Source organism: Bartonella sp. DB5-6 (genome assembly GCF_000278115.1).
Lineage (GTDB): Bacteria > Pseudomonadota > Alphaproteobacteria > Rhizobiales > Rhizobiaceae > Bartonella > Bartonella refiksaydamii.
In genome coordinates, this window is sequence record NZ_JH725118.1 from 142695 (window position 1) to 200365 (window position 57671).

Below are 57671 nucleotides of genomic sequence, written 5' to 3' on the forward strand. Positions count from 1 at the left end.
GCTTATCTTAACGCAAAGAAAAAAAACAATCTTGTTGCTGAAAAAACAGCACGGAATGATATTCTTCTAAACACACTTTTTGCCATTACCTCAGCTGATGCCAAAGTTGATAATGTCACTGTTGATATACCGCAGTTTAAAGCAATGCTTGGATCATTCCAATTCAAACCAAGCTTGTGGAAACAGCCTATACCAAAAAAACTTTTTCTTTCTCTCGATAACCTCTCAATTTTACCTAAAAAAATGGAAGAAAAAGACTTAGACTTCCTCAAAAAAATGAACTTTGAACGCTTTGATATGTCCGGAAAACTTGATATTTCTTACGATGAGAGAAAGCGTACGATACTTCTGAATGCAATAACTTTCAACATAAAAAATGTTGGCTCTGGGGAAATATCAGCTAAAGTTATTAATGTTGATGAAAAACTCTTTTCTGGTCAGAAAAATGTAATGATTACAGCCTCTCAAGATCTTGGAATTCATAAAATTGACATACGCTATACTGATGCAGGTTTCATTGATAAGCTTTTTTCTTATCTTGCAAAAAGTCTTAATGATAGAAAACATGACCTCAAACAAGAACTCTATGATGATTTTTATCTGATGATGACACAAAGTCCAAAAATATTTCTAAAAGATCATGATGAAGCTGAAAGTATCTCAAAATCTTTTGGTGACTTTGCTAAAAATCCCCAAACATTGACCATTAAAATTAAAGCAAAAGATAATAAAGTCCTTACAATAGCTGATCTCGAATCCGCACTACAAAATGATTTATCCACAGCTTTGAGCAAAGTACATTTAACTGTAAAAAATGAAGCTTCACCCTAAAAAAACATGCTTAACTTTAAAGATGATAATCTTGTCTATAAATTTTTAAGAGCTTTATTCCTCTTCGTTTCTTTTGTATGATACGAGAGAGCGTCATAGAGTAGTTTACGCAAAGAGTATATGTTCGTAAAATTGTCGATACTTGGAATTGTTCATGTCTGATTTATCTTCAAATCGCCTGCCTAATCGCGCTTCTCGCGTTACAAATCAAGCGCTTTCCGCTATCGAACGTTTTCTCCATATTGAGGCTCTCAGCGGCATTGTGCTTTTATTAGCTGCCGCTGCTGCACTCGTTTTTGCCAATTCTGAATATGCTTCTCTCTATGAATCCTTTTTGCATACACCTTTTGGCTTTAAATTTGGCCATTTTACCCTCTCATGGGATTTGCATTTTTGGGTTAATGATGCCCTTATGACTGTTTTCTTTCTCGTCGCTGGAATGGAAATCCGACGTGAAATTCATGAAGGTGCTCTCGCTAATTTTAAACAAGCAATTTTGCCAATTGTTGCAGCAATAGGTGGCGTTTGTTTCCCTGCAATTATTTATCTCAGCTTCAACTTTAACGGGGGACATACACACGGTTGGGCTGTGCCAACGGCCACAGATATTGCCTTTGCGCTAGGCATTCTAGCTCTTCTTGGAAAAAAAATTCCTTCTAATCTTCATATCATTCTCTTATCCTTAGCAATTATTGATGATATTATCGCTGTTCTTATTATTGCTTTCTTCTACTCGACGAATATTGATCCTAATGGTTTAGTTATTGCAGCTGTAGGTATTGCTTTAGTGTTATTTTTTCAATGGATTGGCCTCGCATCAGCATGGCTTTACGTTCTACCAGGTGCAATCATTTGGTGGGGCTTAATGGTAACAGGTGTTCATCCATCACTTGCTGGTGTAATTCTAGGTATGATGACTCCAGTTTTTCCTACTCGAACTCTTGTAGCACCGCTCACAATGTTAAGCAGCGCAATGCAAGTTCTTCAAGAAAAAAATACGAAAACAGACTTGAATCATATCTCAACCGCGTTGAAAAAAATGCGTAAAGGACAGCGTGATATGATTGCTCCGGTAACACGTGTTCAGAAAGCATTGCATCCATGGGTCGCGTACGGCGTAATGCCGATTTTTGCCTTTGCAAATGCTGGTGTTAGTTTTACAAATTTTGACCTTTCTTCTCATGAGTCATTCTTGATTGTATCCGGTGTGGTTATTGGTCTCTTTGTTGGTAAACCTTTTGGTATTATCACTGCTAGTTATTTGTCCGTAAAATCAGGACTATGCCGCCTACCTCCTCATATGACATGGACAGGTATTTTACTCATTGGATTTTTAGCAGGAATTGGCTTTACAATGTCTATTTTTGTTTCAATGCTTGCTTTTAAAGATATTATTTTGCTTGATTCCGCAAAAATCGGGGTACTTTGTGGATCTAGTTTGTCTGCTCTTGTCGGCCTTGGATATGGAGTCATTTACATCAAGCGCAATAAAAAAATGCCTCATAGCTCCCAATAAACCAAGTGACAATGCACTTTTGTACTCATTTTAAAAAGCGCTTTCCCCCTGAACCTAACCCCTATTTATAAACTTTATAAGAGAGATTTAATCAAAAACAATGCGTAATTTGTTCCAATAATATGCCTTCATTTTATTAAAACATTAAAATTTTGATGGATTAATCAAATGGATAATGTATATTGAAATAATTAACAAATAAGCAATGCAGAACGAATTGTTTATTGCAAATGTTTGTACTAAAATCGCAGGTGATAATTTCAAACATCTCAACTTATTGTTATTGTGCAAACTGTAGCTTCGATAACAAAGCGCATATCGTGTGCTTCACTGAGAGCTATGAGAAACTTTTTTCTGCGTATGATGTCAATAAACTCATATCCAAAGCCGACTATAGAAAATAAACCAAGAGCTATACAATCGGTATGCTAAGGGAAAAGAAGGCTTTAGCGTATTCTTTAAATTGAAAATATTTCTTTTATAAGCAATGGCTGCACAAAATCTTCCTATCAATTTTTATTCACTCTTATGAAAAGAGTATAGTATACCTATAAAGTTCCCACCAATCATTTGAGAAAAGCAAATCACTAATGGAATATATCTCATCAGCTCTGTTTTGCATAATTGCGCGAATAATCTGATGTAATCTAGCTCAATATTCATAGAAATTCCTACGTAACATGCATTAGAAAAAGTGGTGTATTTCTCCTCTCACTAGCTTGTGTATAGCGTTCTCCTTCTTTCTCACCACATATAAATGCTTAATATTATTTAGAATTTTTTTAGCACTAAAAAATGGTCAGCCCTTCTCAAGTCCATAAACAGCATGTAATGTTCTAACCGCAAGTTCAGTATAAGCGCTATCAATTAAAATGGAAATTTTAATCTCTGAAGTCGTAATTGCTTGAATATTAATACCTTTTTCAGCCAATGACTTAAATGCTGTAGCTGCAACACCTGCATGGCTGCGCATTCCAATACCAATAACAGATACTTTGGCAAGATCACTTTCAAATTGGATAACATCAAACCCAATCTCTTTGCGATTTTTCTCAAGAAGCGCAACAGCTTTATTTACATCTGCTGATGGTACAGTAAAAGTCATATCAGTTTTTGAGCCATCTTCAGAAATATTTTGCACAATCATATCGACGTTAATTCGCTCTTCAGCTAAGGGGCCAAAAATTGCTGCGGAGATCCCCGGACGATCTGCAAGTCGACGGAGCGAAATTTGCGCTTCATCCTTAGCAAAAGCAATACCAGTAACATTCTGTTGTTCCACGATTTCATCCTCATCGCAAATAAGTGTTCCAGAAGAATTCATTGGATCACCCATGCTTAATGCATCAGGATCCTCAAAACTCGAGCGCACGAAGGTACGGACTTTATGAACCATTGCTAATTCAACAGAACGAACCTGTAAAACCTTTGCTCCAAGAGAAGCCATTTCAAGCATTTCTTCAAAAGCAACTTTTGGTAAACGGCGTGCCTTAGGTTCTATCCGTGGATCTGTTGTATAAACACCATCCACATCTGTATAAATATCGCAACGATCAGCTTGTATAGCGGCTGCTATAGCAACAGCACTCGTATCTGACCCCCCACGCCCTAAGGTAGAAATCCGATTATCCGGACCTAATCCCTGAAAACCAGCAATAACCGCTACCTGGCCTTCCTGAAAACGCTGTATTAAAAAAGAACCATCAATATCTGTAATACGTGAACGGCTATGCGCGCCATCTGTATGAATAGGAATTTGCCAACCAAGCCATGAACGCGCGTTCACTTCCATTGCTTGGAGTGTAAGAGCCAATAAACCTGCTGTTACCTGCTCACCAGAAGCAACAACTACATCATATTCGTAAGTATCTTTGTGTATTGGTGAAGCGTCACATGTCCACTGAACAAGCTCATTGGTTTTTCCAGCCATCGCGGATACGACAACCGCAACCTCATTGCCTGCATCCACCTCTCTTTTGACATGCCGTGCAACATTATGAATACATTCAATGTTTGCTACAGACGTTCCGCCAAATTTCATAACAATCCGTGCCATCAATAACACTCTTACCTTTACATTTCTTATCTCAAACAACAATGGAAATAGGGACTTACTTTGTATTAACAAAGTACTTTTCCACATACAGAATATCTATCATTTGTGCAAGTTCAGTTATGTTTATATTAATTTCTCTTGGCCTTAGATAAAATCGATCCGACTAAATTATAACAAATAAAAGGAGAGCAACGAATAAATAGAAAACCACTTAACATTATGCTCTCTGGTAGAATCTTACCATAATTATACAGAAGAGGCATATGATAGGCGAATTTCTTTTAAAAAATTGTCATTGCTTAATTTGATATAAGCCCCTGTGTACAAGAAAGAATATGAAAAGTTTAGTCTTATTACAAATGAGTGCGAGAACATAAAGGTTGAAATAAAAATGATATAGGTATTGATCTGATTGTGAAGCTACGTAATCGAGATGATTATGTGCCACTCAATGTAAGTTTTACCCCATCATACCACTGGAGCTGTGTTGGAAACAGACAACCGTGAATCTGAGTTTATCAAGGATCATTATAACAGCATTATTAGGGGGAAAACGTCTATACATAGCAGTGCCCTCGCGCATTTTTAGTGACACTGCAAAGATTATCGGCTGCTATCGAGCTCTTACTAAAATAGATAAGAAAGCCGCTGTTGATGATAATACAGAGCCCATGCGTAGTGTTTTATCTCTTTGCAAAGATATCAATACCTCTAAATATGCAATGCATTCAATCAAATTATTAAATCTCATATAAATGATTTCCTGAAAACTGTTCTCTTTCTTGACTGTGCAGTAAAGCATATTGATGGAACACTTAGTATGAAGACACTCAATGAAGGACCGGATTGGCTTAAAGAAAATGCCAGTAAAAATGTTTGTCGAATATTAAGCAATGTACGCTGTCTTTCAGAAGAGATGGAGATTCCTGCTCTTGAGGCAATACTGTTTCTACACCCGCGCAATAGCCAAGTGGATGTGATATAGGCAGTGAGATGCGTGATGCGTCGAGCAGAAGAAATTAAATCCTATCAGACATATCAAGACAATTTTTCTGAAAACATTTGAGATAACAGATTATGAGAAGTAATCAAGCAGACAATGTAGCAGAAATCTCACAAAATCACATACCCATCTTAAAAACATCCTCTCTGATGGGGAAAGCGAAGCATATTTTGATACGTTTCATCGTGAAATAAAGAAAAACTATATGACAATGTTGAGCAAAAGAAAACACTTGAGACTAACACAAGATCTTATAGCATATATAGTTTTAAATCTTTGAGGAAAATGGGTTTGTACATATGAATGCAGTCACTCAAACTATGGAAAATATCTTAGCTGAATTGGATAAAATAAATATTGAAGAAGAAACGAAAATCTTAAAGAATTTTGTTATCAAACTTTATAAAAATCCTTTGCAAAAACTTTCAAAAGGATAACCAATAAGCTCGGGATTGTTTACATTCAGATTGAAATTATCGATTTTATCTTAATGACATCAACGATGTTTTAGAGTAAAATCTTGAACAAAGCCTGAGTTCTCGTAGTGTCTCTAATTCCTTTACCAAAGCAGGAAATTTTATCACGCGGCTTTTGCAATCAGGTCTGATTAAACCAGAGGATATATAAATTCCGTTATAATATCCATGCTAGCAAAATTTTCTTGTTGGTCTATTGTATTGCTACCATACATATTGAAACGACTCCTTATAGTTTCATGAAAGGAGATCATATATCCTTTGAAGGAACTTGTTTAACCGATACATTTCTTATGCTTTTGAAAACCCTAAAAATGAAAAAAGGAAGATAATAGAGAACTGTTTTTTTACCTTTACGCCTTTATGTCCTTTCAAAATGGGGCTGTCTTTCCGTTTCAGAAATTTCTCAAACAAATTACACAATATACTTACCTCAATAAGGCTAAGACTGACTCTACAATACTGAACCGTTTTAATCTTTTTCTCAGGTATGTAATAGCATGAGGATTGGAAATTGATTTACAAACAACAGCTAAAGCACAAACTTAATGAGGCATTTGCTTCTCCAGATTTATGGAGTACAATTTGTAAAGTCTTTACTTCTTAGACTTATGAAAGCTCTTATGCTATTAAAGAAATTAAAGCTTTGGACAATTTCTTTGTCGAATCGACGCACAGCTCCCCACTGGCTTGGGTTCATTGCCTTTATTGAAAGTTCTGTTTTTCCAATACCAGCAGATGTTTTGTATATTCCGATGGCACTTATCCATCCTCGTCAAGCTTATCAATACGCTTTTATTGCTACCATATGTTCTGTTTTAGGAGGAATTGTGGGTTGGTTCATTGGACATTTTGCCTATGACACTATAGCTAAACCGATTTTAGAATTTTACGGTCAAGTTGAAAACTTTCAAACGTTACAGAACAGTGCAACACTGAAATTTCTTATAATTTTACTGATAACTTCAGGTTTTTTACACCTTCCCCCTATCAAGATTGTCACGATTTTGGCAGGTGTTATAGGCGTACATCTTGAACTTTTCATTCTTACCTGTATTTTTGCTCGGGGAGCTCGTTTTTATCTTCTCGCGTGGCTTATTCAACGTTTTGGACAACAAGCAATGAATTTTCTTACCCATCACTTCAAATGGATTGTCCTGATTGGTTGTGTTATTCTCCTATTGGTCTATGGAATTTTCATAGCCTTTGTGAACAAACACCTTTTCTTTTAAGGACATGCTCAATGGCACACATTTTTTCTTCTCAGCATATTTTGCACAAGCACTTTCATCTTGAACCAAGCAGAAAAGAACAAAGTTTATGGGCTTTTTTTCTCGCTTTTTGCATGTCAGTCACTATAGGACTAGCACTTGGTTTTGAACATATAGGAGGATATCTTCCTTGTGATTTATGCCTTATTGAACGTTTTCCATATTATGGTGCTATACCATTTTTGCTTTTAGCAGGTTTTGGGGCATGGTTTTTTCGCATGTCTTTTTGGGTTCAACTTTTATTTTTATGTGTTTTTGTCTTAATGACCATCAGTCTTGTTTTAGCGGTATATCACGCAGGTATTGAATATGGCTTTTGGACAGCTCCCTCCAGTTGTGGTTTAAGTGCAATGAGAAGAACAACAGACGTCAATCAACTGTTCAACCATTTGAACAACATCCATCCTCCTTCTTGTTCTGAAGCGCCCATGCGATTTCTTTTTCTCTCATTTGCCGGTTGGAACGTCATTGCCAGCCTATTTTATGCACTTATCAGCTTTACTGTTGCTTCAAAAGGGCTTCTTGCAAGCTATAAAAAATGATAACTGCAAAACACGAACGGGACCACGTGCAATCAAAATTGCAAACGATACAGTGCATACATTTTGCCGCTAGATGGAAAGATAGATGGTGTCATTTATTATACCACTACACCTTTTACAGATGATCGAGAATCGCCTTTTTTAGAATTGATGAAAAAATAAGCTTTTATGAAATTTGAAGGAAAGCAAAAAGAATAGATGCCCCTTCTCATGAAGTCATTCTAGATTTTTCAAAACTCCAAGAATATTTAAATGAAGTCCAAGAAATGAACATTTAGAATTTTTAGACATAAAGCAATACAGATCAAAGAGTTATTATCATGCATCTAGACTTCGGTATTTGGAGACACTATGAGAAGTTTCAAGAAAGACTATTCATCATTTTACTTGAATTAGAGACCAGAATATCATAGAATTTCCCTATTCTTTTCTTCTCACTTTAAATTATAGCTGCTAAAGTCTTACATTAAAGCAACGATGAGAGAATTGCCTGCTACAAACTGCATATCTTCTCTGCCTTGAGGTTAACACCTTAAAGCTTCATATTACTGCCTGAGACAAGGTAATACGTCACAATTGGTGATAATGCCTTTGGGCAGTGCCCTATTTTTTATAATTTTTTGAAATTTCTTAAGAGCAGCTATTTGTTATCCTTTTTCCGAATAGACCTTGCCATTTTTTTCTTCCAAGAATGAGGCTACCCTTAGTTGGAAAAGCTTAATTTATTGCAAGCTTTTCTCCACCAGTCCAATCAAAGTGTAGCTTAATTGTTTGGCTTTTTCTACTTCTTTAGCTAAAACTAGTGCGTATTCAAGATGAATCTTTTTGAATACTATTATCAAAACCTAAATGATCTTCCATAGCGAAACTTTGATTATAAAACTGCAAGGTCTCAGCATCACTCAATAAAGCAAGAGTAGCAATATGAAATAAATCATAATGCGCGTCATTCATCTTGACCACCTCACAGGCAGCAGCAAAAAATGCCAGTACTAACAGAGAAACTCCGACATAAAATTGTGGACAACTTTTGGTGATTTTGTCACTATAATGAATTTGCACTTCGCGATTTGACAATTGATAGGGTGCCATATAATCGCTGTTTTCCTCGATTTTTAAACTGTCTAGTCTAAATCCTTAAAAAGCGCTGTTGTACTCTCCGTGGTAAGAAAAGTTTTTTCTTCTACCTCAAGAGGGATTGTATCTAAATCAAAAGTCAAAAGTGAAGCAGATTTTGGCAACCCGAATCGATAACACCGTGTGAAAGAACTCGATCAATAAGATATTTCGTTATTTCTTCTGCAAAATCTAAACGGTCGCCTACCCTAAAACTTTCCTTATAAAATTTGAGTTTTTCAACATCCTCAATCAGCACAAGCAAGAATATATGTACATGTTTTTTTAAGTTTCCCCTAAATACAACCCAATAGAAAATATTGTATACACCCCTTGCGCGTTCTTCAATTCTTTGGAATTATAAAAATACAGTGTTAAATGAACTAACAAAAACTGACAAAAGAATTTTGATATTAAATCTATGACATTATAACGATTTCAAACCATTGCCCTCCTTAATACTGTAATCTGGAAATGCTACCAATAGATATAGATTTTATATTCCCTAATTTTTAAAATTGTAGTTTTTGCATTTTATGTGTGATTAACAAGACAACCATTAAAACGAGATGTGATTCCTAAAAACACATGTAATTTATGTTATCGACAATTTTAAATAATTGAACTTTTAACAATGCGGTTTGTGTTGTGATAAAGTTGTATTATAAACTGTTATGATGATATTTGTTTGTATTTACTTTAATTGCTTATATGTATCATCATATTTGTAGTGTCATCTGCTTTTTATATTTCGTTCATGCATGGTAATTTTTATAAAAAATGGTCAATTAAATCACACATTAAAGTGTGAATTCTGAAAAGATTTAAACACTATAAATTCATATTAATATATTGACTTTATTGTGTTTTTATATTAATCGTACGTGATGATGAATGAAGCGCATACCACTATTGATCAAAGTGAAATTAATCACTTTTCGCGTATTGCTGATGAATGGTGGAACCCACAAGGAAAATTTCGACCGCTTCATCAATTCAATCCAACACGTCTTTCTTACATTAGAGAAAAAATCTGTTTAGAGTTTCATCGCGATCCTCTTTCACTTATGCCCTTCGAAAATTTGAAAATTCTTGATATTGGTTGTGGAGGCGGTTTGTTATGCGAACCCATAGTACGCCTTGGTGCTATGGTTATCGGAGCTGATGCTGCGCAAACGAATATTGAAGTCGCAAAAATCCACGCAGCCCAAAATAACCTTTCAATTGATTATCGTACTACTACTGCAGAAGCCTTAGCCAATGAAGGGGAGCAATTTGATATCATCCTCAACATGGAAGTTGTTGAACATGTGGCTGATGTTAACCTCTTCATAGCAGCCACAGCAAAAATGCTCAAACCACAAGGATTGATGTTTGTCTCAACACTCAACCGCACATGGAAGGCATGGGGACTGGCTATTGTAGGTGCTGAATATATTTTACGTTGGCTTCCAAAAGGAACTCACAATTATAAAAAGTTCCTAAAACCTCAGGAACTTAAACACCTCTTATCAGAAAATGCTCTGACTATCGTTGATGAGATCGGCATTACTTATAATCCATTAAAAGACCGCTGGAATCTTTCAAAAGATATGGACGTCAACTATCTGCTTCTTGCGAAAAAGTCTTAGGTGTAATCTGCAACTACTATACGTCTTGCAACAAAGAATCAAGCTTCCCTTTGTTTTCTAAAGCGTAAAGATCATCGCAACCGCCAACATGGTAATCACCTATAAAAATTTGTGGGAATGTATTGCGCCCATTTGCTCGCTGCACCATTTCTTGGCGAAGAGAGGTTGATGCATCAATATCTATGTATTTGACTCCTTTTTTATCAAGCAAATCACGTGCTTTCATACAGTAAGGACAGTTAGGACGTGTATAAAGTTTTATTTCTTTCATACTATTATTCTCCAATTTTTTCCAAATAGTGTCAACTTTAAAATTTCCTCAAAAATCAGGAAATATAGAAGCTTCTTTTAGTACACGCGAAAAAGTTAGCACATCAACCTGCCGTGCACCTGCACATTTTAATGCTGCAGCTGCGGCTGTAACTGTCGCACCTGTTGTGAAAACATCATCAATCAACAAAATAGAACGTCCTTTTAGATATTTTTTAATTTTACGTGGCACTTCAAAAGCATTTAGCATATTCAATTTTCGTTCCCTAGCAGATAAACTAACCTGCGGACGGGTATGCCGACAACGCACAAGCCAGCTGGGTTTAAAAATCTTTTTCCGCGCTACTGCAATATAACGAGCAAGCTCAGCAGATTGATTATAACGCCTTTTAAAAAAGCGACGAAAATGCAAAGGAATGGAAATAATAACATCACAATCATCAATAATTTCGCGCCCAGCAAAAAGCATCCAATTAGCCATAAAAGATGCCAGTTCTATATGATCACCATATTTCAATCGCGTTACCAAAACTTGCGCCACCCCTTTATGAACAATAGCCGAACGAACACGCGAAAAAGGAAGAGAATTTTGAAGAGCTTCACCACTGAGAAAACCATCCCCCATATCACAAACAAAAGGTATTCCCATAACAGGACAATAAGGTTTTGTGATAAATTGGAGACCTTTCCAACACTCGGAGCAAATCGTGCCATAAGCAGAAACTCTTTGCTTACATCCAGGGCAAATGGGCGGATATAAAACCGTAAGTAAGTGCTCAATGAACTTACTCAATATATTCCCGCTATTTAAAGCCATTCCTTGAAAGCATAACATCACTAAATTCTGCTTTTATAGCTTCCCTGCTCAAAAAAAATCTTTTGTATTTTCTAATTGTAATTCCTTTAAAAACTCTTACTCTTTATAAATTTCTTTTCTTTCACATCATAAACTGCACAAAGCTTGCCCAAAAATGAACCTTCTCAAAATATAACTATATTACAGATCGAAAGACTTTAATGATATGTCACATCCTTTAATTTTTGATTATGACCGTATTGAACAATACCGTAAACGTGCTTTCCAAAAAGCAAAAAAGGGATACGATTTTTTACTGTCTTATGTATCTGAGGATCTCTATAAACGTCTCAGTACTGTTGATCGTCGCTTTAAATTAGCTCTAGATCTACACAGTCATACAGATCTTGCCGCGCAAATTTTAATGAAGTCTGGAAAAGTCCATTCCGTAGAACGCGTTGAAACCGACATACTTTATCAAAGCCATGATAAAAAATTTCATTTACGTCATCGAGAAATTCTTGATTTTCCTAAAAATTATTGTGACCTTATCGTTTCACTTCTTTCATTACAATTAACCAATGATACCCCTGGTGTTCTAAGTCAGATAAAAAATATCCTTAAACCAGATGGCTTATTTCTAGCAGTTATGGCTGGAGCTGGTACACTAGTAGAATTACGTGAATGCCTCCTACAAACTGAAATTGAAATCTATGGCGGAGCAAGCCCTAGAATCTATCCTTTTGCTGACATTCGTGATGTAGGTGCTCTTTTACAGCGTATTGGTTTTGCTTTACCTGTAGCAGATATTGAAGATATCACTATACGCTACAATACAATGTTTGATCTTATGCATGACCTTAAAGCTATGGGAATGCAAAATGCGCTCATCAATCGCTCACGACGTCCTGTATCCAAGCGTTTTTTTCTCCGCGCGGCTGAAATCTATGCACAACAATTTAGCGATCCTGATGGCCGCATTCGCGCATGTTTTTCTTTCATCTGGCTCTCTGGTTGGGCTCCTCACCCAAATCAGCAAAAACCTCTACAGCCAGGTTCTGCGCAAACATCCCTTGCAGATGTTTTAGTAAAACAACCGAGAAAACTATAGACTCAACATAAAAACTATTTTTCAAAGATGCTTTTATCCGTTGTTCGTAACATCTGGCTGGTTATAGTTCCAGCCAACATTGAATCACTTACATTTAGAGCTGTACGCCCCATATCAATTAAGGGTTCGATAGACATAAGTACAGCAACCAAAGAAACAGGAAGCCCCATAATTGGCAAAACGATCAATGCAGCGAAAATAGCACCACCACCAACACCAGCAACACCAATAGAACTTAACGTTACAACACCAACAAGGGTAGCAATCCAAGTAGGATCTAGGGGATTAATTCCCACCGATGGTGCTATCATAGTCGCAAGCATTGCTGGATAAAGACCTGCACAACCATTTTGTCCAATTGTTGCTCCAAAAGAGGCTGCAAAACTCGCAATTGACTGTGGTACACCAATCCATTGTGTTTGAGCCTCAATATTCAAGGGAATACTTGCAGCACTTGAACGACTGCTAAAAGCAAATGTTAAAACCGGCAAAACCTTTTTAAAAAAACGGAATGGATTAATTCCTGATACACCGAGCAACACACCATGAATTGCAAACATAAGGATAATACCAACATAGGAAGCAATAATAAAAACCAATAAATCTAAAATATCTGTAACATGCGAGGTTGCTCCTACCTTCGTCATAAGTGCATAAATACCATAAGGAGTCAAAGCAATCACAATACGGACTAACCGCATAGTCCAAGATTGTGCTACTTGAATAAATAAAAGCGCTTTTTCCCCTTTTTCTGCATCATCTTTCTTTAAAAGAAGAACTGCTGCTCCTAAAAAGGATGCAAAAATAACAACACTGATAATTGATGTACGCTTGGCTCCAGTTAACTCAGCAAATGGATTTTTAGGAATCAAGGATAAAATCATTTTTGGTACACTCATATCTCCAAGTTGAGAAATACGATCCTCGAGAGCAACAGAAACATTTTGCCCTTCATGTACCAAACCATGCGCCGTTAATTCAAAAACATTAACGACCAAAACACCAACCAACGCTGAAAGGGCAGTTGTAAAGAGCAATATTGAAATTGTCATTATACTCATTTTACCAACAGCATAAATAGAATGCAAATGAGCAACCGCTGAGACTATAGAAACAAAAACCAATGGCATAACAATCATTTGTAGTAACAAGATATAGCCATCTCCAACAATGTTAAACCATTCAACAGATTTCAACAAAGTAGCTTCACCTTCTCCATAAATAACCTGCAAAACACTTCCAAAAATTAAGCCAAGGATAAGCCCCAGCATAACACGTAATGAGAGGCTCCATTCCATCCTCTTACTTTGAACAAGCCATAACAAAAAAATAACAAATAGAAATAAGTTGATGAAAAAATTAAATGTCATTGTTTATACCCACTATTGTTATGCTTGGTATTGAATGAGATGATGCGTAATATCTAGAGATAACATATAAACCTTATGAGTTTTTTACAAAATCATTATTTTTTTAATTTATCGGTTAGAAGAGAATTTTTTATCTACTAATAACCGTTTAAAGGAGATAAAAAAATCGAATGAAATTATTCTCCTAATTATTGATAATTTTTTAACAGGATAAAATATGGACAACGTTTATTGCATCTTAAAACTAAGAGAAAGATTTCTATATATTTTATCATGTGAATAGCGTTATCATTCTTCCTGCTATGTAAAATGATAAGCTCCTTAGTAACAATAGATAAGCTTCCAGACAACTCCATAGCTTATGTCTCTTACCACAAAGATATCAAGCCATCCTTGCCAATTTTATTATCGACAGTTTCAGCAATTTTCATTGCCATCTGTTGTGAATTATCTGCAGTCATAAAATGTTCTTTCTAAATACAAACGCGAAGATTTTTAAATTTATAACGTTATGTTGATATGCAATAGGATACCTACAATACATATCATATAATCGTGTAGATCAATTAAGTGTCATCAACCATAGTAATATTTGCATTAAAAATTCTACTGTTTATTAAAACAAAAAGCTAAATTTTCTATAATGCATAATGTAATATTTATATCTTTACATTCCGTATTAATATTATTTGAATTGACTAAGATAAATATTTTAAATCATTACAATAAGCTTTATCAAACGTACTAAATAAAAACTACAGAAGTTTAGAATACCGCGAAAAAGTGAAAATAGTAAAAAAAATATATAAAAGTTTTCAAGAAAATTATAAAGTCCGTCATACTTATAGAATATGATAAAGGGCGATTTTCGAGATATTTAATAGAGTTGATAACTAATCCAGCATTTGGTATTCTAAAGCATTATCACATAATCTTTGTTTTTTGTGAACGCTTTACTGATTTGTTGCAAAGAAGATAAAGAACTATCAACTCTACTGTCTAACAACTAAAAAAACGAAACTTAAGGCTTTTCAAGATAATGCAATCCAATACGATGTTAACTGGAATAATTTAGAAGGAATTTTCTTTTTAGCAAAACTTGAAAGAAACTTTTATGATTCGATATTTGAGTACACAAAAAATTCTAAATTCCTAACCTGACATTAACCAAGAAGAGCAAATTATGAATACAGAGAGAATGATAACACACAGTTCTATAACTCGTTTTAAAAATACAGCTGTTGTTTGCGCTCTTTCTACACAGATATACCGCATCATGACACAAAAAGAAAGACAATATCACCAGTAAGATGTGATACAAAAAACGCTATAAAACAAATACAAACAATGAGTAACAGAATAAACATTAATGTTGAAAACGTATTTAAAAAAAATGCTCTATTAGCATAGTTTATTGATTTGTAATGGTAATTTATCGTTTTGTCACTTGAATGAGTATACTGAGTACAGTAAGTACAGTAAGATTCTCTCATTCCAGACTCGTTTTAAAGTGAATCAAAAAAAATCGCTTATTTGCACATCACACGCGAGATGAATGTGTGGATAAAAAATGTTTTAGAAAGGGCTAAATAAGTCATTTTAATGCAAAAGAAAATACAATTTTAGATTAACGAAGTATCACTATAGTTCTGATCTGTTACTGGTATAAGTCAAGAAGACAATGCCCACTAAATCTCCCATTCTATCCTTCGTGAATAACACAAGGGGATGCAATGTTTCTTTTAAAAGAAAGTCCGTGAATGCACAACAACAATAATACACACTTCTCTAAATGCGTAAAATATTTTTCTCTCTTCCTCAAATTTAATAGGCACATTCTAAAAATAGAGGTTCCACAGTCCCATCCCAAATAGAATGATAAAGGGACAAAAATTTATCGGCATCTGTTTGACCCATTGCGATCACCTCTTCTAGGGAATCTAGAAAATTTGTCTCATCAAAACCATCAGCATCATATTGCCAGCGATTTTTTAAGCCCTTGCGTGAAATAGCAACAGCCTCACGAGCTATTTCTAAAATTATGGTTTGACGAAAAGGTGTTCTCAATCCTTCTTTAGGAACACGTTTGCGCATATCTAAAACTTCTTCAAAACACCAATCTTTTGTCAAAGCTTCTGCTTCATTAAGCGCTTCACTATCATAAAGAAGCCCAACCCAAAAAGCCGACAACGCACATATACGCTTCCAAGAACCGCAATCAGCACCTCTCATTTCCAAAAATCGTTTTAAGCGCACTTCGGGAAACAAAGTGGATAGATGATTAATCCAATCTCCCATATTAGGCATTGAATTTGCAATCTTGTCTCTTAATGCTCCATTCATAAACTGACGAAAAGTTATATGTGTACAATCATAATAACGACCGTCGCGCACAACGAAATACATTGGTACATCAAGTGCCCAGTCAACGTAATCGGCAAAACCAAAACTCTCAGAAAATACAAAGGGAAGAACTCCAGATCTCTGATTATCCGTGTCACACCAAATTTCAGAGCGCCAAGATAAAAAGCCATTCGGACTGCCTTCTGTAAAAGGTGAACTGGCAAATAATGCTGTTGCAATGGATTGTAACTTCATTGATACTTGCATTTTTCGCCGCATATCAGTTTCAGATGAAAAATCAAGATTAACTTGAACGGTCGATGTGCGATACATCATATCAAGACCACTGTGACCAACTTTTGGCATATAATCGGCCATAATCTGATAACGTGACTTAGGCATGCGGGGAGTTTCCGCCAAAGTCCACTTCGGACTAGCACCCATCCCGAGAAAACTAATCCCCAATGGTCCTGAAATCTTCTTGAGAAGTGCTAAATGTTCCATCACCTCATAATAAGTATGACAAATCGTTTTCAACGGTGCACCAGATAATTCAAATTGTCCTCCAGGCTCTAAAGAAATAGCACCTTGATCAACTGATCCAACAAGGCCAATAATATTTCCTTCATCTAGAATAGGCTTCCATCCTAAAGCTTTTTGCATTCCCTCTAGAAGTGCGCGAATTCCTCTTGTCCCTTCATAGGGGACAGGACGAAAACCATCTCTATAGAACGGAAATTTTTCATGTTCTGTACCTATACGCCAATCATTTTTTTTCTTACACCCCCCTTGGAAATAACTAACCAAGGAATCTAAGTTATAAATTTCACTTTCATCAGCTATATCAAGCGCCATAACTTATCGTATCCTGTCATCAGTTCTATCATTTTTAACGAATTGTTTAGAATAATTTTACGAACTTCTCAATTAATTGACCAATCCCCCACGGTAACATTAAGAAGGGCAAAAGCAGCAACAGCTGCAGTATCGGCGCGTAAAATACGCGGACCCAAAGATATCGGAATTACAAAAGGATGTTTTTTTAAAAAATTCCGTTCTTCTTTACTAAACCCACCTTCTGGTCCGATAAGAACACCAGATGTTGTAATTTTATAATTTTTTAAAAGATGTAATGGATTATGCGGTATTTGCACTTCATCACAAAAGAACAAAGGTTGTGTCTCATCCCAATGTGCTAAAAGTTCTGTCAACGAAACAGCTGGTACGCATTCAGGCAAAGATAAAATGCCACACTGTTCAGAAGCTTCAATAACATTAGCCTCCATACGCGCCATATTGATACGCGTAACCTGTGCGTGTTGCGTTATAACAGGCTGCAAAACCGATACCCCCATTTCAACAGCTTTCTGCACCATATAATCCAAACGCGCATTTTTAAGTGGAGCAAAGCAGTAAATGAGATTCGAATGCGTCGTTTGCAATCTTTCTTGATGGATAAGCTGAACTACAACAAATTTTTTCTTAATAGTGATGAGTCTAGCAAGCCACTCACCATCCTGTCCATTAAAAAGTAAAATTTCGGCTCCTTCTTGCATCCGCAAAACACGTATAAGGTAAGAAGCTTGCGCCCCTTCTATCTTTATTTCTTTATCTAAAGCAAGAGGTTGCCGGATAAATAATCTTTTAAGTTTATAATTTATGCGCATAAAAAGTCGTATCGAAGCTAACTGTAATTATCGAAAAAATAGAGAAAAACATATAACAAAAAGAAAAAAATATATCTATAGAACTATAATAGAGAAAGAATTATAGAGTTTTTTTAGCTTTATGAGATAATAGTGGAACAAATAGGTCACTAAGTGATTCTTCTTTCACACGATTTCATAAAAACACACTATTCACCATCGCAATCAATCATTGATCGCATAATTTGAGGAAAAATATGTCTGCTAAAAAAGCCACAGTTATTACTATTGCTACCCTCTTAACTTTTATTCTGATCACTATCGGAATTGGTTCCGTTGGAGCGGATGGGAAACATACAATCGCCAAAGATGGCTATGGTATTTCTGCGGAAATTCAATAAACACCGGTTAGCTTATCCCTAAGATTTTACGACAACATGATATTTTTTAGTAATTTTCTAAAATCCCCACCAATGCTAAATGAAAAACGGTTATCAATCTGCATTAATATCTTTTTTGACAAAAAAAATTCCGTGCCCCTGTTCTGTAGAGCTAAGAGAAAAGTTAAAAGGCCGCACAAGGCTATTAGCGAGGCATTGGATATCTCTGCATACAGTTTCTGAGCTATGACTTTTTCGTAATTGTGCCTGTAATGTAAACTCGTTTTGCTGGTCTTTCATGACAGTAGATGCAATTATTCCCCAAAGGGATAGATTCCAATCCGCCGTACGCATTAATGATTCTGTTATCTTGATCGTACCATCTGAAAAGCTTGTTTGAATATCCCAGAGATCAAAAGCTGTTGAAAGGGCGTCGTGACCCTTTAAGACAAATTGTTCACTTTTTGAAAGCTTTGACTGTAATTCATTCAAATCATATCCTAATAGTCGACCAGAAGACATACTCAGTGCCAATTCTCCTTTTATTTTCGTAAAAACTTCTGACCAAGAACTAGCGAGCGTTTGTACCGTCATGGTAAAGCTCGCTTTGCTTTGTGCAAATGGGATAATTCCCAGAACCTCTAAAACCTCCTGTATATCAACGGAGGTCCCTGAGGCACGTCCCTCAATACGTACTTTCTGACCAGCTGTTGCAATTTCAATATTGCTTTGGAGTGATCCACCAAAAACATTTGCATGTCCAAGATCAAAAATGCCATGCCCATTTCTTATTTGTATCGCAGCCGCTAAATTCGTGAGCGCAATATTACCTATTTTTGCTTGTGGTGATGAAAGCCGAACATCCACCCCAATACGATCAAAAATTGCCATATCACAGGATGGCTTCTTCCCTTTAACTGAAAAAAATACTGATCCCAATAGGTTAAAATCTAGATTATCAAATGCTAAAGATCCTATTATAATCGGTACATAATCCTGATAATCAAGTTCTAAAGCTCCACGTGCATTTGCTGTACCTATTGTAAATGTAACATTATTCATTTGAATATGCATTGGCTGCGCTAAAAAACGAGACTCCCATACAATAGGAGTTTTTAATTTATATCCCCAAAACTGGTTACCTCCAATCCAAGTCAATGTCTGATTCCACCCCGGAGAGCGCATCGATACCTTTCCGTCAAAAATATAGTATTCGGATAATCGTGCCTGCCCTACAAAAGTTATACCACCACGCACAGAATTAAGACTTGCCTTGATTTGGCTTTTACCTCCTGCTAAAAGCAGCAACGCTTGATCGGCATCAATTGATAATTTTGTCAACTCTCCACGCCAACGAGCATCTGCACGAATCCGCACTTCTTGGGTCGTTTCTGGCCAATCTAACGTTGCATTTAATCCCGTTATTTTTTCCGGCATACCGGAAATACTATCATGATACACAAGTACACCATTTTCGATCACAACCTGTCCGAAGGGTTGCTTCAAAAGGCGCTCTATATCCGGCTGATCAGGGTTATGTTTAATTATTTCACGAGCATTGCGTATTGCTAATCCTAATACACCCTGTGACCGTGAAAAACTATCAAAAAGATCTGCTACTGTTTTAACGGGCTTTTCCATAACAAATTGCGGATGCACAATTCGCGTCTCTGAAAAAGAAACATGACCCAAAAGAAGATCCATCAAAGAAAGATCAACTTCGATTGATTCAGCTTCCATTAACGGTACAGCATTATTCATTTTTGATGTAAAAGTAACACCGGAAAGATATGCTTTAGGGTAAGGAAAAAGATTTAACCGCGGTGGATCACGCAATTGCACATTATAGCCCGTCCATGTACTCAAATCCTGTGCTAAACGAATACGTATTGTATCTGTAGATACAAGATAAGGTAAAATGAGAATACCAACTCCAAACAAAAAAATAATTGTAATGAAAATTCCGCTCAAAAATTTTATTATTCTGGCGCGCACAATATTCCTCTAAACGTTTACCTCTATAACAGATTAAAAGAAAACCTAAATAACTGTTAAAAAGTTTCTTATAACCCTCAAATCCGTCAGATCTTATTTGAGAACTTCATTATTTTTGTTCTTATCCAAAGTTTATTGAAACAGCAATGTTGCTGCTTCTTTACAAAGCAATTATTTTAAAGGTTTGCAAAAATTATAAAATACACAAAACTATCGAACCATTCTTATTGTTCTCATAGGAATATTGCTAATAAAACTCTATTGTATTGTCAAAAAATGCTTTACAAAAAAATAAACAGCCTTACCGAAAGGATCTCCCTTATGAATAATATTATCGACGGAAAAAAACTCGCTGAAGAGATTATTACGAAAGTTAAGGCTGAAACGACAAAACTCCGCAATAACTATAATATACAGCCTGGTATCGCCGTTATCATTGTTGGAGAAGACCCCGCAAGTCAAATATATGTCACATCAAAGAGCAGAAAAGCCGAAGAATGTGGTTTTTTGTCAGTAAAACATATGATTTTCAAAGAAACACAAGAACAAAAACTTCTTAAACTCATTGCAACCTTAAACTCTGACCCTAAAATTCATGGTATTTTGGTGCAACTTCCCTTGCCCCCTCATATTAATACAAACCGCATAACACAAGCCATTGCTTTCCAAAAAGATGTTGATGGCTTTCATTATATCAATGTAGGAAAACTCGCAGCCAACGCATTTGAAGACGCTATCATTCCCTGCACACCAGCTGGTGCCATGATGATGATTGAACAACAATGCGGACGAGATTTATCTGGTCTTGATGCCGTTGTTGTTGGACGCTCTAATATTGTCGGAAAACCTATGGCCACTCTCTTAACAGCAGCAAATGCTACTGTGACGATTGCCCACAGTCGTACACGTGATCTCGATGACGTATGTCGTAGCGCTGACATTTTAGTAGCAGCTGTAGGTCGTCCGCAAATGATTAAAAAAGACTGGGTTAAAAATGGTGCCATTGTTATTGATGTTGGCATTAACCGCATCGCAGCACCAGAAAAGGGTGTGGAAAAAACACGTCTTGTCGGTGATGTTGATTTTGAAGAAATAAAAGGAAAAGCCGCCGCAATCACTCCTGTTCCAGGAGGAGTTGGTCCTATGACAATTGCCATGCTCATGGTTAATACGCTCAAAGCAGCTATTCAAGCCAATAACCTGCCCATGCCAAAATTCTAAGCAGTTTTCCGCATGTTCATTACATGCATATTACTTTAGTTTTTTTCGCATTTTACTCATACTATCAAAACAGATGCTCCTTGATCTGCACGATTAACAGATTGACGAAAAACACGAAAAAGCTCACGTCCAACGCCATACTCATTTTTTGAAAGATCAGGAGGCATGATTGTTCGCGCATTAAATTTTACTCCATCTTCTAAAATAGCTAATTTACCCACATGAGCATCAAGACAAACGATATCACCATCTTGCAAACGTGCAATGGGGCCTCTCTCCAAAGCTTCTGGTGTTACGTGGATTGCGGCAGGAATTTTTCCTGATGCACCTGACATGCGCCCATCCGTTACCAACGCCACTTTTTGTCCCCTATCTTGTAAAACACCTAAAATTGTCGTTAATTTATGAAGTTCCGGCATGCCATTCGCTTTCGGCCCTTGATAACGAATAACAGCAATAAAATCTTTATCATTCAACGCCCCAGATTTAAAAGCCTTTTGCAATTCCTCTTGATCATTAAAGACAAGAACTGGAGCTTCAATCCGCCAATGCTCAGACTTAACAGATGAAACTTTCATAATAGCTGTACCCAAGTCTCCCGATAAAACACGAATACCACCATCAGGCTGAAACGGCTTTCTCCACCCTACCAATATCTCATGATTAGCGCTTTCATTGAGAGCAGGTTCACGCACCACACTACCATCAGCGTAAAGCTTTACTTCAATTGCATAAGCATTGAGACCTTTACCAAAAACTGTACAAACATCTTCATGTACTAAACCCGCCTCAATGAGCTCGCGAATAACAAATCCCATACCACCAGCTGCATGAAAATGATTTATATCAGCAAAACCGTTAGGATAAATCCGTGCCAAAAGAGGAACAACTGACGAAATTTCTGCAATATCATGCCATGTCAATCGAATACCACAAGCAGCTGCCATAGCAATCAAATGAATCGCATGATTGGTAGATCCTCCTGTTGCATTTAATCCTACAATAGCATTCACGAAAGAACGCTCATCAACTATCGTACCAAGTGGTTTATAATCATCGCCAAGTGCTGTCATTTCAAGTACACGATTAGTCGCTTCCTTTGTTAAAGCATCACGTAACGGTGTATTCGCATTGATGAAAGAACTTCCCGGCATATGTAACCCCATCATCTCCAATATTACCTGATTTGAGTTAGCAGTCCCATAAAATGTACATGTTCCTGGCTCATGATAAGAACGTGCTTCTGATTCTAGCAATGTTTGGCGATCTATTTTATTTTCCGCGTAAAGTTGGCGTATCCTCGCTTTTTCATTGTTACCTTGACCACTTGTCATAGGACCAGCAGGAACAAAAATTCCTGGTAAGTGACCAAATGTTAACGCCCCAATCACTAAACCAGGTATGATTTTATCACAAACTCCAAGATACAATGCAGCATCAAACATATCGTGTGATAAGCCTATAGCCGTCGCCATTGCAATCACTTCACGCGAAAAAAGTGAGAGCTCCATCCCTGCATTCCCTTGTGTTATACCATCGCACATAGCAGGAACACCACCCGCCACTTGTGCTACACCACCAGCCACACGGGCTGCCTCTTTAATTAAGCGAGGAAAAGTCTCAAAAGGTTGATGTGCTGAAAGCATATCATTATATGCGGTAATAATGCCAATATTCCCAGCAGTATTAAACTTTAAACGTTCTTTATCTATTGGACAACAAGCTGCAAAACCATGGGCCTGATTGGCACATCCCAAAAAACTTCGCTTAGGATGATTTGCCTGTGCTGTAACAATACGATCTAAATAAATTTCTCTCGTTGGTAGAGAGCGTTCATAAATTCTCCGTGTAATCTTAGCAACTGTTTTGGAAAGTGCCATGTTTGTCCCCCATTCCATCATCAAAGATGAGATTGCGTGTCATCTGTATTCGTATCATATTTTCACTTCACTTATTTCATTTTCTTCCGGTGACCAATAAACCTGAACAAGATGATTGGCATTACGTAAAACAGCGCGAACAGGCATTTCCATTTCAGACCCATCCTGACAAACCTCTTCAAAACAATCACGTTTCTGAAACCCTTCAAAATGGAGAATAATGCAACGAGATTGCATTATGACTGGCAAAGTCAGCGTAAGCCTTGGCTCAAGAGCGCTTTTTGCATGAAGTGGTAAAACAAGTGCCCGCGTCCGAAGATCAAGCGCTTCCTTCAAACGATCAGCATCAGGAAAAAAGGAAGCAGTATGTCCATCAATACCCATGCCTAAAACAATAACATCAAAGGGTTTAGGCAAAGTATTAATACGACTAGCTGCCGAAAAAGCCGCAAGCTCAGCAGTAATTGCCTTCTGATAAAGTCCTACAAAATGTGCTTTAGCCGCAAAATTTTGTAACAAATGACGCCGTACCATATGTTCATTTGAACGCTCAAGATGAGCAGATACAAAGCGCTCATCAACTAAAGTAATGATAATATTTTGCCAATCAATATCTGCTTTTGACAAATAATGGAAAAATAATTCTGGTGTTTTACCACCAGAGACTGCTAGAATTGCGCGCTTACGCTCAAGAACTGCTACACTAAGCTCTGCTGCAACGCGATCAGCCAATGCCAAAGCGAGAGTGGTAGGTGTTTCAAAATTTAAACGGTCAATATTCATTCCATGCATACTTATTTCTCTAAACTAAATTGTTCCATATACGTCCATCACGTTCCATCAAAAGTGTTGAAGCAAACGGACCCCATGAACCAGCTCTATATCCATAAACAGGCTGCTTTATTGTTTGCCATCCCTCAAGAATAGGATCAATCCAACGCCACGCGGCTTCAACTTCATCACGACGCATAAACAGTGTTTGATCTCCACGAATGACATCCATCAATAAGCGTTCATAAGCATCAGGATTACGTTCAGAAAACGCAGACGCAAAACTCATGTCCAACGGAATATGACAAAATCGCATACCTCCAGGACCTGGCTCCTTAATCATCAACCATTGTTTTACACCCTCATCAGGTTGGAGACGGATAACGAGTCTATTAGAAAAAATTTCATCTGAATCCGTATCAAAAATATTATGAGGGATGGATTTGAAAACGATAACAATTTCAGACATACGCGCAGCCATACGCTTACCAGTTCGTAAATAAAAAGGTGTATCCGCCCAACGCCAATTATTAATCTTAACCTTAAGCGCCACAAATGTTTCACTCTTACTGTTTTTTTTCCCCAAATCATCAAGATAAGATCCTACAGAGATACCGTTCAATACACCAGCGAGATACTGCCCTCGCACAGTATGTTGCTCTACATTATGAACACCAAGAGGTGTTAAAGAATGCAAAACTTTCAGTTTTTCATTACGCACGGCATTTGCTTTATTAGTACATGGAATTTCCATAGCAACCAAACAGAGCAATTGTAGCATATGATTCTGTACCATGTCGCGTAGAGCACCCGTACTCTCATAATATTCTGTACGCCCCTCTAATCCTAAAGACTCAGCAACCGTTATCTGAACGTGATCAATGTAATTAGAATTCCACAACGGCTCATAAAGCGTATTAACAAATCGCAATGCCATCAAATTTTGAACCGTTTCCTTGCCAAGATAATGATCAATGCGAAAAATTTGATCTTCATCAAATATTCTTGCAAATATATCATTGAGTTCAACGGCTGTTTTTACATCGCGGCCAATGGGTTTTTCAATAATAATCCGTGTTTGTTGCGTCACCAAACCATTTTGTCCTAATCTCATCGCAATATCATAAAAAAGTGACGAACTAACCGCTAAATAAAAAGCTCGAATATCAGCTGGATTTTTTGACAGCAGTAGAGCTAAATCCTCCCACCCTCGATTTGATGTGATATCAATAGAAACATAGGTTAAACGTGCAAGAAAACGATTAAGTTGAATTTGGTTGAGATCTTTTGGAGAAATATGTTTCTCCAAAGAAGCACGAACAAAATTTTGATATTCTCCATTACTCAACGTAGAGCGTGCAACCACAATGATACGCATTGGCTCGTTAAATTTCCCAACACACTGACAATGATAGAGAGCAGGTAAAAGTTTGCGTGCTGCCAAATCACCATTGCCACCAAAAATAACACAATCAAAGGGAGAGACTGGAATAATTTTACTTACCATGAACCTGTCTCTCTTCCTCTTCAATTACAAAAGCTTAAACAATTTATAGAAGCTTCAATCATTAAAGCAGATAGATACTAAATAAGCCATTAATTTTCTTCATTGAAAACGGTATCCAGTTAAAAATGATCCATTAAGGAAAACCAATGCATTGCCAAAAATACAAGCGGATAACGCAGGACTCTACCACCTGGAAAAGATGAAATCTTTAAGTCTTGAAAACACGCAAAACGCTCACGCTTCCCAGTCAACCATTCAGCATATAATTTCCCCATAAAAGGAGCAAGCATAACTCCATGACCAGAATAACCACCACAATAAGTTATTCCTGTGAAAAGTTGGCGAACATAAGGCATACGCTCAACAGTAATAGCAACTGTCGCTCCCCAGCGATGAGTCAAATTTATAGAGTGTAGATGAGGATAAATTTCGGCAATCTGCCGTCGTATACGTTCATCTAAATTTGTAGGATGCTGATTATCATAACTTTCTACACCGCCAAATAATAAGCGATTATCAATGCTTTTGCGAAAATAGCGAACCATAAAACGAGAATCATCTACCGATTCGCCTCCTCGAAGAATCGGACTATCTTTTGATAACGGTTCCGTTGCTCCAATGTAAGAGCGGATAGAAACAATATTTTTCTCAACAAAATGCTGAAGTCCAAGCTTATAGGCATTGGTTGCCAATAAAATTTTCTCAGCCATTATATTTCCTCGTTCTGTTACCACCCTCCAATGGGCATTATTACGCTCCATCCCCGTTACTTGTGTCTTCTCATAAAGACTAGCACCAACACTTTTTGCTTTTTTTGCCAACCAAATAACCAGCTTTAAAGGATTTATATGGCCAGTGTCTGCATCATGAATACCACCATAATAAAAAGACGAGCCTAGCCGCTTGGCCGTTTCATTCCTGTCCATAAAAGTAATACCATGATAGCCATAACGCTGCATTGTCTCAACATGCCGTTGATAAGATACAACCTCACATTTTTTATGAATTACGGAAAGCTGTCCTGCCATAAAATCGCACTGACAATCAGGCATAGTACACCAAGATACAATATCCCTTTTGGCTTCTTCAGCTAAATCAAACAGCGCTTTACTTCGCTCAAAACCATACTTTTTTTCTAGTGTTTCCACCCATTGTCGTTGACCCGTTCCCAATTGCCCACCATTGCGCCCTGAAGCACCATCACCAAACCGTGAAGCCTCCAACAAAACAACACTCACTCCAGTTTTTGCTAAATGATAAGCAGCTGAAAGCCCCGTAAATCCACCTCCAATAATAACCACATCACACTGTATCTGTCCGTCAAAAGACGGGTAAGAGGGGCGTTCTTCTAAAGCATCCTCATACCAAGAAACTCCTGGAGAAATTGGATTATATTCAATCATCGTGACAAACCTCAAACATTCAGCAAGAGATATTCGCGCTCCCACGGACTAATCACTTCCATAAAAGTTTCAAACTCTTGTCGTTTGATTGCAGCATAAGTACTTACAAATACATCCCCTAGAATAGCACGTATCGCTGTATCTTGTTCAAATAAGTTAACAGCCTCAATAAGCCCACGCGGTAATTCAACATTATCAGCGTTCACATTACTTGTTGTTGGCTCATCGGGTTCAAGCTTTTGTTGTAAACCAATGAGACCACAAGCAAGAGAGGCTGCAAGTGCTAGATAAGGGTTAGCATCTGACGAAGGAATTCTATTCTCAACGCGCCGCCCTTGTGGAGCAGAACGTGGTACACGAAAAGCTGTAGTACGGTTATCATACCCCCACCGCAAATTAACAGGCGCAGAAATATCAGGCATGAGACGTCGATAAGAATTCACATAAGGTGCAAGCATCACAAGCACCCCAGACATATGTCTTTGTAATCCACCAATAAAATGGCGAAAACAGATACTTTCCCCGCCATCATCCTCTGTAAAAATATTAGCACCCGTTTTCTTATCAATAACCGATTGATGAATATGCATAGCAGACCCAGGCTGCCCTTGGATCGGTTTGGCCATAAAAGTTGCATACATATTATGTTTAAGCGCCGCTTCACGAATTGTTCGCTTAAACATGAAAACTTGATCAGCCAATTCAATCGGGTCACCATGACGCAAATTGATTTCAAACTGACCGGCACCTTCCTCATGAATGAGGGTATCAATTTCCAACCCCTGCGCTTCTGAAAATTGATAAATATCATCAATGAACTCATCAAATTCATTCACACCAGCAATCGAATATCCCTGCCCTCCACCAATTGAACGTCCAGACCGACCAACCGGCGGAACTAAGGGATAATCAGGATCGGGATTCTTTTCTACCAAATAAAACTCTATTTCTGGCGAGACAACGGGCTTTAACCCCCTTTGCGTGTAAAAATCAATTACTTTTCGCAAAACATTTCGTGGTGTATAATCTACAATCTGCCCATTTTGATATACAAGGTCACAAATCACTTGTGCAGTAGGAGCATCTTCCCATGGGACAATGCATAACGTAGAAAGATCAGGCTCAAGACGTAAATCACCATCTGTTTTAGGATATTCAAAACCATGGCCATCTTCAGGATAATCTCCTGAAATTGTTGCCATAAAAACTGCTGAAGGCAATGCCAACGATGTCTCCGATGTGAATTTTTTAGAAAGCATCATCTTGCCACGCGGTACACCTGCTTGATCAGGTGTAATACATTCAATATCTTCTACATTACGGAAAGCAAGCCACTGCGAAACTTGCTTCCAATTACTTACACCACGTAAATTTTTTAGGAAACCAGAAACAGGCTTAGAACTCTTGTTTCGCATTTGTTTACCATTTTTCACAGCTATAATACACCAACTTTAAAACAACAAAGGTCTGCTTTTATGGTATCATCCCATACATGAATGTCACGAAAAACTTTATTAACTTAATTTTTGAAGAATGCCAAAACTTCCATCAAAGTGAAAGAACCTTACACTCAACAAGCTATTCTATCAACCATAGTGAAAAAATTGATATTGCACGTGATACATCGGTGCGAACCTTCTCCTTATATAAAACAGTGAGAAATACCATAGTGGACGTAACCTAATTCTGATTCAAATAATCACACATAAGCAAATATTAGCAAGAATAATAAAAGCGAGATATTTAATTTCCTTTTGGCTGTAACAATGCTTAATTAAAAGAAAAGGAACTTTTCTTTTAATATGAAGCAAGTTTTGTAATCTCTATTGTTATCCACATAAAAGTAAACAACCTAGGATGGTGAGTAGCTATGCCTTTACATCTAATGCTTACAAACACTCACCCCGCCGTAATATGCGTAAATGTATTTTCAGGATAAGACATATGCTCAGCATTTCCGACATGAAACTTAACCATCCCCTGCATAACAGAGCTATCAACCTTGTTCTAAGCGGATGCTACAGACTCTGCACTTATATCAATTCCCACCGCTTGACATTGCACTTCGCACACAAGATAAGACTTTTTGCTAATCGCGCCATGCGTGATCCAATATCTGATAGTCTCCAGCCGACTAGGCGGTGTATTATTTATATCTAAAAAGACCCAAAAAATCAGGATATGAGAACGCAGTAATATCAATTTCCTTTGAACTAAAATCCTTCATCATCGATCTTCCACCATCGTAAAATCTTTTTTGTATCAGTTGCTTTCACATATTTTGACTTATGATCTAGCGATTCTGCTAACGGAATATTATAGTAAATCCCAGATTCCGCATAAGCTTGACGTATCCGCTTCCGAGCTGTAGAAGCTATCAAATTTGTTTGCGTATTTGCAAACTTATGAAAAGTAAAGTTCGGCTGAATTAGAAATGCGATCGCATCTTGTAGAGGCAAATGCCTAGCATGGTTTTCTGGATAATGCGATGAAAACACAAGTAGGTATAATCTCGTATCCATAACTTTAAATCTCCACTCATTAGCATCCTCGCCCTCAAGAAGGTTAAGAGCCAAAGCAAGACGTATGAAGTCAAAAAATTTATAGACATGCTGCACAAGTTCATTATCAGTTGTAACGTTTACACCTTCAAAAAGCAGATGTATCCATCAAGCTGGTGCACGGAATAAGTTCTAAGGTAGTCATAAATGAGCGCTAAAAACTCTCTGTCCAGACCGTAAAACGAACAAAACCAATGGTTATTCTTCCGCGAAAAAATACATTTTACGCTAGTAAAAAATACGATTTATCCGATCACCTAATGCATCTTCATGATTGATACATATTGTTTCAATATTGTCTTCAATTCTATAAAAAATACCTAAAGCATTCAACGAATGCAATAATACGTTTTTATTAAATGTAAGGGATTCAAAAATATTTTTTTGTAACAAAGATGCCGGCTGCAAGTGATATGTCTTAGTGTCTCGTGCCCTCAGATATAATCTGTCATTAAAAATGTCTCCTATGATTAATAACATAGATACCCTTTAAAGTTTAAAAAAGAAAAGCAGCACTCTATATTTTTAAAACCAACATTTCTAAACAGATCTATATTTTCATTATCAAAATTTGGTATTAATTTATTTTCCAAAGCTATTCTTTTGTTGTCAATTTCAGTCTTGGAATATCCATTTTTTTCTTTCCACTGCAAATAAGCGTCAATATATATATCATTTATAAGTGTATTAGGAAAAACAATTTTTTCAAAAACAACCAGTGTTGGCTTAGGCTCACATGAGCTTTGAATATTTCTGAGAAATTTTTCTCTGTCTACAGGTCTAATAAACTGCAAAACTAAATTCAGTATTATGAAATCCGGCCTTAAATTTTCTATACAGCGCCATTTACCATCCGATAAAAAATTATGACTCCCAAAAGTTATTTTGCTTAAATTAGAAGCTCATTTATTTTTCGCTTCCTCAAGCATATCAAGCGATAAATCAACTCCATAACAATGCTCCACAAGCCCCTCATTCAATATTTATGCATCGTAGTTCTAGTAGAGCATCCGATATCTATAAATATATTATTTTTTGAAAACTTCGTATAAAGCAGCAATATAATTTTTTAAATATTTTCATAGCCAAGAACACTCCGCACCACCATATCATCAAATACTTCACAAACATCTTTAGTAAATGAAAATGATTTGCGCTTGTCTTCCTGTAAAAAAAGCAAATTCCTAACCATACCGAAACTCCAAAACTGTGAAATACGGAACATGATGACTAGCTTTCAGCGGATCTGGATGTTGTGGCTCTACAATTTTCTTTAGAACAAAACCATATTTAAAAAAAGTATTAATATAACTTGATAACGTTCGCTTATAAGACGTAAGATGAGACATCACACTGCCATTTTATTAAGGCGTGTTTTAATTTGCTTAACCTCGTAAAAATATTTTTTTTAAGATAATTTCTTTATCAACACCAGAAACACAAGAATCTTTAACTGGATTAGGGGGATACACAGAATTTTTGCACCTCGTTGTGCCAACGTTGCTACCTTCTCTATACATTTTTGATATTCACAAATATGATCTAGTACAAGCGACAAAACGATACAATCAAATAACATATCGGTCTTATATTCATTAATATCAATTTCTAAATACTCAGTGGCTTCCCCTAATTTTCGTGACCTATCTAACATCTTTTGATTGGTATCTATCCCCACGACCATATCCGAACAACATTCTAAAACTCTTGAATACGTTCCGATCCCACATCCAATATCTAGGGATGCTCTATAGCATCCTTCTATCAAAAGGTTATTAACTATATCATTGAGTAAAATTTCATTTAAGCTATCAACTTCTCGTGAAGTCACATAATGTTCTGCAACGATATCAAAATCATGTAAATTATCTTGAGATGGAAAAACATTACTATGTTCTAGTAAAATTTCATCACTTATGTAATCGTATACCGCTACTTCATAATTATCAAGATTAATAAACAATCTTTTATTATGAAGAAAACGGGAGTCACCACATACGTATTTAATTACTTCATGAGCACAAATAGAAGAAACAAGATAATTTAGCGGTCCGTAAGAAGGAGCCTGATAGTTTTTATTTATAGTATATCTTAACTCGCTACATTCTATATCCATATTTTTAGCGAGCACATCAAAACCAAGATTGGAATCTGGAAAAAACATTGGACCTATGGCTCCCAAACGCCCTAAATATCCTGCATTAATAACCGGAGTCGAAATCTTTTTCTGAATCTCAGCCATTAACTCAAATGCATTCGGTGGATCAGCAGACAATACAACAAGGTCGACTCCTATTAAAAAAGAACAAAATTCATCTAATGCCTCGATCTCAAGTAAACGCGGCAAAGTTACAACTTGACAAGTACTGTTGTGCTTTAAAATGCGTGCTTTTAAAGCATCTACTTTTCGCAGACCCATCTGTGCTTCAATAAAAGCGGTGGTCCTTGTTAAATTTGATAATTCAATTCAATCGCCATCGGTTATCCTTAAATAACCAATACCTGCAGCAGCTAAAAGGGTTGCTACGTTAGAACCAATGCCACCTGCACCGATCACCCCAATTTTAGCCTGCTGTAAAGACCGCATAGCAAGATCATGATCTACTCCTGCCATATCCAAAAACAATCGATGTCTATCGTATCTATCCTGTTTCTAAACAGTAGATATAATTTTATACTCCATAAGATCTTGTAACAACACATCAATATCATAAGCCTCTTGATATGCTCGTTCGCGATATTTCTGGCTAATAGCAGTACATTCATTTGGTACATTCAAATCTATAAGCATCTCTACTAAAAACGATGGACAGCCATTAATTTCAACTAAATCCATATAAGATGACACACACACTATTTTTTCTTGTGTCTTTATGTAAGTCACAGGCAAGGCCCTATTCAACTGTATCTTCACTCTCAGACCTCTTCGTTTTTTATTAATTTTTTATCAGTATAAAGCCAAGCCAAATTAAGCGGAATAATTAAACATATACAAAGCAAGGCGAAACAAAAAGCTGCTTCTATACAAACATTTATACAAACATTATTCGCCAACCAACCAATCAGCACAAGCGCTAAAATACCAAAAATACGTGCAAGAAAATTAACAATGGATAAAACCGTATTTGCATTCTTTTGTTGAATATGTTTAAAAAATTCTGCTTCAAACTGCGTCACAGGGACAGAAAAAAAACTGTGAAATACGGTGAATAAAATAATGGGGGCCCAACTGTTTGCAACGAGAAGCAGAGCAAGCATAACAACAGCACTCAGGACTAGTGAGCACAAAGTTATTGCCATAGGAGCATATTTTTGCATAAGATATTTAATTACAAAGCGATTAAATAAGTATTTTACGAAAGTATAAGACACAAAGCACAGGCCAAGAATAAGGATTTTAGTCTTTCCTGTTGCATTGTCTAATACTCCTGTTTGACCCAAAATAAAAGGTTGCCAAAAATGAAATATAGGCTGCAATGCAGCAACAATAAAACCACATATCAATATATAATATAACCCGATCTTTGAGGTAACTAAATAAGCAAAAGCTTCTGTTGCATGCAACAAAGAACCTGAGTCTATTGGCTTACTACCCGAAACAGATGCAATAGCTATCCCCGTCACCCGACTAAACAAGAATATAAGCACGAGAAACCCGAAAGAACAAAAATAATATGCTGACTGATAATTATCCATACACAAAACAATAAGAACACCTAGCGCACCAGCAACCATATTCATGAATGCCGTTAGTTCCCGTTTATAGGCGTTTACTTGGTGGTAGATCAAACTACCCTTGTAACCACCGCCGTCGATTAAGCCTTTAATCCATGTGCTATCAGCGCCAGAACATAAAGCAAAGCCTAAAGCATAAATAATTTCTGCCGGAATTAAGACAGAAAGATTAGGCGCGTAAATACATAAAAAGAAGAAGAGCGAAAAAAAGAAACATGATAAGATAACATTTTGTTTAACGCCGATTTTATCTCCTAAAATCCCACAAGGCACTTCAAAAATACAAATAGCTACGCTAAACACAATTTGCAATAAAGCTAACTGTGTTATACTAACACCCATAGACAAGAAAAAAAAAGCATGGAAGGAACCTGTAATCAGCCGAACCCCGCTCATTGCCGCACAGCCATAGAGCAATTTTTTAACTTCATAATCTATTGTCATTAATATATCCAAAAGCTATAAAGCTGGCAGCTTTTTTTGCTGCCAGCTTTATATATTTTAAAACCTCAATTCAGAAGGGAGCGTCGAACAGCCATTTTCTACTCACTTGCTTGGGCGTTGAGCGCAGTAACATCAGCCCGCTTAATTTGAATTTTTTTCAGTGGTTTATATACATCTTTAGTTTTCGTAATTTTACCTCCTGTATTAAATGAAAACAATAAAATTTAACATGAAGTACACATTATAGCTACTTTATAGCTACCTTTTGTTAATTTATTATTTTGATATAAAAAGCTTTGCTCTCCTCCTCGCGCCTAGGTTAAGTATTTCATGCATCAATCATTCTGTAACAACCACCGCAGCACTTGGAAACTCATGCGCTCCTTCGGGCAAAGTACGCTTATATTCACGCCATTTTGTCACCGGCTGTGCACCATACTCGAAACCCATCTCAAGCGCCGCAAAATGCGCAAAATAAAGCTTTTGTTCGCCCTCACACTCTAATACCGCCCAATCTGGTGTGTAAGAGCCGATTAGCGTTGCAATTTTAAACTCCTTTGCAACTAAAAAAATAATCTTACATCAGGATTATTATCGAGATTTTGTGCAAACTCTTTCTCAATACGACTCTCACAAATCACATGATCATAAACACTTTTCTCGTTGACCACCGCCAGCCATTTGGTCGCCTTTTCCGACCTAATTTTACAGATGTGGCCTCAATCTTATTATGATGCGTACATCCAGAGATTATTTTATCCTCTGTATTAGAGCCAAAAACATGAACAACACGCAGGGGCTTCGGTAATAAGGCCAGCTGCTCAAGCAATCTACACAAAAATACATGTGCAGACGAATGCCCCTACAATAGGCAATATTTCAAGCTCGTCCATAGGGGGCCCCTTTTAAAAATTGCGCCTGTAGCTTATCACAGTAATAATCCCAAAATACACATTTAGCCCTTGTCTGAAATAACTCAATTTTGGATTGATGAGAACGAAAACACGCTGCGATAATCACATCGTCCAGCCATAATGACCTACACAAGGGAGCCAACCATTCCTGTACCACCAACGACTAAATAATTGTATTTCCTATCATTTTTGATCATATTCTCCTCCCTTATTGTTTAAAAATCTATAATACATTTCATCAGCAAGATTATGTGCAGCGAGCCCGTACATCTTCGCTGCTAAATCCCCATGTACGGTTTTCATTCTCAGACGCAAAATCATCTTTAGCTGAAGCAACCTGACATTGCAGTGCCTGTCCATAAAGCGTATGCACAACTGGTCCAAAATAACATGACAGTAGCGCATTTTTTGGCTGTACTGCCATGAGAGAGAAAGAGAACCAACAGCTTTATCCCCAAAAGCATCATAATCTAAATTATCAAGAGCGTTCTTCAAAATCCCTGAATAAAACTCGTGATAAACAGGATTTGAAAGAATAGCTCCATCAGCAGCTGCGTGTGTTTTGACAAACGCATGTACTTTGGCACAGCGATTGTAATGACTTATAAAAACAATAACTTTTTTAAATCATTTCCCACCGGCCTATAAATATAGGCACGCTTTTTCTAGCCATTTTTTACGGTATTAAACTGTTCCAATTTACCGAACTTACTCCTCATTGAAGCCGAATGATTTTAATAAACCTATATTATTTTAAAACTCTATAGATAATATTAAAGTTACAAATAAAGGAACTTCTTTTTCATATTAAGCAAGTTTTATAACCTATATTGTTATCTACATAGAAGTAAACAGCCTCTATAGGTGGGATGAGGTGCTATACCTTCACAGTGAGTGCTTTTATAACACTCACTCCGCCCCAAACATAGGATTGCGTTTTATTAAATAACCCACGCGCATATAATTAAAGAGAGAAACAATTAAGCTTGCGCCAGTCATACCAAGCCAGTAGCCAATAAAACCATATTCAAAAAAATGCGCCATGAGCGCTCCCCCAAATAAGCCTATCCCCCAATAGCCTATTGTTACAACAATTGTTGGCCAAAACGTATCAAGCAAGCCCACAAGTATGCCATTGAGCATGGCTCCTAAAGTGCCAAAAGCAAAAGACAATAAGATGAATGGAAACAACTCCCAAGAGAAAACAACAACGCTGTCCTGAGAAATATCAAAGATGGTTGTAAGAATAAATTCATAAGAGAGATAAACAATTCCTGATAAAAACAAGACATAAGCTACAGCAAAAACTGTAACACTCATACGCAGCTGTTTTAGAGCCATATTATTCCCATCAGCTCTATACCACGCTGCTATTGTCGCGGCTGCGCTGGAAATCCCTAAAGCCACCACAGAAATAAGCATATCGAGACGCATTCCAATCGTATGCGCGGCCAAAGCTTGGACACCATAAGCCGTAATCATGAATGCAATGACAGAAGGAAAGCCCTCCGCAATAAGAATACGTATACCAATGGGAAGCCCTACGCGCAGCAAATTTATTATTCGTGAAATCTCTAACTTTGGTCTCAAATAATTTAAGGGAAAGGAATGAAAAGCAGAATTGCGGACCAGAATTATTGCCGCTGCCATAACAATTAAAATACGGATAAAGCTACTCGCAATTCCAGCACCAAAGACACCTAATCCGCTTGCAGAACCTATACCAAAAATAAGCGACCAAGAGAGAAGAAAATTTATAGGAATAGCCGCAAGCATAACCCAAGTTAAGGGCTTTGGATTACCAATTGCTGACAGTAATCCGCGGCTATTCACATAAAGATAAAAAAACACCACCCCTATAGCAGCGCCATTATTATATTCCTGCGCTATATTGGCAATTGCCCCCTCTTGGCCGAGAAGACACAAGATATTCCTCGTGTTGAGTAAAATGATCGCACTCGTCATTCCAATCAAAAGGGAAAGCCATATTCCTTGATCAAACCATGCCTTCAATGCATCTCTATCTTGTTTGCGAAAACTTTCCGCAAGTTTTGGTGCAACTGCGGTAATAATACCTAGCCCTAACAACATAACAAAACTAAACATACTCAGAGCCAACATTGTACCACTCAAGGTTTGAACGCCTAAATGCGCCACAAGCGCTGCATCGGTGAAAGAAATCATCATCTGAGAAATAAACCCAATAGCCTGTGGCATGCCAAGAGATAGCAATTGCTTCATCACAACAAACATTGGGAAATCCCCTTCCATATTGAAGGGCATATTAAACTTGCATCTTTTAAACAAAACGTATTGATTTTTTCCGTAAAGTCTTTCCATCGCAAATCTTGCGTAAAGGATGCATAATGAGAACTCATTAAGCTAAGAGGAGATGCCCAATTCTTAAAGGAAAAGCGCAATGCGCCTTTATTCGTTTTTTGGACTTCATGCCATGCATTTTTTTGTACAACATTATGCCCCTAAGAAGCTATAGTCGTTGATACAATATCCTTAGCAGGCGTTTGTTCGTCTTGCACATCCATTTACAATATTTTCAATAAAATCTTTTGGAAAATTTTTTGGTACGGTTGGTGGGATTTGAACCTACGACCTCTGGTGCCACAAACCAGCGCTCTAACCAACTGAGCTACAACCGCATAAAAAATAAATGCACCACAACTGTTTACTATTTCGTAAACATTTAATTCTCTGTTTGTGTGACATAAGGAAGATCAGAAAAGTTTGCAAGCCCCTTTTAAAAAAAATCCTGTACTTTTTATTAAGAAAAAATAGTTTTGTCATAAAGGGAGCGGACGTTTTGCCCAATACTCAACACGATGATCACGATAGGTTTTTATAGAATCAATACCATCTTGCTGCATAAACTGCAAAATGCCTTCTAGAATAGTTACGGCAAGGTCTGGTCCTTCATAAACCATTCCACTATATAATTGGATCAAATCTGCACCAGCTTTCACTTTTTCCAAAGCTGTTTGTGCATCCTTTACACCACCAACGCCAATGATTGCAATTTCCTTACCTAATTTTTGACGCATTTTTGCAAGTACAATAGTGGAAAGTTCGAAGAGTGGACTCCCAGAAAGCCCTCCCTCCTCACCACTTAGTAAGCTATCCTTAAGCCCTTGGCGTGAAAGAGTAGTATTAGAAACAACGAGACCATCAAAATCAGAAATTTTCATCTCTTCAGCAATATCGTCCAATTCTTTCTCTGATAAATCAGGCGCGATTTTTAAAAAAATGGGAACAGAGAATCCATGCTTTTTCTTTTGCTCATTGCGTACTTGCGAAATTTCATTCATCAAAAGATGCAAATTATCACGCGCTTGTAAATCGCGCAAACTGGGCGTATTAGGCGAAGAAATATTAACCGTAAAATAGTCAGCAATATCATAAAAATAAGCTACACCAGCAGTATAATCATCAATTTTATCAACAGTATCCTTATTGGCACCAATATTGATTCCAACAATGCCAAGTTGTTTACGTGCACGAAGCCTGCTATAAACAACTCGATGCCCTTCATTATTGAAACCCATTCTATTAATAATTGCTTCATCTTCTCTTAAGCGAAAAAGTCGCGGTTTAGGATTTCCAACCTGAGGCCTTGGTGTAACTGTACCAACTTCAGTAAAACCAAATCCTAAACGAAAAATAGCATCGACAACCTCTGCATTCTTATCAAAACCCGCAGCAAGACCAACAAAATTTTCAAACTTAAGATCCGCAACAGTCACAGACAAACGTTTATCAACGACCTTTCGACAACTGTTCAATCCACTCTTCAGTCCAATAATTGCTAAACAGTGCGCATGCTCTGGATCCAACATAAATAAAGCAGGACGACCAATACAACGAAAGAAACTCATCAATCCTTCTCCAAATATAAAATTGATCCAATGCACCACACGCCAATCTTTTAACCCAAAAGATCGCGAATAAAGATGAACCATCATCCAAATCAGAGCCTGCCTTCTACTACAAGAAAATTCGTAATATAACTACAAGAAAGTTCATAACATAATCGCTATGCATGTTTACGCACACTACGTAGAATGAGAGCCTTTTGGTCTTTTAAAAACTTTCTTTACCTTTTCACAATTGTTAAAATATTAAAAATTGAAATCATCTGCAAACAAGAGAAATGAATGTCCCATAAAATAGATTTTTTCAATATGTTAGCAAAAAGATTTTGTAATGATTGTATAATTGTATAAATGAATCATAGCTTCCTGATTTTATTTATAAAAAGAACAGATACAGCTTTTATAAAAAAGTTTTCCGTCACGTTGAATTCTACAAGATACTCCTTGGGTTAAATCAAGCAGAACCCTTCATTAAACTTTTTAACATGTATAATATTCTTGGAAAAAATTCTTGGTATTTGTAATATAATATTTTAGAAAATAAAAATTGCCCTTTCCTTTTTCATAAAAAGCGATAATTAAAATTATCGTATATCTTTTATATAAAGGGGAAAACGCAATGCTTAAAGAATTCAAAGAATTTGCCCTAAAGGGAAATATGATTGATCTCGCTATTGGTGTGATTATAGGGGGAGCTTTTGGTGGCTTGGTCAATTCAATTGTTAATGACATTTTTATGCCAATTATTGGACTTATTACGGGTGGAATTGATTTTTCTAACATGTTTATTCAGCTTGCAGGAGAGAGACAAGCTACACTGAGTGCCGCTAAAGCAGTTGGAGCAACAATTAGCTACGGTAACTTTATAACTTTACTTATCAATTTTCTTATTATTGCTTGGGTTCTTTTCCTCTTTGTTAAAGCTATGAATAAAGTACGCAGAAAACAAGAAGAAGAGGAAAACCCTAAGAAAATGTCTCTAGAAGAACAACTTTTGTCAGAAATTAGAGATCTTTTGGCTAAGAAAAAATGAATTTATGTATGGTTTGCCTCATGCAATACAGGAAAAAACATTTCCACAGTTGTTCCATGATTGGGTTTTGAAAATAATAAAAATTGACCACCACTTTCTTCTACCATTGCCTTACACAGCGGTAGCCCCAAACCAGTTCCCATAAAAGCGCTATCACCAGAGCGTCCATCTTTACGCTCTATCTGACCATAAGGTTGCAGTGCCTGTACAATCTCTTCATCACTCATCCCGATACCGTTATCACTTACTGCAATCTTTACGCGCTCTTTTTTTCCATGAGAAACATAAATTATAATTTGCCCACCTGATGGTGTAAAACGAATGGCATTGGAAAGAAGATTCCATACAATTTGCCGCAATATTTGCCGTGACACCCCAATAAATGGAACATGAGCTGGAGCAACAATACGCATGATAATCCCATTATGATTAGCCTGTGTTTCAAGAAAAGCCATACTAGCACGCAAACAAGATATCACATCAAATGCTTCAGCTATAAGAGGCGTATTGATCTGATCATTTGAGCTAGAATAATTTGCTTTTGAGCATTCTAGTAATTGATTAACCAACGATAATATATGTTTTCCAGATGAGATAATATCGCGTAAATATCCACGATAACGCTCATTGTCTATCATACCAAAACGGCCATCTCTCATAATTTCTGCAAAACCAATGAGAGCATTCAAAGGCGTCCGCATTTCATGAACAACTCCAACTATTTTATTCTCTTCTGCTTTTTTATCTATCGGTAGAATTATTCCGGTTATATCATGCAATATAACAGCATAATTGTCTTGCCGTGCCAAAGGGACAATCGTAATAGAAACTGTTATATTTTTATGGCTTTTCGTCACCAACTCAGCTATCTCACGATTAAAAATCTGATTTTTTCCTTTTGTACGAATCAATTTAAAATATTTTTCAACTAAAAATTGGCTCTGCAAAGTAAATAATGATGATAATGGCTGTGCCAGTAATTCATTTATTTCATAGCCAGTTAAAGCCAAAGCAGCACTGCTAACCGATTGAATTAAACCCTGCCCATCCAACCAAAAAACGCTTTTAATCGCTGCATCCAACAATGATAAAACCACTGCTGGTTCTTTTATGAGAGTTTGTTCTATAGCATTTGCCGTCAATGTCTGTGCACTTGGCAACAAAACAGCCGTTTCTTTAACCAAAGGCTCGCATCTTACAGATGGATGCAACTCTCCACGCAATCGTTCTGCGATCTCACGAAAAGCTGAACGCTCTATCTCTGAAAGACTCTGCATTTTGGTATCCGATTCTTTATCTTTTTTCTCTTGAACTTTTTCTTGCATCTTCAAACCACGAAAACCCTTAAGCCACTGTTTGGCATAAAAAATTGGCCAAGCAGATAATTTAACACCAAGGTATTGAGGACAACCATCAACAAGTCATTAAACCGCCTATTCGCTCTAAGGCGCAGCTGCTTCACTAAGACCACTAAGTAATTGATACCGTTCATCATGAAATTGGTTGACGAATCCATAAAAGTAGGATCCTAAAATAAGAAAAAATATAGGTCCAACAATTTCAGCTAACTCTTTTGGAACATCACAAAATCGACCGTTGTTATCCATTTTCCAAGTGAAATATCGTAGCAAAAGTTCTGGCGTAAAATAAAAAGGTTTCTGCATAATCTTCAACTCATCTGCATTTAATGGCACGTATAAGACCAAAAAACTTAACGATTTTACTTCTAAGCGAATTACGAACACTTAGACTATAGGTAAAACAGTTTTTATTGGCATCTCATTATTAATTGTCTGTAGCAAAAATCTGATTGTTTCATCCACAAAACAAAAATGAGATAAAACTTCCAACAACGTTGCATATTCATCAACAACGGAAATAGACATTGTTGTGCTATCCAAAAGAGAAATATTTTCTTCCTGCAAAGCTTCTAACAAAAACGCTTATCTAAGAGAAATTACAAAGAGCTCAATGTAGTGCTTTAAACTATCTAGCGCAACAAAACTTGTACAATTGAACACCATTCAATATCTCGTAATGCTCCACTTAACCAAAAAATGCCTTTCTTTCATCATATCTGCGACAGAAAAGAAACCCTCCTATATGCCCGCCGCACTATGCAACTAAAGAATATTTTACAATCAGCGAAAAGAACAAAAGCTATCTTTTCCCGTATGAAGGCTTGCTTAATTTCTTCACATGCCAGATAATCTAAAAATGACAAAGACTTCTCCATCCCTTCCTTGTACCATCCTATACTGCACACTAGCAAACTTAATAAATATCGCTTCTATTTTATTGCTCCTCATTCAATATTTTTAATATTTCACAAAATTCACAATAAAAAACCAAGCATGAGACAACGTAGGCTCTTATAAAATAAAGCAAGCATTACCCATTAAAATAACAATCATTAGGCATTTTAAAAGTCACGCATCTTTAAAATTGCCTTGCTTATTATTGTACCTCATTGATGAGAATTTCGCGTTTCCCAACATGATTAGCGGCTCCAACAATGCCTTTTTCTTCCATACGCTCAACGAGAGAAGCTGCTTTATTATAACCAATTGCAAGCCGGCGTTGAATATAAGATGTCGAACATTTTTTATCACGCATAACAATTTTTACAGCTTGCATATAAAGTTCTTCACCATCTTCCCCAAAACTTTCTGCCGTAGAAACTTCAGCAACTGAATCAGCAAGCTCAACCTCTTTGTTATCATCTTCACTATCCGTTACCGTTGCTAAATAATCAGGCTTTCCTTGCATTTTAAGATGTGCAACTATGGATTCAACTTCTTCGTCAGAAACAAAAGGCCCATGAACACGTACAATACGCCCACCACCTGCCATATGAAGCATATCCCCTTGTCCCAAAAGTGTCTCAGCTCCTTGTTCTCCCAAAATTGTACGACTATCAATTTTTGATGTTACTTGAAAAGAAATACGAGTAGGAAAATTCGCTTTAATCGTGCCTGTAATGACATCAACAGAAGGACGCTGCGTTGCCATAATAAGATGAATACCTGCCGCACGCGCCATCTGCGCTAAACGCTGAATGGCATTTTCAATTTCTTTACCCGCCACCATCATGAGATCGGCCATCTCATCAACAATCACAACAATATAAGGAAGCTGCGTTAGATCCATCGCTTCTTCATGATAAAGCATTTCCCCACTTTCCTTATCAAAACCCGATTGCACAGTACACATGATCGTTTCACCTTTTTGTGCCGCGAGTGCAACGCGCGCATTAAAACCATCAATATTACGTACACCTAATTTAGCCATTTTGCGGTAACGCTCTTCCATTTCACGGACCGCCCATTTTAAAGCTGTTACAGCTTTTTTGGGATCTGTTACAACAGGCGTTAAAAGATGTGGAATGCCATCATAAACAGAAAGTTCTAACATTTTAGGGTCAACCATAATCAAACGACACTGCTTTGGTGTCATTCGATAAAGAATCGACAAAATCATTGTATTAATTGCAACGGATTTCCCCGACCCCGTTGTTCCCGCAACCAATAAATGAGGCATTTTCGCTAATTCTGCAATGACAGGCTCACCATTAATCCCCTTCCCCAAAGCAAGAGCTAGTTTAAATTGGCTTTTACGAAAAGAACTTGTTTGGATTAATTCTCGTAAATAAACTGTTTCACGAACCGCATTTGGTAACTCAATTCCAATAACATTGCGTCCAGGAATCACAGCAACGCGTGTAGAAATAGCAGACATCGAACGAGCAATATCATCGGAAAGATTAATGACCCGCGATGATTTTACTCCAGCAGCAGGCTCAAATTCATACATTGTTACCACTGGTCCTAGATGAACATGGATAATTTCACCCTTAATACCAAAATCTTCCAAAACACTCTCCAAAAGCCCAGCACCACGCTCTAATGTTTCCTGCGAAATTATCGCGCCTTCATGAAAAACAGGTTCCTGCAATAAATTGATCGGAGGAAATTCATAAGTGCCATCGTCAAAAGATTGAACGTTTGACATAAAAGCAGAACTATAATTGTCTAACAACGTGCTAGCAGATCGCAATGCTTTGCCTTTTTGTTTTATCGCAGGAAAATCTTCTGAACTCTTTGCAACACTTTCTGTTCTACAATCGGTAATATTCTTGGCATTTTTAGTTGTTGTAGGAGTCTCTGCATCAGTAGATTCTACATCACCTAACGTATCAGTAGAATTTTCAATACTGATCTCAGAGTGAGGCTTTTGATTCTTTTTAACAAGATCACTCTTTACATGCATCAAAGCGGAAGTTTTCTCAATTCCTCGGATATTCTTTTCTGGAGATTCGAATAGTGTTGAATCGTAAAACTGTGGAAAGCGGCATTCAAGAACACGGTAAAGAGCTGTAATTGACTCATCGAATACAGAAGTAGTATCGGATGTGACTTCATTCCCCATGAACTCAATCGGTGTTATGTCCTCTCCTGAAGTTTTAGTGTCCACCTGTTCTAATATAAAGGATTCACACTCAAAAAATGCGTCATCGGAAAGATAAAAAATAGGCTTTGTTTTTTGAACCACATTTTCTACTTGTAATTTATGCTTCTGTTTATCCTCCTTAAGCGGCGTACTAACAGCTTGCTGTGACAACTGCTTCAAAACTGTTAAATGGCAAATTGATGCTTTATTCTCTAGCGATTGAGGATTAACCACTCTTTTGATCGATGGAGAGTTTGTTGTTTTTTTGTTACAGTGTATAATATTTGTAAGATTTTTTCGCTCTTGCTTGGTCAAAACTTTAAACTGTTTGGCAAAAACTGGATCTGTTTCTATACGACGACGCAAGATTTCAACTTCTGGTGTTCGTGTAAAACGCACGTTTTGTCTGAGAGTAAATGCCTTTTTCCATACTTCTGGGTAAGGAAATATCTCTGCAATCTTAGTAGATGAACTGCTTTCTGATACATCTTGTACACTCTCATCAGAAAAAGAAGGCGTAGAAATAGATTTTTTTTTCGAATTATGCATGACACCCTACAAACTGATAGCAATAAAAACAATTAACTCTTCAAAAAGAATGCATAGAGACTATAGAGTATGAAGGTTAATAACCTTTTGCTGGATGTCACTTTTAATAAAAAAATAATGCTATAATTTCTCTTAAATAAAATTTTCACCACAAATACTGGGCAAATTGCAAAATTCATACTGCCTATAAGCTGTACTGCATTTGTTTCGAAAAAAACTCTGTAATAAAAAATTACGAAATTGCCAGTTGTTCTCTTTCCATTTTATAAGAACAGTTAATATGAGAAGCACTCTTTTAGCTTTTTGATCTCATTGTCATAAAACAAACCAGTTTCTTTACCTTTGATAAGATTATCCTTGTTATCCTTATTTAAAAAGGTTCAAATAGGAAAAAAATTTAATAACACAAAAATAGAGAGAAATTAGGGAGTAAATCATGTTGAATAAGCGGAAATTTTATATCAATGGTCTATGGGATGATCCAAGCACTCCTCACGATCTATATGTTATTAATCCATCAACAGAAGAGGCTTGTGCTGTCATTAGCCTTGGTAGCATAAGAGACGCAGATAAAGCAATTAACGCGGCTCAAATAGCTTTTCAAACTTGGAAAACAACCCAACCTAGTGAACGTCTGGGTTTTGTTGAAAAAATTTTAGAAATCTATGAAAAACGCTCAGGCGATATGGCAAAAACCATTTCAATGGAAATGGGAGCACCTATTGATATGGCGCTCAATGCGCAAACCGCAACTGGGAGTTCTCATATTCGCAACTTTATCAAAGCTTACAAAGAATTTTCATTCCAAGATGTTTTAATAGAAGGAAATGAGCAAGCGATTCTTCATTATGATCCTATCGGCGTCGTAGGATTGATTACACCATGGAATTGGCCCATGAACCAAGTGACACTTAAAGTTATCCCAGCTCTTTTGGCTGGCTGCACTATGGTGTTAAAACCCTCTGAAATTGCTCCTCTTTCTGCTATGCTTTTTGCTGAAATTTTAGATGAAGCTGCTCTCCCAGCAGGCGTTTTTAATTTAATTAACGGTGATGGTGCCAACATTGGCTCTTACCTCTCTGCTCACCCAGACCTAGAAATGATCAGCTTTACCGGATCAACTAGAGCAGGAAAAGATATTTCTAAAAATGCTAGCAACACTTTAAAAAGAGTCTGTCTGGAACTTGGAGGTAAAGGAGCTAACATCATCTTTGCTGATGCCGATATAGATGCTATTCAACGTGGTGTACAACACTGCTTTTACAATAGTGGGCAAAGCTGTAATGCACCAACACGTATGCTTGTGGAACAAGCTATCTATGACAAAGCCATCAGAACAGCCAAAGATATTGCTGTAAAAACACAAGTGGGGCCAGGGCACCAAGCAGGAAATCACATTGGTCCTGTAGTTTCAAAACAACAATACGACAAAATACAAGATCTTATTCAATCTGGAATTGATGAAGGTGCAACCCTTGTCGCGGGTGGATCTGGTTTACCAATGGGAATGGAACGCGGTTATTATGTGCGCCCAACAGTCTTTGCCGATGTGAAACCCCATATGCGTATTTTTCGAGAAGAAATCTTTGGTCCAGTCCTCTCGATTATTCCCTTTAATACAGAAGATGAAGCCATAACTTTGGCCAATAACACCGAATATGGTCTTACAAACTATATACAATCGCAAGATCGCGGCAAATGTCGTCGTATTGCTGCACAAGTACGGTCTGGGATGGTAGAAGTTAACGGACATGGATTACCCAGTGGTAGTTACTTTGGAGGAGTCAAATTTTCTGGGCGTGCTCGTGAAGGCGGTCACTGGGGAATTAAGGAATTTCTTGATACCAAAGCAATTTCATACTGGTAAAAGAATCTTATTCAAAGCTTTATAGGGATTGTATGATAACACAGCAAATAACGGATGAAGATGCTCTTGGGCAACGTCTCGATCAGTGGCTAGCTAAACAATATCATAATGCACTGTCGCGTTCACGTCTGCAAACTCTCATCCGTGAAGGCTATCTTAAAGTTGATGGTCAATTAATAAAGGAACCGAAAACAAAATTAAAACCTAACCAAATTATCGAGTTGACGATGCCTACCCTTCGTGATGCAGAACCTAGCGGTGAAGCCATTGCATTGGACATTCTCTTTGAAGATGATCACGTCATTGTCATCAATAAACCAGCTGGTCTCGTTGTCCATCCTGGCAATGGCAATTGGAGTGGAACATTAGTTAACGCTCTTATCTATCATTGTGGTGAAAGTTTGTCTGGTATTGGAGGTATTAAGCGCCCAGGCATTGTGCATCGTCTCGATAAAAATACAACTGGAGTCATGGTGGTCGCTAAAAATGACTTGGCTCATAAAAGCCTCAGTGCCCAATTTTCTGACCATGGACGTACCAGCGCATTAGATCGACGATATCATGCTTTGATTTGGGGATCTCCTAACCGTAATGTTTGGACAATTGATGCAGCTCTTGGACGCTCTCCCCATAACCGAACGAAGCAAGCTGTCGTCCATAACAAAAGCCCCCATGCTCGCCACGCTATTACACATTTTTCTCTCTTAGAAAAATATGGAACTTTTACAGATACAACATCTTTTGCTAGCCTTCTGGAATGTCGTCTAGAAACTGGACGTACACACCAAATTCGTGTTCATATGGCCCATATCGGACACCCACTCGTAGGTGATACTGTTTATGGAAATGCTTTTAAAACAAAATCAAATACATTCAATCCGATTATTAAAAATGCAATTGATCAACTCAACCGACAAGCTCTCCATGCAACCAGTCTTACCTTTGAACATCCCGCTACAGGTGAAATTATGTCTTTTTCTTCACCTCTCCCCCAAGATATGATTGAACTTATCAATCATTTTAAAAAAATGAATTGAAACTTTTAGTCTTCTCAGGATTTCACAATAAAATATCTCTTTTTGAACAAAATTAAAAATTATGCTAGAATAAAATCAGAAAGATATTTATAATGTCTGGAAATAGAATTTGCCTTATCAGGGAATTCATGCAAAAGGAGGGTGCTATATGGCCCATATGAATCTACTATCAGTGACCGCAGGTGATGGAGGATTGAATCGTTATCTAGAGGAGGTACGTCATTTTCCTATGCTTGAGCCAAAAGAAGAATATATGCTGGCTCAACGTTATCGTAAACATAATGATCTAAAAGCAGCCCATAGGCTGGTGACTAGTCATTTGCGTCTTGTAGCCAAAATCGCAATGGGATATCGCGGTTACGGTTTGCCCATTGGAGAAGTCATTTCAGAAGGCAATGTTGGGCTTATGCAAGCTGTTAAGCGTTTCGAACCAGAACGGGGGTTTCGTCTTGCAACCTATGCTATATGGTGGATTAAAGCTTCAATCCAAGAATATGTATTGCGGTCTTGGAGCTTGGTAAAAATTGGAACAACTGCTAATCAAAAGCGCTTGTTTTTCAACCTTCGTAAATTAAAAAGTAGGCTTCAAGCCTTTGATAATGGCGATCTCAATTCAGAGCAAATTAAAGAGATCTCAACAAAATTGAATGTCACAGAAGATGAAGTTGTGTCAATGAATCGTCGACTTTGCGGTGATACTTCACTCAATGCGCCTCTTCGCACAAAGGAAGGTGAAAATGGTGAGTGGCAGGATTGGTTAGTGGATCACTCTGACAATCAAGAACAAGTTTTGATCGAACAAAATGAATTGGAAAATCGTCGTTCTATGTTAACAAGCGCCATGGATAATTTGAATGAGCGTGAAAAGCGTATATTCAAAGCACGTCGTTTAAGCGATGAACCGTTGACGCTAGAAGAACTTTCAAGTGAATTTCACATCAGTCGGGAACGTGTAAGACAAATTGAAATGCGTGCATTTGAAAAAATACAGCATTCTATCAAAGCTTCTGTTTTATCCCAAAATCAGGCATAAACCCCACAAAGGCGGATGTAGATTTGGCATATTTGTGTATTTTTGAAAAAAATGAGAGCCAATATATATTGGCTCCGTGTTCTTGAAGCTCAAATGATAGATCCTTTTATCCAAGACTCGTGACGACTTTTTTCTTCATCCACGTTAATGCTCTATTCTTTTTTATCAAGATCTGTTGGCTTATTTGATTGCGCAAGCCATTGTCCAATAACTTCATTAAAAATGGATTCACCTTTTGGCCCTTTTGCAAAGGTCAATTCATTTATACGTCCGTTTTTATCAGTCAACACCAAACGCACCCAATCTAATTCTCGCATCAATTGTAGATTGCGGTCGAGAAATGGATGATTGTCGCTCAATGCAATAAGAAAAAAATTATCGCCAATCTTCGCTGCAACAGTCCTAGCTAAAGCTTGCCCAATGGAGTGTTCACTGGCCTTAAAAACTAATGTTTGAACATTGCTTATAGTTTCCCCTGAAAATTTATCAGAAAGATTAAAAATAAGATCTATAATATACGCAGCAGGGAGAGACAGATCGGTATTACGACGTAAAATCAACCGTAATGATAGCCCTTCATCTGGAATTGTTATATCACCTTGTATAATCGACTCTTCTGGAGCTCCCTTCACACGAGATTCTTTTATAAGCGTCCAACGAGCACTCCCCGTTGCCACTTTTTCTGCATCATAATCTGTACGCTCCTGATAAAAGATGGCCTCACCTGCTTGTCCAGTTGACTGCAAATTTGTGGTAACAACTGTTGAGGTTTCTTTCTCATTTGAAGAATTTTCCGTCTGATCTAAGCCTGTATCAACTTCGCTCCCATCCTCTAATAAACGTTGCGTTAATTTTCTATTAACAGAAAATGCCTTTTGTAATACATGAGAAACCTGAACATTCCCCTGTGACAACTGATCATTATTTGACACAAATATACGCCCACCAACAAAACAAATACCAGTGGTTAAAGTGACCAAACTAGCGGCAATAGCAGTACCTATTGCGATACGCTTTTGCAGAGAAGACTGATTAGCACGCCGTATAGCTTGAGAAAAAATATGCGAAACAATATGCAGGTTATCTATTTGCGAAGTAGAAGCTAAAGGTGAAGATTTTAACGTATTCTTGTCAATATGCTGAGAAACCAAATAAGCATCCATATTGACAGGTTCGGCATCTGGCAATCCTGAAACAGACTCATCAAACACTTCTTTATCTTTTGAATTTGTAACTCTATCCTGTCTTCCTTCTATCATCACAACTGAAAACTCATGATCGTGTGGAGGCACAGAGCTTTGTGTGTGTTGGGAACCTTCAACTATACCTGTAGATTTCCATCCAATAACGGAAGAAAGCAACTCCTTTTCAACTGCTAAATATTCTTCTTCAACAGTTGCAATAGCGCTTTGCAAAATCTGTCTTTGCTCATCTGCCATCGCTTGTGGTATTGTGGCTGCGACAAACTGATGTTCTAGTGTTTCAATAGCTCGTTTATAAATTCTCTGGCGCACTTGTGGTGTAACATTATTCTGCGCATCCATTGCCTTTTTTAAGATTCCAACGAAATCTACCATATCCTTTATAATCTTTCTCAAACTGAGAAAAAACTCCAGCCGCAAGGACAAAAACGCCCTTCTTTTAGCCCTCTAAATTGATTGTCATTTATATTGATACAACTATCGTCGCAGTTTAAAGTGAACATGGAAAATAAACAATGCTCTTTTGTACCTTTCCCTCACTTGCTCTTAAATTTCTATTTATACAAAAATACAGAGACAACATGAAAAACTCTACAGAAATCTCAAAATAATGATTAATTTTCAAAAGGATCAGTAACAAGGATAGTATCTTCACGCTCAGGGCTAGTAGATAATAAAGCCACCCGTGTATGGATCATTTCTTCAATATAACGTATATACCTAACTGCCTGCACTGGTAAATCCTCCCAGCTCAACGCATGCGCTGTTGCTTCCTTCCAACCTTCTAATGTCTCATAAATAGGATTTACACGCGCTTGAGCTCCCATGGAAGAAGGTAAATAATCGATTCTTTTACCATCAAGCTCATAACCAATACAGATTTTAATTTCATCCAAACCATCCAAAACATCGAGCTTTGTCAGTGCTATACCCTGAACACCACAAACCGTTACCATCTGACGTACTAAGACAGCATCAAACCAACCACATCGACGTTTTCGACCAGTTACAACGCCAAATTCATGTCCATGTATTCCCAGAAAATCGCCAATATCATTTATCTGCTCTGTCGGAAATGGTCCTTCTCCAACACGCGTTGTATAAGCTTTTGCAATACCTAAAACATAATGAATTGAGCTAGGCCCCATACCTGAACCAGTACATGCCTGTCCAGAAACTGTGTTGGATGACGTCACATAAGGATAAGTCCCAAAATCATTATCTAATAAAGCACCTTGTGCACCTTCAAAAAGAATATGTTTTCCCATCCGATAACTTTCATCTAAAAGACGCCACGTACAATCCATAAAGGGTAGAATTTCATCCGCTACTCGCATCAATTCTTCATAAAGTGCTTTAGAATCAATCTCTGCAACGCCCATTCCACGACGCAAAGCATTATGATGTCCTAAAAGTCGTTCAATCTTAGCCATAAGCGTATCAGCTTCCGCCAAATCCATTACTCGGATAGCACGACGTCCCACCTTATCTTCATAAGCTGGGCCAATACCACGCTTTGTCGTACCAATTTTTAAACCAGATAAACCACTTTCCCGACTTGCATCAAGATCACGATGCAAAGAAAGAATCAATGGAGCATTTTCAGCAATACGTAAAATTTCTGGTGTAATTCTCACTCCCTGATCACGTAGCTTTTTTAATTCTGCTACAAAATGATGAGGATCAACAACAACACCATTACCTATAATTGATAACTTCCCACGAACTAAACCAGATGGTAGAAGCGATAATTTATAACTAACCCCATCAACAACCAATGTATGACCTGCATTATGACCGCCCTGATATCTTACCACAATATCTGCTCGTTCAGACAACCAATCTACAATTTTACCTTTGCCTTCATCTCCCCATTGTGTACCGACAACTACTACATTGGCCATAACTTTCTCCGTCGTGTTCGTCAAATAAAACTAGCATTCAAAAAAAATACTTCTTTATAACCAAACATTAGAGCAAGTGCGACTCTTCATTTCAGCTTTTTCCCAGTCTTCAGGTACTTAAATTTTCAGTTTCATAATAATAAAAGCAAATAAGTATAACCAAGACAAACAGTACCTTAAAGACGTGCTTTTTCAATCTGAAATGCCCATTCAAGCCATTGTGTTAAAATTTCGAGATCAGAAGCCTCAATTGTTATACCTGTCCAAATCCGAAGTCCTGGAGGAGCATCTCGATACGAGCCAATGTCATAAGCGACTCCTTCCTCATCAAGACGATCCACTACCGCCTTTATAAAAGATACCCGTTTTTCAGTATCCAAAGCAGTAATCACTGGATCTACAATATCTAAACAAACAGATGTATTAGAACGTACTTGAGGATCCTTTGCTAAATATTCTAACCACGGTGTTTTACAAACAAAGGCATCAAGTATAGAAAAGTTTTTCTCAACACGCGCCCTCAATGCCTGTAAACCACCTTGTGACTTTGCCCACTTCAATGCATCAAGAAAATCTTCAATACACAGCAAAGAAGGTGTATTGATAGTTACCCCCTTAAAAATACTTTCGTTCAATTTTCTATCTTTTGTTATACAGAAAATTTGTGGCATGGGCCAAGCTGGAACATAACTCTCTAGCCGTTCAACAGCACGCGGACTTAAAATCAACATACCATGTGCTGCCTCCCCTCCTAAAACTTTTTGCCATGAAAAAGTGACAACATCTAATTTTGAAAAATCAAGATTGTGTGCAAAAGCTGCTGATGTTGCATCACAAATTGTCAACCCTGCTCGCTTCTCTGGAATAAAATCTGCATTAGGAATACGCACACCAGAAGTTGTTCCATTCCATGTAAAAACAACATCACGATCAAAGTCAATTTGTGTTAAGTCTGGTAGTTCACCGTAAGGAGCTTCAAAACAGCGTACATCAGAAAGCTTTAACTGCTCAACAACATCTGCCATCCATCCTGATCCAAAACTTTCCCATGCCGCTATATCAACTCCACGTTCACCTAATAAAGACCACAGAGACATTTCAACAGCACCAGTATCCGAAGCAGGAACAATTCCTATACGGTACTCAGAAGGCACTTCAAGAATCTCACGAGTTAAATCAACAACTTCAGCAAGTTTTAGTTCTGCTTCTCTAGAGCGATGCGAACGTCCAACTAATGCATTTTTAAGAACTTCAGGAGTCCACCCAGGTCGCTTGCTACAAGGACCTGAAGAAAAATTAGGATTATTTGGACGATAACTTGGTTTTCTTAACATTATCATTATTTCTCCCCTTTATATATGGCTAGTCTTTATTTAAAAAAACGAACTATTATAAAGACTGTGCCAATAGTCTTTTTAGACAAAAATCAAAAATGTTTTCTTTTTATTTCGTTAGAACGCTTAAAATACGCGGAAACCTTTCAAAAATACCCCCTTAATCATGCTGCTAGATTGATTCTTTAAAAAAACCCCTCGCGCCACCACCACGATAAGACAGCATCCTGATGATCATACACTAACGTATCGCAATATACCTATCAAGTGTATTTTATGGAAAGAATAATTACAATTTCTTAGAGTCAGGGAGATAAACTTATAAAAAATCAATTATTTTTCTTTTGATGACTGGACAGAGAGAATTTTAATGTTATAACCGCACACGTTTCACGTGTTTTGTGAGACGTGCCCAGATAGCTCAGTTGGTAGAGCAGCGGACTGAAAATCCGCGTGTCCGTGGTTCGAATCCGCGTCTGGGCACCACTTTTTGTGTTTAACATATTGAAATATATAGATTTTTTCTTTAAATAGCCATTTTCAGACCACCTTTTACGGTTTAGACAACTTTATCTAATTTACTCCTATTTGCTCCTTATTTTTCTTTGAAGTGAGTGCCAAGATTTCTTTCTTTCTCCACCTCGCTGCTCTACCTAGCTTAGCTGCTCTACTTAGCTTATATGGCTCTAGAAATAATCCCTGAAGCCCCCAATTGCGAATCGTTGTTGTTGATACGCTAAAAAATTGGTACACTCACTATCGTTCAAAAGAGGCAACCCATATTCACAGCGTTGTTATTCCTAACTGCTCTATGGCAAAAGATTCAAATTGAACGTGGAAATGGATCGAACAAAAGAAAAGCTGTTACCGGCAGCGATCATTGATATCTTCTCAACACAGATTAGCACACGTGTGAAACAATAATACTATACATATTGCAGAACTAATTGACGCAATATTTTTTACTTTGAAAGTAATTTTACAGCGGATTTTGTTTAAATATTCATCTTGATATCATAAAAAAATTATTTTTTAAAACATTTAGAAAACAAAATGGAAAATATTAAAATTAACTATAGATTTTTTGAGCAAGATGTGTATAACTCGTTATGTGTATTGAGTATGTTTTATATGTATATTATTGAATACATAATGTTTAGTTATGGTATTTTTTTTCAGTTCAGTGGCGGCTTCTGTAATACAATCATTGGTTGTTACAATTATTAAGAAAACAATTCTTATTACTTCGTAGCTTATTGTAACATATGTTTTTCTTGGTAGTTTTATGCAGATTTTAATATTGGTTTTGAAGAGATTTTTTTCTGAGAGAGATGTCGATGCAGTGTGGCATTGTAAAGAAAATGTAAAGTAAGTGGGTAGAAGATAATGAAAAAACAATGATTTAATACTCTTTGATATTGGCGTTAGCTGGGCAAAAGACAACAATATTGTCATGTGTTTTGATTATTATTTTTGGGGGAGGGAAAAAGAAATTCGCAAAGGAAAAATTTGGAATTAGCTAATCAATGACTTCCTTATTTGTGTGCCTTGAGGATTCCGATTTATTTAGCTGACCGTGAAAATTGTTCCTTTTATTAGTAATATAAGGTGCGTTCAATGAGATATTGTAAGTATGGTTTGTTCATTCAAATAAATGAATACATTAAAGGGTGTGTTAATTTAGAGAGTTTGTGAAGTAAATCGTATTAAAAGTCTTAAAAAACCATCGAAAGAATTTTTTTTTACGAATTTGATCTATTGGAAATCGTTGTCTTTTAGGCAGAGAGGAGATTGATTACTACAGAATGTACAATAATTAATATAACTTTTGTTCAAATGAAAAAGCAGCATAGGTTTTAATATCCCCTATTGCAAAAGTCTTTTAGCTTTAATGATCCACTTTACTGTCCCATTCTATGGGGAAAGTAAGTTTTTAATTTTCACTTCATTCCTGCTTTGTGTGGGTTTTTTTTATGGGATTAAGAATAATGCGGAAAATATCAAAAGAAGGGCTTGCACTCATTAAGCAATTGGAAGGTTTACGTTTAAATGCTTACGAAGATGCTATCGGTGTGTGGACAATTGGTTATGGACATACAAGCACTGCCGGTGCTCCAGATGTCTATAAAGGCATGCAAATTACAGAAAAAGAAGCAGAAAAAATCCTTCTTCAAGATTTGAAACAATTCGAAGATGTCATTAAACGAACTGTTACGGTTCCTTTAAGTGATAAGCAATTCGCAGCACTTGTGTCGTTTTGCTATAATATCGGAACAGAAGCTTTTTGTCGCTCTACACTCGTAAAAAAGCTCAATAAAGGGAATTACGAAGCCGTACCAATTGAATTGCAAAAATGGACAAGAGCAGGAGGGAAGCGTCTCCAAGGTCTTATCAATCGTCGAGCAGCTGAAGCATGGCTATGGGCTCAAGGAGCACATGTGTCTCCAAATTATCAGAGAGTAGAAGCACAAGGCGTAACGGGTATTTGTAAAGTGGAAGCGCTTGCACCAATTATAGGTTCCTTCTCAGGGCTTGGAGGACTTTTTGCGGGGAATGGTCCTATTCAATGGGCTTTAGCGGGCATTATGGTTTTAGCAGCTTGTACGGCTATGCTATATATCGTTAAACGCTTTCAGGAGCACCGTCTATGATCTTATGGATAAGAAAATATCTGACATTAATAGCAACAATCTTAGCAGCTTTTTTTGTAGCTTTAGTAAAAGCCTTTTTTCTTGGAAAGAGAGTTGAGCAGAAAAAACAAACAGAAGAAGCTTTAAAAACAGCAAAAACACGAATTGAGATAGAGAATGAAATTAATAAGAAAAGTGATACTAATGTGCGTACTGAGCTTTCTAACTGGCTGCGCGACGAATGAACGTACTTCTTGTCTTGGATGGCTGCCAATTTATTTGAATCGACAAGATCTCAACGTGATTAGCCCAAATTTAGCAAGAGATATTCTAAAACATAACATGCAAGGTGAACGTCTGTGTGGATGGAAACATGGACAGAAAAAAAGTACTAGAGACATAGAACTTATAGAATCAAAAAAATAGCGTCTTCAGGAGATAATTGATACTTACCAAGGTGTAAAATAGTGTCTGTTATGTGAAATAGAAAGTTTTTATTTTATTATTATTTAGTTATTGATTTTGCGCATCCTATAGATGTGATAGATGGTCTGTGTACATTTGAAGCAGTGGTTCTTTGAGGATTGAAAATCTGTTATGATCTAGAAAAAGGCTTCGCAAAAAGCCTTCTTCTATAAATTGTAGTATCATAAACACAGAGTAGAGTATGTACAAAATGTGTTCCGCTTTCGATAGATAAAAACCAAATATTCCATCAGTTATTTTTGTCTCTACTTTATTCTTAAACAATTTTTACCCTAGTGGATAGATTGATGGTTTTTCAAGTAAAGTTATGCTATTCTAACGATGTAGATATTGGAAAATAGATTTTAGTTAAAAAAAATTGTGCTTAAATCTTTAATATCCACAGCTGACTGATTTTTTATGCAGGTGCTAATATGACTTTAGGAATATTCTTATTTTAAGTATTAATAAAAGCCGGAACTTCTTGCCATGGCATAGTAGGAATATTTTTTGATGTAGCAGGTGGTTTTCCTAAAAGAGCGCGTGCTTTCATACAAGCTTGTAAATCAACATCTAAACCAAGATCCGTAGCATATTTCAAGAAAATATTAATACGGTTAAGTGCCTTTCGCTCTGTATCTGCTTTTTCATGCCAAAGGGGAGCGAGAACATTGCGAATGATATTGTCCGTTAATTTTTCTATAGGTAATTTGCCTATGTGTGGAATAACGTGCAACTGGAGTGGAGAAAACCAGTGGCCGTTTTTGCCTTCATTTTTCAACTCTGCTTTTTTGCTTTCAAAAGCCGCTTTTGCAATTTCTTGGAAGATATTGCTTTGCTGTTTTAAAATAGTCTGTTCTCGAAAGACAATAGGGTCATTGCCTTCTTTAAGAACATCACTATAACATCTAGTAAGCTCGCGCGCTTCTTTTAAAAAAAATTTGCAACAGGACTGGATCCCATTTCACGACACTTATTGTGATGTGTATAACCTATGAATCGCTCTCGCTTAATTTACCTTCTCGACCACCTTTAATTTCTGATTTAAGATTTTTTCTTTAATACTTAATTTTTTTATTGAATCATAAAAAGCTATAGACATCAATACATTCTTGCACATCTTTATATAATTTGATTCTTGCTAATAAAGCCTGCTCTGCCTCTTTGGGGCACCAGATGCGTTTATGTTACATTTTACTTATTGATTTTGTAATTTTTTTAAGATAAAGAAACTTGCAAATCTCTATAGAAGGCACAAACGCTACAGTTACATCACATTTTTTAGCCATATCTATTGATCTATTATTAGCATAATATAGTTTTTTTATCGTAAAGAATTAAATTAAAACTATTAGCAATTATCTATCAATATGTATCTAAGAAGCATTCATTTTTCATCAATATTTCTTATATACTAAACAGTAACAGCTGACTTATCTAAAGCTTCCCCTCATTACTATTTTTATAAAAATGTTCATCCTCTATCATAAAAATG

Annotated in this window: 48 protein-coding genes, 2 tRNA genes and 3 pseudogenes (1 of these 53 only partly in view); 18 read left to right on the top strand and 35 right to left on the bottom strand. The window is 37.0% G+C overall.

Annotated features, from left to right (window positions below; translation table 11 throughout):
* Together MCO_RS05470 and nhaA are read left to right on the top strand one after the other, a co-directional pair.
* Positions 1-831, top strand: partial view of a hypothetical protein gene (locus MCO_RS05470; protein ID WP_040298954.1) — the 3' end only. The gene continues 861 nt to the left of window position 1, outside the view; only the last 831 of its 1692 coding nucleotides appear in the window; the start codon falls outside the window, past its left edge; it ends in the stop codon at positions 829-831.
* A 154-nt stretch (positions 832-985) separates the two neighbouring features.
* Positions 986-2347, top strand: coding sequence for a Na+/H+ antiporter NhaA (gene nhaA, locus MCO_RS05475; RefSeq protein ID WP_007553136.1), 1362 nt, complete (start codon positions 986-988; stop codon positions 2345-2347).
* A 799-nt stretch (positions 2348-3146) separates the two neighbouring features.
* On the opposite strand, the gene MCO_RS05480 is transcribed toward nhaA, so the two are convergent.
* On the bottom strand, positions 3147-4403 hold the full coding sequence (locus tag MCO_RS05480; RefSeq protein WP_007553137.1) for an aspartate kinase: 1257 nt from the start codon (positions 4401-4403) through the stop codon (positions 3147-3149).
* A gap of 820 nt (positions 4404-5223) precedes the next feature.
* Here MCO_RS05480 and MCO_RS10595 point away from each other — a divergent pair.
* The 4 genes from MCO_RS10595 (at position 5224) to MCO_RS05495 (ending at position 7695) form a co-directional block, all read left to right on the top strand.
* Complete coding sequence (locus MCO_RS10595; RefSeq protein WP_007553140.1) at positions 5224-5388, top strand: hypothetical protein; 165 nt, start codon at positions 5224-5226, stop codon at positions 5386-5388.
* Between the two features lie 317 nt (positions 5389-5705).
* Positions 5706-5843, top strand: coding sequence for a hypothetical protein (locus MCO_RS11185; protein ID WP_007553141.1), 138 nt, complete (start codon positions 5706-5708; stop codon positions 5841-5843).
* Between the two features lie 662 nt (positions 5844-6505).
* Positions 6506-7114: a YqaA family protein gene (locus MCO_RS05490; RefSeq protein WP_040298955.1), complete on the top strand. Its 609-nt coding sequence runs from the start codon at positions 6506-6508 to the stop codon at positions 7112-7114.
* Between the two features lie 11 nt (positions 7115-7125).
* Positions 7126-7695: a disulfide bond formation protein B gene (locus MCO_RS05495; RefSeq protein WP_007553144.1), complete on the top strand. Its 570-nt coding sequence runs from the start codon at positions 7126-7128 to the stop codon at positions 7693-7695.
* A gap of 810 nt (positions 7696-8505) precedes the next feature.
* Here MCO_RS05495 and MCO_RS05500 read toward each other — a convergent pair.
* Both MCO_RS05500 and MCO_RS11560 read right to left on the bottom strand, forming a co-directional pair.
* Complete coding sequence (locus MCO_RS05500) at positions 8506-8787, bottom strand: hypothetical protein (protein ID WP_007553146.1); 282 nt, start codon at positions 8785-8787, stop codon at positions 8506-8508.
* Positions 8788-8911: 124 nt separating this feature from the next.
* Positions 8912-9076: a hypothetical protein gene (locus MCO_RS11560; RefSeq protein WP_371137039.1), complete on the bottom strand. Its 165-nt coding sequence runs from the start codon at positions 9074-9076 to the stop codon at positions 8912-8914.
* A 622-nt stretch (positions 9077-9698) separates the two neighbouring features.
* On the opposite strand from MCO_RS11560, the gene ubiG reads away from it, so the two are divergent.
* Complete coding sequence (gene ubiG / locus MCO_RS05505) at positions 9699-10442, top strand: bifunctional 2-polyprenyl-6-hydroxyphenol methylase/3-demethylubiquinol 3-O-methyltransferase UbiG (protein WP_007553147.1); 744 nt, start codon at positions 9699-9701, stop codon at positions 10440-10442.
* Positions 10443-10458: 16 nt separating this feature from the next.
* Here the strand turns inward: ubiG and grxC are convergent, their stop codons facing one another.
* Positions 10459-10713 carry a glutaredoxin 3 gene (gene grxC, locus MCO_RS05510; protein WP_007553148.1) on the bottom strand — a complete coding sequence of 85 codons (255 nt, stop codon included), beginning with the start codon at positions 10711-10713 and terminating at the stop codon, positions 10459-10461.
* Between the two features lie 48 nt (positions 10714-10761).
* The gene (locus MCO_RS05515; RefSeq protein ID WP_007553149.1) at positions 10762-11547 is read right to left on the bottom strand and encodes a ComF family protein; all 786 of its coding nucleotides are present in this window, start codon (positions 11545-11547) and stop codon (positions 10762-10764) included.
* 187 nt (positions 11548-11734) lie between these two features.
* On the opposite strand from MCO_RS05515, the gene MCO_RS05520 reads away from it, so the two are divergent.
* Positions 11735-12619 carry a methyltransferase domain-containing protein gene (locus MCO_RS05520; protein WP_007553150.1) on the top strand — a complete coding sequence of 295 codons (885 nt, stop codon included), beginning with the start codon at positions 11735-11737 and terminating at the stop codon, positions 12617-12619.
* A gap of 14 nt (positions 12620-12633) precedes the next feature.
* Here MCO_RS05520 and MCO_RS05525 read toward each other — a convergent pair whose 3' ends face one another.
* From MCO_RS05525 to MCO_RS05535, 3 genes are all read right to left on the bottom strand, one after another.
* Positions 12634-13989, bottom strand: a complete 1356-nt coding sequence (locus MCO_RS05525; RefSeq protein ID WP_007553151.1) for an L-cystine transporter — start codon at positions 13987-13989, stop codon at positions 12634-12636.
* Between the two features lie 1824 nt (positions 13990-15813).
* Positions 15814-17187, bottom strand: a complete 1374-nt coding sequence (locus MCO_RS05530; protein WP_007553152.1) for a glutamate--cysteine ligase — start codon at positions 17185-17187, stop codon at positions 15814-15816.
* A 68-nt stretch (positions 17188-17255) separates the two neighbouring features.
* Complete coding sequence (locus MCO_RS05535) at positions 17256-17999, bottom strand: 16S rRNA (uracil(1498)-N(3))-methyltransferase (protein ID WP_007553154.1); 744 nt, start codon at positions 17997-17999, stop codon at positions 17256-17258.
* A gap of 236 nt (positions 18000-18235) precedes the next feature.
* Here MCO_RS05535 and MCO_RS10855 point away from each other — a divergent pair, with 236 nt between their 5' ends.
* On the top strand, positions 18236-18379 hold the full coding sequence (locus MCO_RS10855) for a hypothetical protein (RefSeq protein WP_007553155.1): 144 nt from the start codon (positions 18236-18238) through the stop codon (positions 18377-18379).
* Positions 18380-18472: 93 nt separating this feature from the next.
* Here the strand turns inward: MCO_RS10855 and MCO_RS05540 are convergent, their stop codons facing one another.
* Positions 18473-20353: an AsmA family protein gene (locus MCO_RS05540; protein WP_007553156.1), complete on the bottom strand. Its 1881-nt coding sequence runs from the start codon at positions 20351-20353 to the stop codon at positions 18473-18475.
* Between the two features lie 321 nt (positions 20354-20674).
* Here MCO_RS05540 and folD point away from each other — a divergent pair, with 321 nt between their 5' ends.
* Positions 20675-21574: a bifunctional methylenetetrahydrofolate dehydrogenase/methenyltetrahydrofolate cyclohydrolase FolD gene (folD, locus tag MCO_RS05545; protein WP_007553157.1), complete on the top strand. Its 900-nt coding sequence runs from the start codon at positions 20675-20677 to the stop codon at positions 21572-21574.
* 56 nt (positions 21575-21630) lie between these two features.
* Here the strand turns inward: folD and edd are convergent, their stop codons facing one another.
* The 17 genes and pseudogenes from edd to MCO_RS05620 form a co-directional block, all read right to left on the bottom strand.
* Positions 21631-23454, bottom strand: coding sequence for a phosphogluconate dehydratase (gene edd / locus MCO_RS05550; protein WP_007553158.1), 1824 nt, complete (start codon positions 23452-23454; stop codon positions 21631-21633).
* A gap of 54 nt (positions 23455-23508) precedes the next feature.
* Entirely contained in the window at positions 23509-24246 is a 738-nt protein-coding gene (pgl, locus tag MCO_RS05555) for a 6-phosphogluconolactonase (protein ID WP_007553159.1), read from the bottom strand.
* A 10-nt stretch (positions 24247-24256) separates the two neighbouring features.
* Entirely contained in the window at positions 24257-25732 is a 1476-nt protein-coding gene (zwf, locus tag MCO_RS05560; RefSeq protein ID WP_007553160.1) for a glucose-6-phosphate dehydrogenase, read from the bottom strand.
* A gap of 119 nt (positions 25733-25851) precedes the next feature.
* The gene (locus tag MCO_RS05565; RefSeq protein ID WP_007553162.1) at positions 25852-27135 is read right to left on the bottom strand and encodes an FAD-binding oxidoreductase; all 1284 of its coding nucleotides are present in this window, start codon (positions 27133-27135) and stop codon (positions 25852-25854) included.
* An 11-nt stretch (positions 27136-27146) separates the two neighbouring features.
* Positions 27147-28574, bottom strand: a complete 1428-nt coding sequence (locus tag MCO_RS05570) for a glutamine synthetase family protein (protein ID WP_040298923.1) — start codon at positions 28572-28574, stop codon at positions 27147-27149.
* 774 nt (positions 28575-29348) lie between these two features.
* Positions 29349-29657, bottom strand: a complete 309-nt coding sequence (locus MCO_RS05575; protein ID WP_155799346.1) for a hypothetical protein — start codon at positions 29655-29657, stop codon at positions 29349-29351.
* A 1108-nt stretch (positions 29658-30765) separates the two neighbouring features.
* On the bottom strand, positions 30766-30888 hold the full coding sequence (locus tag MCO_RS11505) for a hypothetical protein (RefSeq protein WP_007553167.1): 123 nt from the start codon (positions 30886-30888) through the stop codon (positions 30766-30768).
* Positions 30889-31104: 216 nt separating this feature from the next.
* Entirely contained in the window at positions 31105-31527 is a 423-nt protein-coding gene (locus MCO_RS11190) for a trans-aconitate 2-methyltransferase (RefSeq protein WP_256364621.1), read from the bottom strand.
* 129 nt (positions 31528-31656) lie between these two features.
* Positions 31657-32322, bottom strand: a pseudogene (locus MCO_RS11195) (ThiF family adenylyltransferase); the annotation flags it as partial.
* Positions 32323-32349: 27 nt separating this feature from the next.
* Positions 32350-32580 carry a hypothetical protein gene (locus MCO_RS05595; RefSeq protein WP_196794028.1) on the bottom strand — a complete coding sequence of 77 codons (231 nt, stop codon included), beginning with the start codon at positions 32578-32580 and terminating at the stop codon, positions 32350-32352.
* 32 nt (positions 32581-32612) lie between these two features.
* A complete protein-coding gene (locus MCO_RS05600; RefSeq protein WP_007553171.1) occupies positions 32613-33875 on the bottom strand; it encodes an MFS transporter in 1263 nt (420 codons plus the stop codon).
* Between the two features lie 513 nt (positions 33876-34388).
* Positions 34389-34451, bottom strand: a pseudogene (locus MCO_RS11565) (hypothetical protein); the annotation flags it as partial.
* On the bottom strand, positions 34439-34546 hold the full coding sequence (locus MCO_RS11200) for a hypothetical protein (protein ID WP_371137040.1): 108 nt from the start codon (positions 34544-34546) through the stop codon (positions 34439-34441). The pseudogene MCO_RS11565 and the gene MCO_RS11200, both read right to left, overlap by 13 nt.
* Before the next feature lie 426 nt (positions 34547-34972).
* Positions 34973-35404: an NADPH-dependent FMN reductase gene (locus tag MCO_RS05605; protein ID WP_371137042.1), complete on the bottom strand. Its 432-nt coding sequence runs from the start codon at positions 35402-35404 to the stop codon at positions 34973-34975.
* 294 nt (positions 35405-35698) lie between these two features.
* Positions 35699-37042: an MATE family efflux transporter gene (locus MCO_RS05610; protein WP_007553173.1), complete on the bottom strand. Its 1344-nt coding sequence runs from the start codon at positions 37040-37042 to the stop codon at positions 35699-35701.
* A gap of 327 nt (positions 37043-37369) precedes the next feature.
* Positions 37370-37446 (bottom strand) — tRNA-His (locus MCO_RS05615).
* 141 nt (positions 37447-37587) lie between these two features.
* A complete protein-coding gene (locus MCO_RS05620) occupies positions 37588-38676 on the bottom strand; it encodes a quinone-dependent dihydroorotate dehydrogenase (protein WP_040298957.1) in 1089 nt (362 codons plus the stop codon).
* Positions 38677-39292: 616 nt separating this feature from the next.
* Between MCO_RS05620 and mscL the strand changes: the two genes are divergently transcribed.
* A complete protein-coding gene (gene mscL / locus MCO_RS05625; RefSeq protein WP_007553175.1) occupies positions 39293-39706 on the top strand; it encodes a large conductance mechanosensitive channel protein MscL in 414 nt (137 codons plus the stop codon).
* Positions 39707-39708: 2 nt separating this feature from the next.
* On the opposite strand, the gene MCO_RS05630 is transcribed toward mscL, so the two are convergent.
* The 4 genes from MCO_RS05630 to MCO_RS05640 form a co-directional block, all read right to left on the bottom strand.
* A complete protein-coding gene (locus MCO_RS05630) occupies positions 39709-41031 on the bottom strand; it encodes a HAMP domain-containing sensor histidine kinase (RefSeq protein WP_007553177.1) in 1323 nt (440 codons plus the stop codon).
* A 117-nt stretch (positions 41032-41148) separates the two neighbouring features.
* Positions 41149-41370 carry a hypothetical protein gene (locus MCO_RS11205; protein WP_007553178.1) on the bottom strand — a complete coding sequence of 74 codons (222 nt, stop codon included), beginning with the start codon at positions 41368-41370 and terminating at the stop codon, positions 41149-41151.
* A gap of 81 nt (positions 41371-41451) precedes the next feature.
* Entirely contained in the window at positions 41452-41592 is a 141-nt protein-coding gene (locus MCO_RS11210; RefSeq protein ID WP_245256851.1) for a hypothetical protein, read from the bottom strand.
* A gap of 571 nt (positions 41593-42163) precedes the next feature.
* Complete coding sequence (locus MCO_RS05640; RefSeq protein ID WP_007553179.1) at positions 42164-44704, bottom strand: DNA translocase FtsK; 2541 nt, start codon at positions 44702-44704, stop codon at positions 42164-42166.
* A gap of 436 nt (positions 44705-45140) precedes the next feature.
* On the opposite strand from MCO_RS05640, the gene MCO_RS05645 reads away from it, so the two are divergent.
* The 3 genes from MCO_RS05645 to rpoH all read left to right on the top strand — a co-directional run bounded on the left by MCO_RS05645 (position 45141) and on the right by rpoH (position 48641).
* Positions 45141-46571, top strand: a complete 1431-nt coding sequence (locus MCO_RS05645) for an aldehyde dehydrogenase family protein (protein WP_007553180.1) — start codon at positions 45141-45143, stop codon at positions 46569-46571.
* A 32-nt stretch (positions 46572-46603) separates the two neighbouring features.
* Positions 46604-47608: an RluA family pseudouridine synthase gene (locus MCO_RS05650; protein WP_007553181.1), complete on the top strand. Its 1005-nt coding sequence runs from the start codon at positions 46604-46606 to the stop codon at positions 47606-47608.
* A 148-nt stretch (positions 47609-47756) separates the two neighbouring features.
* Complete coding sequence (gene rpoH / locus MCO_RS05655) at positions 47757-48641, top strand: RNA polymerase sigma factor RpoH (RefSeq protein WP_007553182.1); 885 nt, start codon at positions 47757-47759, stop codon at positions 48639-48641.
* Positions 48642-48793: 152 nt separating this feature from the next.
* Here the strand turns inward: rpoH and MCO_RS05660 are convergent, their stop codons facing one another.
* From MCO_RS05660 to MCO_RS05670, 3 genes are all read right to left on the bottom strand, one after another.
* Positions 48794-50218 (bottom strand): hypothetical protein, encoded by a 1425-nt coding sequence (locus tag MCO_RS05660; RefSeq protein ID WP_007553183.1) that lies wholly within the window; start codon positions 50216-50218, stop codon positions 48794-48796.
* 239 nt (positions 50219-50457) lie between these two features.
* Complete coding sequence (locus MCO_RS05665) at positions 50458-51747, bottom strand: adenylosuccinate synthase (RefSeq protein ID WP_007553184.1); 1290 nt, start codon at positions 51745-51747, stop codon at positions 50458-50460.
* Positions 51748-51923: 176 nt separating this feature from the next.
* The gene (locus tag MCO_RS05670; RefSeq protein ID WP_007553185.1) at positions 51924-53087 is read right to left on the bottom strand and encodes a phosphoserine transaminase; all 1164 of its coding nucleotides are present in this window, start codon (positions 53085-53087) and stop codon (positions 51924-51926) included.
* A 404-nt stretch (positions 53088-53491) separates the two neighbouring features.
* On the opposite strand from MCO_RS05670, the gene MCO_RS05675 reads away from it, so the two are divergent.
* Positions 53492-53567: transfer RNA gene (locus tag MCO_RS05675), tRNA-Phe, on the top strand.
* 87 nt (positions 53568-53654) lie between these two features.
* Here MCO_RS05675 and MCO_RS11215 read toward each other — a convergent pair.
* Positions 53655-53834 carry a DNA-binding protein gene (locus MCO_RS11215; protein ID WP_081488150.1) on the bottom strand — a complete coding sequence of 60 codons (180 nt, stop codon included), beginning with the start codon at positions 53832-53834 and terminating at the stop codon, positions 53655-53657.
* Between the two features lie 1235 nt (positions 53835-55069).
* Here MCO_RS11215 and MCO_RS05680 point away from each other — a divergent pair.
* From MCO_RS05680 to MCO_RS11220, 3 genes are read left to right on the top strand one after another with little or no spacing between them, the layout of a single operon-like run.
* Positions 55070-55732 (top strand): lysozyme, encoded by a 663-nt coding sequence (locus tag MCO_RS05680; RefSeq protein ID WP_007553186.1) that lies wholly within the window; start codon positions 55070-55072, stop codon positions 55730-55732.
* Entirely contained in the window at positions 55729-55956 is a 228-nt protein-coding gene (locus MCO_RS05685) for a hypothetical protein (RefSeq protein WP_007553187.1), read from the top strand. Before MCO_RS05680 ends, MCO_RS05685 begins: the two co-directional genes overlap by 4 nt.
* Positions 55889-56137, top strand: coding sequence for a hypothetical protein (locus MCO_RS11220; protein ID WP_081488151.1), 249 nt, complete (start codon positions 55889-55891; stop codon positions 56135-56137). Before MCO_RS05685 ends, MCO_RS11220 begins: the two co-directional genes overlap by 68 nt.
* A gap of 508 nt (positions 56138-56645) precedes the next feature.
* Here MCO_RS11220 and MCO_RS05690 read toward each other — a convergent pair.
* Positions 56646-57190 (bottom strand): annotated as a pseudogene (locus tag MCO_RS05690) (integrase); the annotation flags it as partial.
* Between the last annotated feature and the right edge of the window lie 481 nt (positions 57191-57671).

What these genes read in the sequence shown, in the direction of transcription:
- nhaA (WP_007553136.1), top strand. Translation starts at nt 986, where the DNA reads ATGTCTGATTTATCTTCAAATCGCCTGCCTAATCGCGCTTCTCGCGTT.
- MCO_RS05480 (WP_007553137.1), bottom strand. Translation starts at nt 4,403, where the DNA reads ATGGCACGGATTGTTATGAAATTTGGCGGAACGTCTGTAGCAAACATT.
- MCO_RS10595 (WP_007553140.1), top strand. Translation starts at nt 5,224, where the DNA reads ATGAAGACACTCAATGAAGGACCGGATTGGCTTAAAGAAAATGCCAGT.
- MCO_RS11185 (WP_007553141.1), top strand. Translation starts at nt 5,706, where the DNA reads ATGAATGCAGTCACTCAAACTATGGAAAATATCTTAGCTGAATTGGAT.
- MCO_RS05490 (WP_040298955.1), top strand. Translation starts at nt 6,506, where the DNA reads ATGCTATTAAAGAAATTAAAGCTTTGGACAATTTCTTTGTCGAATCGA.
- MCO_RS05495 (WP_007553144.1), top strand. Translation starts at nt 7,126, where the DNA reads ATGGCACACATTTTTTCTTCTCAGCATATTTTGCACAAGCACTTTCAT.
- MCO_RS05500 (WP_007553146.1), bottom strand. Translation starts at nt 8,787, where the DNA reads ATGGCACCCTATCAATTGTCAAATCGCGAAGTGCAAATTCATTATAGT.
- ubiG (WP_007553147.1), top strand. Translation starts at nt 9,699, where the DNA reads ATGATGAATGAAGCGCATACCACTATTGATCAAAGTGAAATTAATCAC.
- grxC (WP_007553148.1), bottom strand. Translation starts at nt 10,713, where the DNA reads ATGAAAGAAATAAAACTTTATACACGTCCTAACTGTCCTTACTGTATG.
- MCO_RS05515 (WP_007553149.1), bottom strand. Translation starts at nt 11,547, where the DNA reads ATGTTATGCTTTCAAGGAATGGCTTTAAATAGCGGGAATATATTGAGT.
- MCO_RS05520 (WP_007553150.1), top strand. Translation starts at nt 11,735, where the DNA reads ATGTCACATCCTTTAATTTTTGATTATGACCGTATTGAACAATACCGT.
- MCO_RS05525 (WP_007553151.1), bottom strand. Translation starts at nt 13,989, where the DNA reads ATGACATTTAATTTTTTCATCAACTTATTTCTATTTGTTATTTTTTTG.
- MCO_RS05530 (WP_007553152.1), bottom strand. Translation starts at nt 17,187, where the DNA reads ATGGCGCTTGATATAGCTGATGAAAGTGAAATTTATAACTTAGATTCC.
- MCO_RS05535 (WP_007553154.1), bottom strand. Translation starts at nt 17,999, where the DNA reads ATGCGCATAAATTATAAACTTAAAAGATTATTTATCCGGCAACCTCTT.
- MCO_RS10855 (WP_007553155.1), top strand. Translation starts at nt 18,236, where the DNA reads ATGTCTGCTAAAAAAGCCACAGTTATTACTATTGCTACCCTCTTAACT.
- folD (WP_007553157.1), top strand. Translation starts at nt 20,675, where the DNA reads ATGAATAATATTATCGACGGAAAAAAACTCGCTGAAGAGATTATTACG.
- edd (WP_007553158.1), bottom strand. Translation starts at nt 23,454, where the DNA reads ATGGCACTTTCCAAAACAGTTGCTAAGATTACACGGAGAATTTATGAA.
- pgl (WP_007553159.1), bottom strand. Translation starts at nt 24,246, where the DNA reads ATGCATGGAATGAATATTGACCGTTTAAATTTTGAAACACCTACCACT.
- zwf (WP_007553160.1), bottom strand. Translation starts at nt 25,732, where the DNA reads ATGGTAAGTAAAATTATTCCAGTCTCTCCCTTTGATTGTGTTATTTTT.
- MCO_RS05565 (WP_007553162.1), bottom strand. Translation starts at nt 27,135, where the DNA reads ATGATTGAATATAATCCAATTTCTCCAGGAGTTTCTTGGTATGAGGAT.
- MCO_RS05575 (WP_155799346.1), bottom strand. Translation starts at nt 29,657, where the DNA reads ATGGATACGAGATTATACCTACTTGTGTTTTCATCGCATTATCCAGAA.
- MCO_RS11505 (WP_007553167.1), bottom strand. Translation starts at nt 30,888, where the DNA reads ATGGTTAGGAATTTGCTTTTTTTACAGGAAGACAAGCGCAAATCATTT.
- MCO_RS05600 (WP_007553171.1), bottom strand. Translation starts at nt 33,875, where the DNA reads ATGACAATAGATTATGAAGTTAAAAAATTGCTCTATGGCTGTGCGGCA.
- MCO_RS05610 (WP_007553173.1), bottom strand. Translation starts at nt 37,042, where the DNA reads ATGTTTGTTGTGATGAAGCAATTGCTATCTCTTGGCATGCCACAGGCT.
- MCO_RS05620 (WP_040298957.1), bottom strand. Translation starts at nt 38,676, where the DNA reads ATGAGTTTCTTTCGTTGTATTGGTCGTCCTGCTTTATTTATGTTGGAT.
- mscL (WP_007553175.1), top strand. Translation starts at nt 39,293, where the DNA reads ATGCTTAAAGAATTCAAAGAATTTGCCCTAAAGGGAAATATGATTGAT.
- MCO_RS05630 (WP_007553177.1), bottom strand. Translation starts at nt 41,031, where the DNA reads ATGCAAGAAAAAGTTCAAGAGAAAAAAGATAAAGAATCGGATACCAAA.
- MCO_RS11205 (WP_007553178.1), bottom strand. Translation starts at nt 41,370, where the DNA reads ATGCAGAAACCTTTTTATTTTACGCCAGAACTTTTGCTACGATATTTC.
- MCO_RS11210 (WP_245256851.1), bottom strand. Translation starts at nt 41,592, where the DNA reads ATGTCTATTTCCGTTGTTGATGAATATGCAACGTTGTTGGAAGTTTTA.
- MCO_RS05640 (WP_007553179.1), bottom strand. Translation starts at nt 44,704, where the DNA reads ATGCATAATTCGAAAAAAAAATCTATTTCTACGCCTTCTTTTTCTGAT.
- MCO_RS05645 (WP_007553180.1), top strand. Translation starts at nt 45,141, where the DNA reads ATGTTGAATAAGCGGAAATTTTATATCAATGGTCTATGGGATGATCCA.
- MCO_RS05650 (WP_007553181.1), top strand. Translation starts at nt 46,604, where the DNA reads ATGATAACACAGCAAATAACGGATGAAGATGCTCTTGGGCAACGTCTC.
- rpoH (WP_007553182.1), top strand. Translation starts at nt 47,757, where the DNA reads ATGGCCCATATGAATCTACTATCAGTGACCGCAGGTGATGGAGGATTG.
- MCO_RS05660 (WP_007553183.1), bottom strand. Translation starts at nt 50,218, where the DNA reads ATGGTAGATTTCGTTGGAATCTTAAAAAAGGCAATGGATGCGCAGAAT.
- MCO_RS05665 (WP_007553184.1), bottom strand. Translation starts at nt 51,747, where the DNA reads ATGGCCAATGTAGTAGTTGTCGGTACACAATGGGGAGATGAAGGCAAA.
- MCO_RS05670 (WP_007553185.1), bottom strand. Translation starts at nt 53,087, where the DNA reads ATGATAATGTTAAGAAAACCAAGTTATCGTCCAAATAATCCTAATTTT.
- MCO_RS05680 (WP_007553186.1), top strand. Translation starts at nt 55,070, where the DNA reads ATGCGGAAAATATCAAAAGAAGGGCTTGCACTCATTAAGCAATTGGAA.
- MCO_RS05685 (WP_007553187.1), top strand. Translation starts at nt 55,729, where the DNA reads ATGATCTTATGGATAAGAAAATATCTGACATTAATAGCAACAATCTTA.
- MCO_RS11220 (WP_081488151.1), top strand. Translation starts at nt 55,889, where the DNA reads ATGAAATTAATAAGAAAAGTGATACTAATGTGCGTACTGAGCTTTCTA.